The sequence below is a fragment of the Desulfocicer vacuolatum DSM 3385 genome (genome assembly GCF_900176365.1).
GTDB classification, from domain to species: domain Bacteria; phylum Desulfobacterota; class Desulfobacteria; order Desulfobacterales; family Desulfobacteraceae; genus Desulfocicer; species Desulfocicer vacuolatum.
This window is the reverse complement of record NZ_FWXY01000025.1, coordinates 1-57,198: the sequence shown is the minus strand read 5'-3', so window position 1 is coordinate 57,198 and position 57,198 is coordinate 1. Positions and strand designations below refer to the sequence as shown.

The 57,198-nt window shown below is 48.4% G+C and carries 48 protein-coding genes and 2 riboswitches; of the genes, 21 read left to right on the top strand and 27 right to left on the bottom strand.

The genetic code is table 11. From position 1 onward, the window contains the following. The 8 genes from B9A32_RS17885 to hdrA2 form a co-directional block, all read left to right on the top strand. Positions 1-560 (top strand): transposase (locus tag B9A32_RS17885; protein WP_232367223.1); only part of this gene is annotated, 560 nt, incomplete at its 5' end. 1,074 nt (positions 561-1,634) lie between these two features. Beyond that, positions 1,635-1,907 (top strand): 4Fe-4S dicluster domain-containing protein, encoded by a 273-nt coding sequence (locus B9A32_RS17880; protein WP_084071332.1) that lies wholly within the window; start codon positions 1,635-1,637, stop codon positions 1,905-1,907. Between the two features lie 138 nt (positions 1,908-2,045). Beyond that, positions 2,046-3,191 carry a 2-oxoacid:acceptor oxidoreductase subunit alpha gene (locus B9A32_RS17875; RefSeq protein WP_084071331.1) on the top strand — a complete coding sequence of 382 codons (1,146 nt, stop codon included), beginning with the start codon at positions 2,046-2,048 and terminating at the stop codon, positions 3,189-3,191. A gap of 2 nt (positions 3,192-3,193) precedes the next feature. Continuing rightward, on the top strand, positions 3,194-4,045 hold the full coding sequence (locus B9A32_RS17870; protein ID WP_084071330.1) for a 2-oxoacid:ferredoxin oxidoreductase subunit beta: 852 nt from the start codon (positions 3,194-3,196) through the stop codon (positions 4,043-4,045). A gap of 70 nt (positions 4,046-4,115) precedes the next feature. Then, positions 4,116-4,712, top strand: a complete 597-nt coding sequence (locus B9A32_RS17865) for a 2-oxoacid:acceptor oxidoreductase family protein (protein ID WP_084071329.1) — start codon at positions 4,116-4,118, stop codon at positions 4,710-4,712. Beyond that, positions 4,702-8,055, top strand: a complete 3,354-nt coding sequence (locus B9A32_RS17860) for an FAD-dependent oxidoreductase (protein ID WP_084071328.1) — start codon at positions 4,702-4,704, stop codon at positions 8,053-8,055. The genes B9A32_RS17865 and B9A32_RS17860 overlap by 11 nt, the downstream gene beginning before the upstream one ends. Before the next feature lie 138 nt (positions 8,056-8,193). Further along, on the top strand, positions 8,194-9,825 hold the full coding sequence (locus B9A32_RS17855) for a hydrogenase iron-sulfur subunit (protein WP_084071327.1): 1,632 nt from the start codon (positions 8,194-8,196) through the stop codon (positions 9,823-9,825). Positions 9,826-9,846: 21 nt separating this feature from the next. Then, on the top strand, positions 9,847-12,267 hold the full coding sequence (gene hdrA2, locus B9A32_RS17850; RefSeq protein WP_084071326.1) for a CoB-CoM heterodisulfide reductase HdrA2: 2,421 nt from the start codon (positions 9,847-9,849) through the stop codon (positions 12,265-12,267). Between the two features lie 231 nt (positions 12,268-12,498). On the opposite strand, the gene B9A32_RS21940 is transcribed toward hdrA2, so the two are convergent. Next, the gene (locus B9A32_RS21940; RefSeq protein WP_212638001.1) at positions 12,499-12,639 is read right to left on the bottom strand and encodes a hypothetical protein; all 141 of its coding nucleotides are present in this window, start codon (positions 12,637-12,639) and stop codon (positions 12,499-12,501) included. A gap of 60 nt (positions 12,640-12,699) precedes the next feature. Beyond that, complete coding sequence (locus B9A32_RS17845; protein WP_084071325.1) at positions 12,700-13,044, bottom strand: CGGC domain-containing protein; 345 nt, start codon at positions 13,042-13,044, stop codon at positions 12,700-12,702. Positions 13,045-13,617: 573 nt separating this feature from the next. Here B9A32_RS17845 and B9A32_RS17840 point away from each other — a divergent pair. The 4 genes from B9A32_RS17840 to B9A32_RS17825 are packed head-to-tail and all read left to right on the top strand — an operon-like array spanning position 13,618 to position 16,881. Then, positions 13,618-14,457: a phosphate ABC transporter substrate-binding protein gene (locus B9A32_RS17840; protein ID WP_084071324.1), complete on the top strand. Its 840-nt coding sequence runs from the start codon at positions 13,618-13,620 to the stop codon at positions 14,455-14,457. Continuing rightward, entirely contained in the window at positions 14,457-15,302 is an 846-nt protein-coding gene (locus B9A32_RS17835) for a PstC family ABC transporter permease (protein ID WP_084071323.1), read from the top strand. The genes B9A32_RS17840 and B9A32_RS17835 overlap by 1 nt, the downstream gene beginning before the upstream one ends. 5 nt (positions 15,303-15,307) lie before the next feature. After that, a complete protein-coding gene (locus B9A32_RS17830; RefSeq protein WP_084071322.1) occupies positions 15,308-16,174 on the top strand; it encodes a PstA family ABC transporter permease in 867 nt (288 codons plus the stop codon). Next, on the top strand, positions 16,171-16,881 hold the full coding sequence (locus B9A32_RS17825) for a phosphate ABC transporter ATP-binding protein (RefSeq protein ID WP_084071321.1): 711 nt from the start codon (positions 16,171-16,173) through the stop codon (positions 16,879-16,881). The genes B9A32_RS17830 and B9A32_RS17825 overlap by 4 nt, the downstream gene beginning before the upstream one ends. An 8-nt stretch (positions 16,882-16,889) precedes the next feature. Here the strand turns inward: B9A32_RS17825 and B9A32_RS17820 are convergent, their stop codons facing one another. From B9A32_RS17820 to B9A32_RS17790, 7 genes are all read right to left on the bottom strand, one after another. Next, on the bottom strand, positions 16,890-17,405 hold the full coding sequence (locus B9A32_RS17820; RefSeq protein WP_212638000.1) for a hypothetical protein: 516 nt from the start codon (positions 17,403-17,405) through the stop codon (positions 16,890-16,892). A gap of 456 nt (positions 17,406-17,861) precedes the next feature. Then, complete coding sequence (locus tag B9A32_RS17815; protein WP_084071319.1) at positions 17,862-18,758, bottom strand: nitrilase-related carbon-nitrogen hydrolase; 897 nt, start codon at positions 18,756-18,758, stop codon at positions 17,862-17,864. A 25-nt stretch (positions 18,759-18,783) separates the two neighbouring features. Further along, entirely contained in the window at positions 18,784-19,494 is a 711-nt protein-coding gene (locus B9A32_RS17810; RefSeq protein ID WP_084071318.1) for a transglutaminase-like domain-containing protein, read from the bottom strand. Between the two features lie 135 nt (positions 19,495-19,629). Further along, complete coding sequence (locus tag B9A32_RS17805; RefSeq protein WP_084071317.1) at positions 19,630-20,382, bottom strand: acyl-CoA dehydratase activase; 753 nt, start codon at positions 20,380-20,382, stop codon at positions 19,630-19,632. 10 nt (positions 20,383-20,392) lie between these two features. Continuing rightward, positions 20,393-21,670 (bottom strand): double-cubane-cluster-containing anaerobic reductase, encoded by a 1,278-nt coding sequence (locus B9A32_RS17800; protein WP_084071316.1) that lies wholly within the window; start codon positions 21,668-21,670, stop codon positions 20,393-20,395. A gap of 24 nt (positions 21,671-21,694) precedes the next feature. Further along, positions 21,695-22,204 (bottom strand): hypothetical protein, encoded by a 510-nt coding sequence (locus B9A32_RS17795; RefSeq protein WP_139795881.1) that lies wholly within the window; start codon positions 22,202-22,204, stop codon positions 21,695-21,697. A gap of 33 nt (positions 22,205-22,237) precedes the next feature. Continuing rightward, entirely contained in the window at positions 22,238-23,524 is a 1,287-nt protein-coding gene (locus tag B9A32_RS17790) for a (Fe-S)-binding protein (protein WP_084071314.1), read from the bottom strand. Positions 23,525-24,163: 639 nt separating this feature from the next. Between B9A32_RS17790 and B9A32_RS21935 the strand changes: the two genes are divergently transcribed. Further along, positions 24,164-24,379, top strand: a complete 216-nt coding sequence (locus B9A32_RS21935; RefSeq protein WP_212637999.1) for a hypothetical protein — start codon at positions 24,164-24,166, stop codon at positions 24,377-24,379. A gap of 393 nt (positions 24,380-24,772) precedes the next feature. Here the strand turns inward: B9A32_RS21935 and B9A32_RS17780 are convergent, their stop codons facing one another. Continuing rightward, on the bottom strand, positions 24,773-26,107 hold the full coding sequence (locus B9A32_RS17780; protein ID WP_084071312.1) for a serine/threonine protein kinase: 1,335 nt from the start codon (positions 26,105-26,107) through the stop codon (positions 24,773-24,775). 27 nt (positions 26,108-26,134) lie between these two features. Next, positions 26,135-27,517, bottom strand: a complete 1,383-nt coding sequence (locus tag B9A32_RS17775; RefSeq protein WP_084071311.1) for a sigma-54 interaction domain-containing protein — start codon at positions 27,515-27,517, stop codon at positions 26,135-26,137. Positions 27,518-28,064: 547 nt separating this feature from the next. Between B9A32_RS17775 and B9A32_RS17770 the strand changes: the two genes are divergently transcribed. Further along, complete coding sequence (locus tag B9A32_RS17770; protein ID WP_084071310.1) at positions 28,065-29,384, top strand: (Fe-S)-binding protein; 1,320 nt, start codon at positions 28,065-28,067, stop codon at positions 29,382-29,384. 501 nt (positions 29,385-29,885) lie between these two features. Beyond that, positions 29,886-31,799: a biosynthetic arginine decarboxylase gene (gene speA / locus B9A32_RS17765; protein WP_084071309.1), complete on the top strand. Its 1,914-nt coding sequence runs from the start codon at positions 29,886-29,888 to the stop codon at positions 31,797-31,799. Here speA and B9A32_RS21425 read toward each other — a convergent pair. Continuing rightward, positions 31,784-31,939: a hypothetical protein gene (locus B9A32_RS21425; RefSeq protein ID WP_170923892.1), complete on the bottom strand. Its 156-nt coding sequence runs from the start codon at positions 31,937-31,939 to the stop codon at positions 31,784-31,786. The two genes, speA and B9A32_RS21425, sit on opposite strands and share 16 nt — an antisense overlap. 346 nt (positions 31,940-32,285) lie before the next feature. Here B9A32_RS21425 and B9A32_RS17760 point away from each other — a divergent pair, with 346 nt between their 5' ends. Together B9A32_RS17760 and nspC are read left to right on the top strand one after the other, a co-directional pair. Next, positions 32,286-33,476 (top strand): saccharopine dehydrogenase family protein, encoded by a 1,191-nt coding sequence (locus tag B9A32_RS17760; RefSeq protein ID WP_084071308.1) that lies wholly within the window; start codon positions 32,286-32,288, stop codon positions 33,474-33,476. Further along, a complete protein-coding gene (gene nspC, locus B9A32_RS17755) occupies positions 33,476-34,645 on the top strand; it encodes a carboxynorspermidine decarboxylase (RefSeq protein WP_084071307.1) in 1,170 nt (389 codons plus the stop codon). Before B9A32_RS17760 ends, nspC begins: the two co-directional genes overlap by 1 nt. Before the next feature lie 35 nt (positions 34,646-34,680). Here nspC and B9A32_RS21930 read toward each other — a convergent pair whose 3' ends face one another. Then, entirely contained in the window at positions 34,681-34,842 is a 162-nt protein-coding gene (locus B9A32_RS21930) for a hypothetical protein (protein ID WP_212637998.1), read from the bottom strand. Positions 34,843-35,217: 375 nt separating this feature from the next. Here B9A32_RS21930 and speB point away from each other — a divergent pair, with 375 nt between their 5' ends. Both speB and B9A32_RS17745 read left to right on the top strand, forming a co-directional pair. Next, positions 35,218-36,087, top strand: a complete 870-nt coding sequence (gene speB / locus B9A32_RS17750) for an agmatinase (RefSeq protein WP_084071306.1) — start codon at positions 35,218-35,220, stop codon at positions 36,085-36,087. 58 nt (positions 36,088-36,145) lie between these two features. Then, positions 36,146-38,056, top strand: coding sequence for a metallophosphoesterase family protein (locus B9A32_RS17745; RefSeq protein WP_139795880.1), 1,911 nt, complete (start codon positions 36,146-36,148; stop codon positions 38,054-38,056). A gap of 10 nt (positions 38,057-38,066) precedes the next feature. Here the strand turns inward: B9A32_RS17745 and B9A32_RS17740 are convergent, their stop codons facing one another. From B9A32_RS17740 to cobO, 4 genes are all read right to left on the bottom strand, one after another. Further along, positions 38,067-38,453 carry a YccF domain-containing protein gene (locus B9A32_RS17740; RefSeq protein WP_084071304.1) on the bottom strand — a complete coding sequence of 129 codons (387 nt, stop codon included), beginning with the start codon at positions 38,451-38,453 and terminating at the stop codon, positions 38,067-38,069. Between the two features lie 9 nt (positions 38,454-38,462). After that, positions 38,463-38,663 carry a 2-hydroxymuconate tautomerase family protein gene (locus tag B9A32_RS17735; protein WP_084071303.1) on the bottom strand — a complete coding sequence of 67 codons (201 nt, stop codon included), beginning with the start codon at positions 38,661-38,663 and terminating at the stop codon, positions 38,463-38,465. 125 nt (positions 38,664-38,788) lie between these two features. Further along, a complete protein-coding gene (locus tag B9A32_RS17730) occupies positions 38,789-39,586 on the bottom strand; it encodes a sirohydrochlorin cobaltochelatase (protein ID WP_084071302.1) in 798 nt (265 codons plus the stop codon). A gap of 141 nt (positions 39,587-39,727) precedes the next feature. Then, a complete protein-coding gene (gene cobO, locus B9A32_RS17725) occupies positions 39,728-40,249 on the bottom strand; it encodes a cob(I)yrinic acid a,c-diamide adenosyltransferase (protein WP_084071301.1) in 522 nt (173 codons plus the stop codon). A gap of 17 nt (positions 40,250-40,266) precedes the next feature. Between cobO and B9A32_RS21925 the strand changes: the two genes are divergently transcribed. After that, positions 40,267-40,416, top strand: a complete 150-nt coding sequence (locus B9A32_RS21925; RefSeq protein WP_212637997.1) for a hypothetical protein — start codon at positions 40,267-40,269, stop codon at positions 40,414-40,416. A 65-nt stretch (positions 40,417-40,481) separates the two neighbouring features. Continuing rightward, a riboswitch (cobalamin riboswitch) is annotated at positions 40,482-40,694 on the bottom strand. Between the two features lie 62 nt (positions 40,695-40,756). Here the strand turns inward: B9A32_RS21925 and B9A32_RS17720 are convergent. The 10 genes from B9A32_RS17720 to B9A32_RS17680 form a co-directional block, all read right to left on the bottom strand. Next, entirely contained in the window at positions 40,757-41,167 is a 411-nt protein-coding gene (locus tag B9A32_RS17720) for a cereblon family protein (RefSeq protein ID WP_084071300.1), read from the bottom strand. Between the two features lie 248 nt (positions 41,168-41,415). Next, entirely contained in the window at positions 41,416-42,156 is a 741-nt protein-coding gene (locus B9A32_RS17715) for an amino acid ABC transporter ATP-binding protein (protein ID WP_084071299.1), read from the bottom strand. Continuing rightward, positions 42,143-42,940 (bottom strand): amino acid ABC transporter permease, encoded by a 798-nt coding sequence (locus B9A32_RS17710; RefSeq protein ID WP_084071298.1) that lies wholly within the window; start codon positions 42,938-42,940, stop codon positions 42,143-42,145. Before B9A32_RS17710 ends, B9A32_RS17715 begins: the two co-directional genes overlap by 14 nt. A 231-nt stretch (positions 42,941-43,171) precedes the next feature. Next, complete coding sequence (locus tag B9A32_RS17705) at positions 43,172-43,891, bottom strand: basic amino acid ABC transporter substrate-binding protein (RefSeq protein ID WP_232367222.1); 720 nt, start codon at positions 43,889-43,891, stop codon at positions 43,172-43,174. Positions 43,892-44,150: 259 nt separating this feature from the next. Continuing rightward, complete coding sequence (locus tag B9A32_RS17700; RefSeq protein ID WP_084071296.1) at positions 44,151-46,520, bottom strand: PAS domain-containing hybrid sensor histidine kinase/response regulator; 2,370 nt, start codon at positions 46,518-46,520, stop codon at positions 44,151-44,153. Positions 46,521-46,762: 242 nt separating this feature from the next. After that, a complete protein-coding gene (locus B9A32_RS17695; protein ID WP_084071295.1) occupies positions 46,763-49,570 on the bottom strand; it encodes a PAS domain-containing hybrid sensor histidine kinase/response regulator in 2,808 nt (935 codons plus the stop codon). A gap of 225 nt (positions 49,571-49,795) precedes the next feature. Further along, entirely contained in the window at positions 49,796-49,933 is a 138-nt protein-coding gene (locus B9A32_RS21420; RefSeq protein WP_170923890.1) for a hypothetical protein, read from the bottom strand. Positions 49,934-49,956: 23 nt separating this feature from the next. Beyond that, complete coding sequence (cobN, locus tag B9A32_RS17690) at positions 49,957-53,841, bottom strand: cobaltochelatase subunit CobN (RefSeq protein WP_084071294.1); 3,885 nt, start codon at positions 53,839-53,841, stop codon at positions 49,957-49,959. Positions 53,842-53,859: 18 nt separating this feature from the next. Next, positions 53,860-54,597, bottom strand: coding sequence for an ABC transporter permease (locus tag B9A32_RS17685; RefSeq protein ID WP_084071293.1), 738 nt, complete (start codon positions 54,595-54,597; stop codon positions 53,860-53,862). Further along, positions 54,594-55,430, bottom strand: coding sequence for an ABC transporter ATP-binding protein (locus B9A32_RS17680; RefSeq protein WP_084071292.1), 837 nt, complete (start codon positions 55,428-55,430; stop codon positions 54,594-54,596). The genes B9A32_RS17685 and B9A32_RS17680 overlap by 4 nt, the downstream gene beginning before the upstream one ends. A 120-nt stretch (positions 55,431-55,550) precedes the next feature. Next, positions 55,551-55,769, bottom strand: a riboswitch (cobalamin riboswitch). A 282-nt stretch (positions 55,770-56,051) separates the two neighbouring features. Here B9A32_RS17680 and B9A32_RS17675 point away from each other — a divergent pair. Beyond that, a complete protein-coding gene (locus B9A32_RS17675) occupies positions 56,052-57,038 on the top strand; it encodes a zinc-dependent alcohol dehydrogenase family protein (RefSeq protein ID WP_084071291.1) in 987 nt (328 codons plus the stop codon). Positions 57,039-57,198 lie beyond the last annotated feature (160 nt).

The following is a 57,198-nucleotide window of genomic DNA, read 5'->3' as shown; positions in this document are numbered from 1 at the left end:
AATCCCATAAAGATTTTGATTTGCTACAGGCTGAGGGAAAACATTTTGTATGCCGAATCAAAATCAAAACTACGCGAACTATCATCAAACAGAACCTTGTGCCGGAGGACACTCATATTTTTTATGATGCAGAAGTCCTTCTTGGAACTCCGGGGGTAAATCAATCAGAGACACCAGTCCGAGTCGTTGGATATAAGATTGCAGGCTCAACATTTTACGTGGCAACTGATCGACATGATCTGACTGCCGAGCAAGTGGCAAAAATCTACAAGCTCAGGTGGGACATTGAATCTTTTTTCAAATGGTGGAAAAAACATCTCAAAGTGTATCACTTAATTGCTCGCAGTGAGTATGGAGTCATGGTACAAATCCTTGGTGGGCTTATTTCATATCTACTCATGGCCATATATTGTCATGATAAATTCAATGAAAAAGTTTCCATCAAAAGAATCCGCCAACTGAGAAATGATATACAAAATGAGCTCAGATACCCTTTATCAGGCGATAGGGCTGTCAAAAAAAGGACCAAAAAAAAGAAAAAGAAGTCTGCAAAAACCTAACCGGACATCACTGAGTGATTTGATGATTTAAAATAATTTCAATAATCGTAAGCACTCAGTTACGCATGAAGGGTTTCCAACAAGCAATTGTGTAGATCTGGCTATCTCAACTTTTTAAAAATTAAAAATTCATAAAAAAAAATTTTAGATCAATTCCTAACCGTATATCCAACATAGCCTCATGTTATCCTGAAACCAGATAAGTACCACCCATTAAGCTTGAGTATTGCCCCCCTGACAAAACAAATTCCAAATACAGTCAAATCCTGATGCCATAAAGTACCTTCTGATTTTAAGAACCCAAAATAAGCAAAATCACAAGCCCTTTATTTTTATACCCATGATTATTTTATGTCAATAATGTTTCTTGATATGCGATTTTACAATAAAAAATTCCAAAAGGTCCTTTTATATGAAATACCCCATAAATCTGTGAAGAATTTCAAGCTTTGTTCTGGGCAAAGCCGGATCACAATACGGTCTACGGCAGTTTATATGAAAAGGAAAACGCCAACCACCCTCAGCAGAGCCGCCCCCCCGATGGGCAATAGAAACCGGACAATTGAGCTGTCTACAGTTCCGGTCCGGGCCCATTGCCCATCGGGGGGGGCGGCGGCATAATACCATTTTCAACATTCGTTGTGTCCCACAGAACATACCCGTTACTCAACTTTCGGTGTTCGCATTTCGTGGTGGGGTCAGGCTTTCGTTATTGACATTATCAAGGCTTTTTTCGTTGGCAAAGGCCTTGGTCGATAACATCAATAACAAAAGCCTGACCCCGTCGGCACACTGACCCCATCGGTACATTTAAAAATGCCGGCTTTGAAATGAAGCCCGAAAGTTGAGCCCGTTATATAAAAGCCCCATGCTTTAACAAGAATCCGGCCCTTAAAGAAAAACAGCTTTCACCCCCACTCAAAACAAAGACACCCCCTGCTTTTTCAGAACCCCATCCAGACAAACACATTCTCCTCCACTTAAAAAAACCTTTTCATTCCCAACAAGATGAGATATGCATTGACCGACAAATTATCAATCATGATATCCATAAGCCAACACAGGGAAGGGGTTATGAAATACTGGAGAGTCCCTCTTGATTCAGAAGAGGTCGAAGTAACACAGGGCGTTGTCCACATAATAAAGGACCGCTGCAAAGGGTGCGGATACTGCATTGAGTACTGCCCAAGGGCTGTTCTTGAATTTTCAAAGGAGTTTAACAAAAACGGCTACCACCCTCCCCGGGTCAGGGCAGAGGGGTGCCTTAACTGCCACTATTGTGAGCTTCTGTGTCCAGAGTTTGCCATTTTTTCCACAGAAGCAACGGCAGAGCAAGCCGCCGTTTAATCACAATTCCCAAGGAAAAAGCCAAGGCAACAGATGAAACCCGTCAAGAACATCCAAAGGGTTATTTTGTACGGTCAACCACAAAAACCAGGCAAATCCTGCCTGTCCAATGTCGAATAAAGGGGTATTGAGGAGAGGATGAAACCAGCAGTCGATACAGGTAAACATTTTATCAACGGAGACATCGCATGTGCCGAAGGGGCCATTGCGGCGGGGTGCCTTTTTTTCGGGGGGTATCCCATTACCCCGGCCACAGAGGTGGCAGAGCACATGTCCGAGAGACTTCCCCATGTGGGGGGCACCTATATACAGATGGAAGATGAGATAGCAGCCATGACCTCCATTCTTGGCGGCGCATGGACAGGCAAGAAAACCATGACGGCAACATCAGGCCCCGGTTTCAGCCTCATGATGGAGACAGTGGGGCTTGCCATTGTGACAGAGACCCCCTGTGTGGTGGTCAATGTCCAGCGGGGAGGCCCCTCCACAGGCTTGCCCACCCAGGGTGCCCAGGCAGATATGATGCAGGCCAAATGGGGCTCCCACGGCGATTATGAAATCATTGCCCTGGCCCCCTCATCCCCCCAGGAGATGTTTGACCTCACCATCACAGCCTTTAATTTAAGTGAAAAATATCGCACCCCGGTTTTCATCATGTCCGACGAAATTGTGGGACACATGAGTGAAAAAGTGGTGATCCCCAAAAAAGAAGCCATCAAAACCATTTCCAGAATTCAACCCCGGGGAAAAAAGAATAATTTTCACCCCTTTAAACCCGGGCCCAACGGGGTGGCCCCCATGCCGTCCATCGGCCAGGGGTACAAGGTCCATGTGACAGGGCTCACCCACGATGAAAAAGGCTACCCTGTGATGAGTGTGGATACCCAGGCAGAAATGATGGAACGTCTGCTGGGCAAAATCAGAAACAACCTGGACGACATTATCATGACGGATCAATACCTTCTGGACGATGCAGACATTGTCATTGTCTCCTATGGTGTTTCATCCAGAACAAGCTACACCGCCGTTGACATGGCAAGGGAACAAGGTATCAAGGCAGGACTTTTAAGACTCATCACCGTATGGCCCTTTCCCGACCGTTTAATAAAGGAACTTGCCTTAAGGGTTAAGGGCTTTATCACCGTTGAAATCAACATGGGCCAGATCAGCCGGGAGGTGGAGCGTTGTGCAGGCTACAAAGCCCCCTCTTACCTTGCGGGCCATCCCGGCGGTGCCGTGGTGCCCCCCGAACAGGTGATATCCATCATGAAGGAGGCATTTTAACCATGGGCAGTCCAGCAGTTAAAAAAGAAGTTCCCGTCCCCCATCCCCTGGAAGACCTGGTTCGCATGGAAAGGATTCCCCACATATGGTGTTCCGGTTGCGGTACCGGTTCTGTTTTTACGGCCTGTCTCACGGCCATGAAAAACACAGGGATCAATTACGATGATTTTGCCATGGTTTCAGGCATTGGCTGCTCCGGAAGGGGGGCCGGTTATATAAATATCGACAGTTTTCACACCACCCACGGCAGGGCCATCCCCTTTGCCACGGGCATCAAAATGGCAAGACCGGAAACCAATGTCATTGTCTTTTCCGGAGATGGCGATCTCTTTGCCATTGGCGGCAACCATTTTATCCATGCGGCCCGGCGAAACATGGACATCACCGTGATCTGCGTCAATAATTTTATTTACGGCATGACCGGGGGGCAAGCTGCGGCCACAACCCCCCACGAGGCAAAGTCCTCCACCTCCATGGGAGGAAACCCGGAATCTCCCTTTAATCTTCCATTGCTTGCCTATGCCGCAGGTGCCACCTATGTGGCAAGATGGACCATGCTCCACTCAAGGGATCTTGCAGACAGCATTGAAGAGGCCATCAACCACAAGGGCTTCTCCTTTGTGGAGGCCCTGTCCCCCTGCCCCATCAACTATGGTCGGCGCAATAAACAAAAACCCCTGGACACATTAAGGGAGTATCACGCCAACACCATCATAAAAAACAATGCCGACCCCGGCGAGCTGGGCATTGATTTTAAACAAAAGGTGATTTTGGGTAAATTTGTGGATATTGAAAAACCATCCCATGATGAGCAATACCATCGACTTTACCATGAAACATCCACAAAATCGTGATCAAGCCGAACCTGTCAGCAAAAACAATGGCAATCAACATTGAAAACAAACTTTTTACGGGTTAAACCATATGTCTGATAAAAAAGAGAAACAGGAGATCATTGTAACGGGGTTTGGCGGCCAGGGCATCATCCTTGCCGGGCGCATCATCGGCATGGCTGCTGCCCTAAGGGACGACAAAGAGAGCACCCTTGTCCAGTCCTATGGCCCGGAATCCAGGGGGGGGGCCTGCTGTGCCCAGGTGGTAATCTCCAATACCATCATTCAATATCCCTATATTACAACCCCTGATATCCTGGCATGCATGTCCCAATCCGCCTATGAAAAATATTACCGATCTCTGAAGCCCGGGGGCTTTCTCCTCACGGACAAAGATCTTGTGATTCCCCAGGATGACAGGCTGTGCTTTGCCATACCTGCCACCCGCATGGCAGAGGAACTGGGCAGAAAAATGATGGCAAATATCATCATGGTGGGGTTTACAACGGCAGTTACCAACCTTGTAACCAAGGAGGCAGCCCTTTTTGCCGTTACATCCTCGGTTCCCAAGGGCACAGAAAAAATGAACACCAAGGCCTTTAACCTGGGATTTGATTATGGCCTGTCCAAACTCAAGGGACTTGAAAAAAGGGCCGGTGGCCAGACAGGAGCAAAAAATGAAGCGTAAGAAAGATCGTCTCCGCAGGGTAATGGTCATTGGGGCCACGCCGTCGGGCATTTTGGCGGCAAACAAACTGGGGGAACTTGATATTCCCGTTACCCTGGTGGATTGTGACCCGGACATGGATAAAAAACTTGCAGACCCGGGCTTTACCCTCAAGTCCGGGGTCCCTTTTAACCACGCCCACAGGCCGGGACTCATCCGCCTCATGAGAAATCCGGACATATCCTGCATTCTTCCGGCAAGGGTGAACAGCATCAAGCACAACATGCAGGGATTTAAGATTTCCGTGGTAAAAGAGCAGACCTTTGTGGATACGGACACCTGCACCCTGTGCGGACGCTGTGTGGAAACCTGTCCCGTAACCCTGGAGGACGGCACCAAACCTGTAACCGTTATAAGCCGCAGAAGTCTTCCCGGCCGGGCCATCATTGACAAAAGAAAAACACCCCTGTGCAGCACCGGATGTCCCCTGGGCGTCAATGTCCAGGGCTATGTGGCCCTGGCAGGCCGGGGCCGGTTTCAAAAGGCCCTTGACCTCATCCGAAGAGAAAATATCCTGCCGGGTATCTGTGGACGTATCTGCACCCATCCCTGTGAAGATGAGTGCCGGCGCACCCAGGTGGATGAGCCCCTGTCCATCCGGGCCATCAAACGATTTGTGGCCGATGTTGAGGATGACCGTGAAACATCACACAAACCCGCCCCTGTTTTTGTGGAGGGCAGAAAAATCGCAGTGATCGGGTCTGGCCCGGCGGGACTTGCTGCGGCCCATGAACTTGTATCCCATGGATGCCGGGCTGTTATTTTTGAGGAGCAACCGGAAGCAGGCGGTCTGCTCCGCTACGGCATCGGCCCCCACCGCCTTCCCGGAAAAATCCTTAAAAGGGAACTTGCCCATATAAAAGCGTCCGGTGTGGAGATAAGAACCTCCCGCCCCATGGACCTTGAATCAGATCTCACCGGGCTTAAAAAAGAGTATGATGCCATTATCCTGGCCACGGGCTCCTGGTGTGACAGAAAACTTGGGGTACCGGGAGAGAACCTCAAAGGGGTCCGGGGTTGTATCTCCTTTCTCACGGACTTCCATGCCAAAAAAGAGCATGATCTGCCCCAAAATGTGATTGTCATCGGGGACGGCAATGCGGCCTTTGACCTTGCCCGGGTGGTGTCAAGGACCGGCTCCCGGGTGACCATGGTGTCCTGGTTTGAAAAAGACAATATTCCCGCAGATCATGATGAAATAAGAGAAGCCCTGGAAGAGGGAATCGCCATCCGGGACCAAAGCCAGGTGGTACAATTTCTTGGAGACAACGGCAGGGTAACCGGTGTGATGTGTAAAGCCACACGCCCGGGCAAACCCGTTGACAACGGCATTGCCTGGCCGGAAATCATTGAAGATTCAGAACCGTTTACCATGGCAGCAGACCTTGTGCTGGTGGCCATCGGGCAAACAGGTGCCTACAAAAAATTAAGTAAGGCCGGGGAGTTTAACGTAAATGCCAGCGCCTATCTGGAACCCCGGAACAACGGAGCGGAAAAGAGCCATATTTATGTGGCCGGTGATGCCACCGGGGGCACAGCCACAGTGGTCCATGCCATGGCCCAGGGAAAATCCACAGCCAGGCAGGCCCTGAACGACCTTTATCAGCTGGGGCTTGATGGGAACACCCAACGGGTCTCCCAACGGGATTTTCCTGACCTTTGCGATACCCTTTCTGTGATGCCAAGGGCTGTGATGCCGGAACAAGACCCGGCCCAACGGATAAAGGGATACGACGAGGTGGCCCTGGGGCTTTCCAGGGATCAGGTGGTGACCGAGGCGGCCCGCTGCCTGCAGTGCGGGGTCTGCTCCGAATGCATGGAGTGTGTTGATGTGTGCAATGCCATCAAAGCCATTGACCACAGGGAAGCGGAGGAAGAATTTGCCGTCCATGCCGGCGTGGTGATTCTGGCTGATCCTTCCATGGCACCTGCCGTAAAGGGAGACGACATCATCCGGGCCTATGGTCCCAAGTCCTCCCACCCCGATGTCCATGCCATGATGATGCGGGGATTTGCCGCCGCAGCCCAGGCCATGATTCTTCTTAAAAACGGCTCCTGGTCCAGAAAGGGCAGTGGGGTTGCCCATGCTGCCCCCACCGCCGCTTTTTCCCCGGGGATTGCAAGAACCGGGGTGTTTGTGTGTCGATGTAACGACTCCCTTGGCTGGGACGGCGCCATGGATCAATTTGTGGATTCATTGCTCAACCACGAATCTGTGGTTCACTCCACCACCATGATGTCCGCCTGTACCCCGGAGGGAATCTCTCAAATTTTAAAAACAGTGCGTACAAAATCCCTTAGCCGCATTGTCCTTGCCTCCTGTGTCTGCTGTCCCTTAAACTTTGTGTGCAGCGCATGTACAGACCAGAGAAGCCGCCTTAAACACGGACTTTTCACCGGCACCGGCATTGGCAGATCCATGGTGGAGACCTGCAATATCCGGGGGGAGGCCCTTTCTTTGTTAGAAAAGGACAGAGACCTTGCTGTTGAGCGATTAAAAGGTCTTATTACCCGCTCCATCGGCAGGGCAGAACAGCTCAGGCCCTTTGCCTCTCCCATGCGAAATTACAACTTTACCACAGCGGTTATCGGAGATTCCGAAGCATCTGTGACAAGTGCCATGATGCTTGCCGAAACCGGTACAGATGTGGTGATGTTCGGTGGCACGGACAAGCCCCTGGAAACGGTGGTATCCCATGAAAACATTTTCTGTTTTAAGGGATCGTCTGTGCGGGATATGACCGGCACCCTGGGCAATTTTCAGATCAATGTGGACATAGACGGAGAACGCCAGGAGTTCAATGCCGGCACCGTAATAATGGGAGAACGGTCACGGCGGCAGATAAAATATCTCCACCAGCAGAAACTTGCTTACAGAACCGTGTCTTCCGCCATGCAGGAAAAGGATAAAGTGGGCCGCCCCTATATTTTACCGGGCATGACCTCCATTCCGGGAATATTTCTTGCCGACCCTTCCAATATAAGTGTGTCCAACAGACAAAAGGGCGCTTCGGCCGCTGTACTGGCAGCAGCCATCATGCCAAGGGGACCCCGCAAGAGCAAGGGGTTCACAGTGGTGGTGGATGCGGACAAGTGCCGGGGGTGTGGTCGATGTGTGGCAGAGTGCGCCTACCAGGCAGTGACCCTGAGTCCCAATGGTGTGGGTGGATGGGCCGCGTCTGTGGACGAGGCGTTTTGCAAGGGGTGCGGCAATTGTATTTCTGTGTGTCCCACCAATGCAGCAGACAGCCCTTACCGGGACCAGGTGTTTCTGGAACGCTCATTGGAGGAGATGCTCTTATAATAGCCACGGGCAGACCGTATTCGCTACCTGGCCTGCCCACAACGAATATAGAAAACGGCATTATGCCGTCCCCCCGCCACATCAACGATGTGCAAGGGGACTTCTCGGTTAAAAATTAAAGGTTGCGGTACAAGACCCATGGAAAATTATAAAATAGTATTATTTTTATGCAACTGGGGCCCCCACGGGGCGTTCCAGGCCCTCCAGGAAGATGGGTATAAAATTCCCGGAGAGATCAAGATGATTCGTATTCCCTGCACAGGCAGGATCAGCAAGGCACTGTTGTTCAAGGCCTTTGAGATGGGAGCCGACGGGGTGGCCCTGGCAGGGTGTGCCCCGGGGGCCTGTCGCTATGGCAGTGGCACATACAATGCCATTAAAAACACCGAAGATACAAGGGAAATCATAGAGGTGCTGGGCCTTGGCAGGGAGAGATTGCGACTGGCCACTTTTCTGCCCGATGATGTTGATCCCTTAAAGGAGTTTCTGTCAGATTTTGTTGCAGATATAAAAGCCCTGGGAAAAAGCCCCATTGTCAGTGCCACGTCCAAAGGTGACTTTCCTGAAGAATCCTTTACCGAATCCGGGCAGGAGCTCCTTGCCATGGCCCCGGCCACCACCGCTGAGACCATCCGGAAAATCATTGAAAAACACGATGCCTATGCCTGCCAGGATTGCGGCAAGTGCACATCTTCATGCCCACTTGCCCTGTGCGGCAAGGATTTTTCCCCCCGGACCCTGGTGGGCAGTCTCATCGCAGGTGAGGTGGATTCTGAAAATGTTAAAAACAATATATGGTCCTGTCTCACCTGCGGCACCTGTTATGAACGATGCCCCTCCGAGGTGAATTTTCCCCTTTTGATTCAGGATCTGAGAAGTGTACTTTTTAAACGCAAAGAGAGCCACCAGACCCATGGCGGTTTTTTCCACTCCCTTATGCGCTCCATGGCAAGCCCCGGTCTCCGGCAGAAACGATGGAAAGATCTTCCCTCTGCCATTAAAACAGACCCAGAGAGCAAAACGCTTTTTTATGGAGGATGTGCTCCCTATTTTGACCTGTTTTTCAGAAATCACCAGCAGGTTAAAAATGCCAACGTTCTCAATGATGCCTTGCGCCTGTTAAACTTTTTTGATGTCACCCCCCGTATCCTTGAAAATGAGCGATGCTGCGGCCACGATCTTCTCTGGTCCGGAGATCGACAAAATTTCATTAATATTGCCAAGCTAAATTGTGATTATTTAAATTCCCTTGGCATTGAAGAGATGATAACGGCCTGTCCTGAATGCTACAAAACATTTGCCCAGACCTACAAAGAGAACGGCATTGAGCTCAACTTCAAGGTGACCCATCTTTACGAATTTCTGGATACAGAACTGGAGCGGGGGGCCGTCACCATTGAAAACCCGGATATCACATTTACCTACCAGGATTCATGCCGGTTAAACTCCCTGGAAGATGTACGGGATCTGCCGCGAAAATTGATCCGGCGTTTTTCCAACGGCAACTTTGTGGAGATGCAGAACAATGGGAGTACAGCATTATGCTGTGGCAACAGCGCCTGGATCGGGTGTGACGCATTCAGTAAGGCGCTTCAGGTAAAACGGCTGACCCAGGGCAGAAACACCCAAAGTGATGTGATGCTCACCTCCTGCGGCAAATGCAGAATTCATCTGGGATGTGCCATGGAAGATCCCTTTTCCGGGGATAAACTGAAAATGGAATTAGTGGACTTAACCAGCGTCATTGCCGACCACGTCCGCTGGGAATAATATAAAAAGGAAGCAGGATCAATGAAAACCAGCGTAGTAAACCGATCTTTTACAACAGCGGAAATTGTTCCGGCCATTGGGGTATATGTCTGCCAATGCGGTCTGAACATTGGAAAAACCGTGGATTGCAAAAAAGTGGCAGAAAAAGCTGCCACCCTGCCGGGGGTGGCCCTGGCAAGGGATATCACCTATGCGTGCTCAGAACCGGGCCAGATGGAAATCGTGGAAGATATCCATGCCCATGGCCTGGACCGTGTGGTGGTTGCCTCCTGTTCCCCGCGCCTCCACGAAGCAACCTTTCGCAACATGATGAAGCAGGCAGGCCTGAACCCCTATCTCATGGAAATGGCCAATATCCGGGAACAATGCTCCTGGGTGCACATGGAAACACCCGGGGCTGCCACAGAAAAGGCCCTGGATCTTGTCACCATGGCCATCAACAGGGCACGCCTTTTAATGCCCCTGACAGAAGAAATCGTTCCTGTGGAAAAGAAAACCCTGGTCATCGGCGGCGGCATTGCCGGCATCCAGGCGGCCCTTGATCTGGCTGACAACGATTACCAGGTAACCCTGGTGGAAAAGACAGGTTCCATCGGCGGCATGATGGCAAGGCTGGACAAAACCTTTCCCACCATGGACTGTTCCATCTGAATCCTCGGTCCTAAGATGACGGATGCCGGTCGGCATCCCAATATTACGCTTCACACCCTGGCAGAGATTTCAGGGGTCACAGGATACGTGGGTAACTTTGAGGTTGAGATTATAAAACGGGCCAAGTATGTGGATGAAACCGCCTGTACCTCCTGCGGGGAGTGTGCTGTGGCCTGTCCGGTTGTGTTCCCCGATGAATTCAACGAGGGACTTGCCTCAAGAAAGGCCATCCACATTCCCTTTCCCCAGGCAGTGCCATCATCCTATCTCATTAACATGGATGAATGCATGGGCCGGGGCTGTTCCAAATGCATGGACGTGTGCGATAAGAACTGCATAGATTTTAATATGTCCGATGGGGTGATAACAGAAAAGGTGGGCACCATTGTGGTGGCAACGGGTCTGGAACCCTATGATCCCAAAGCCATGGACGAGTATGGATACACCCGGTTTGAAAACGTTGTGACCAGTGTGGAGTTTGAGCGCCTTGTCAATGCCGGAGGTCCCACAAAGGGTGAACTTGTGCGCCCCCTGGACAGAAAAGTGCCAAAGAGTGTGGGCTTTGTCCAGTGCGTGGGATCCCGATCCCGCAGGCGGGGGGGGGAGCACTGCTCCAACATCTGCTGCATGAACACCATCAAAAGCACCCTGATCCTTAAAGAGCATTACCCTGACATGGAGATAACCGTCTTTTACATGGATATCAGGGCCTTTGGCAAAGGGTTTGAAGATCTTTACAATCGCAGCCGCAGGCTTGGGGTGAAGTACCTTCGGGGGCTTCCCGGTTCTGTGGAGGAGTTGCCCAATGGCTCTTTGCAGGTGGCCGTGGAAAACATGGCCACGGCCCGGGTGGATTTCCACGAGCTTGAGATGCTGGTGCTGGCCCTTGGTATCAATGCACCCAGGGGAACCCGGGAACTCCAGGAGATGTTAGGACTTCAGCTCACCCCGGACGGATTTTATCTTGAAGCCCATCCCAAGCTTTTACCTGTGGATGCGGCAACAAGGGGGGTCTTTTATGCAGGATGTGCCGAAGGTCCCAAGGATATCAAAGAGAGTGTTACCCAGGGAACAGCTGCGGCATCCCGGGCCGTGCGTCTCATGCACAAGGGTGAAATCGCCTCGGAACCCATCACAGCCTCGGTGGTCACCGATCTTTGCAATGCCTGCGGCATCTGCGCCAGGGTCTGCCCCTACAATGCCATTACCGTGGATGTAAAGAAAAAGATCCCGGCGGTTGTTAACACAGCTGCCTGTGCCGGGTGCGGCACCTGTGGAGCCGAGTGTCGCAATAACGCCATTGTCTTAAACCATTTCACCGACCGGCAGATAAACACCCAGACCGATGCCATGCTGGCAAATAGACCCGCAGAAAAAATCGTGGTGTTTGCCTGCAACTGGTGCTCCTATGCCGGGGCTGACTTTGCCGGGGTGTCAAGGCTCAGCTATCCTTCCAATGTAAGGCTCATCCGCACCATGTGCTCGGGCCGGGTGGATGAAAGCTTTATCTGGCGGGCCTTTGAAAGCGGCGCCCCTGTGGTGCTGGTGAGCGGTTGCCACATTGGAGACTGCCACTACATTGATGCCAATAAATGGACAGTGAAACGGGTGGAGCGCATCCATAAAAAAATGGCAAAAAAAGGTATTCGCCCTGAGCGTCTCCAGCTCTCCTGGATCAGTGCTGCCGAGGGGGTGAGGTTTGCCAGGGTCATGGCGGACATGGAAGATATTCGAAAAACCGTCACTGGTGAAGAAATCCGGGATACCATTGCAATACTGGCAGAACCCTGAAATTAATTCGCCAATAACCGCCACGGGCGGACCGTATTTTGATCCGGCCCTGCCCACAATAAAGAAGTCTTTAATATAACGGGCATCTCCTGGCGGACACAACGAATATAGGATCGTAGACGCGGAGCCAAATGGTATTATGCCGCCCCCCCGAGGGGCAATGGGCCAGACAGCTCGATTGGCCGGTTCCTATTGCCCCTCGGGGGGCTCTGCTGAGGTTGCTCAGAAGTTTTATTTTCTAATAAACTGCCATGGGCAGACCATATTGGGATTTGACCTGCCCACAACGAACAATGAAAAAGTAGTTGCAGTGAACACCCAGTACCCAGTACCCAGTACCCAGTACCCACCACCCAGTACCTGCTTTTTCATATAAAAAAACCCCTGGGCTAAGGACAAATACTCAGGGGTTTTTCTTATCAGTGCTTACTATCAGTGGTAGTCGTGGGTACCAATGACCACATCAATACCGAATTTGCCCTTGAGCATTTCGGCCTTCTCTTCCGGGGTGGAATAGGGGCAGTCGGGCTTGGCATTGGCCATGCAGGAAGACAGATAAATTTTATCCGGTTTAAGCTCAGAAAGTTTCATGGTCATGCCCGTGTTGGGCACCATGGTACGACCGGGGCATTCGCACTTGACAAAGCCCACCACCTGGGACTCTGATTCAAATTTGCCCTCACCAAGGGCAGCAGCCTTAAGACATCTCCACTCACCGGGACAGCCGTATCCGGCATCCATATAACTTCCGCATCCAACTACGACAACTTTTTCCATTTTTCCTCCTGATGTTTGATGGTTAATTATGAGTTTCTGCTCACAGGTCTTAGCTATCAATGTCCACCGGATTATTCAACAGGAAAATTTTTTATTTTTATAAGACTGTCACGGGTAGACCTTATTCTGATTTCGTTCTGCCCACAACGAAACATAAAAGAGTGTTAGATTTGCATACTCTTTCATAATTTTCATGCACGGCTCACCTTTTCGTTAATTTTAAATCAATACAAAGCGATGTGAGGCGCGCATCCGAACAAATGAACAACTATCTTCCCAGCATTTTAATCAAATCAGAAATTTTTCACCGGACAGCCCACCTGGCAGTATCAAAAAAACAAATAGGAAAAATCCAGTGGATTTAGATTAACAATTTGCTTGTCCGGTGTCCATGGCATAAAAATAACAGTTACCCTTTACAGGCAAAATCAGGCTGTAAAAAACTAATTAAAAGTTCATCAGCATGCGAAGCGTGTTTGTTGCAACTTTTGGTTGGAAGACAAGCGCAGCGAGTCATTCCAACAATTTTATCAAAATCCAAGAATTAAATTTTCACACAACAAGGAAGGGCATATGAAATTTTTTATGAACACACTTAAACATCTGTCATGGCTTCTGGCATGCTGTTTTATTCTGGTTTCTTCCAGCCCGGCAGAGAGTATTGACAGCTTTACAGGAGAAAAAGGAACCCTTAGAATATCAGGCGGAACAGCACATATCCCTGTAATGAAAATTGCGGCACAAAAAATCATGGACACCCATCCTGATATCCAGATCACCATTGCCGGAGGAGGCTCCGGGGCCGGCATTAAACAGGTGGGAGAAGGACTGGTTCAAATCGGAAATTCAGGGCGAAAGGCCAGCGATGCTGAAATCCAGAAATATGAACTATCCCTATATAAATGGGCCATCGACGGAGTTGGCACCGTGGTTCATCCCGACAACCCTGTGCAGGCACTCACATCACAACAACTACAGGATATCTTCGCAGGCAAAATCAACAACTGGAAACAACTTGGCGGATCGGACCGTGCCATTAATGTATATACCCGGGACGAATCCAGTGGCACCCGTTCGGTGTTCTGGAAAAAAGCCCTGGCAAAGGGCGACATTTCTCCCAAGGCACAATTTGCTTCTTCCAACGGTGCCATGAAAACCGCTGTGGCAAAAAACCCCTATGCCATCGGCTATATGTCTGTGGGATATATTGACCAAAGCGTTGCACCTGTTTCCCTTGATGGCGTGCGCCCGGACCTGGAAACAGTAAAATCCGGCAAGTATAAAGTTTCCCGAGGGCTTTACAGCAACACCAAAGGCCCTGCCACAGGATTGGCTGAAAAATTCATCAACTATCTTTTGAGCCCTGAAGGTCAAAACATCGTTGTCCAAAAAGGATTTGTGCCGGTTCGCTGATGCTGGGAAATGACCGTATTCCAAAAATCTGCCTTCAGACAGCTGCATGGGGGTGTGCATCACTGACCTTTGGTGTGCTGGTTTTTATGGCATGGCTGAGCATCCCCGTGCTCAGAGCCTCGGATACAGTTCACATACTGACCCTCCCCTGGCTCCCGGGCCAGGGGCAGTTTGGCATTGGTCCCATGATCCTTGGCAGCCTGTATATTTCCGTTTTAAGCCTTATCATGGCAGCACCTGTGAGTTTCGGGGCTGCCATCTTTATCCGGATCACCCGTCCGGGAACCCTGGGCAAGTTTTTTCAGCACCTGGTAGAAGCCATGACCGCCATCCCCACCGTGGTCTATGGGTTTATCGGTATTTTTCTCATAGTGCCTCTTATCCGGGAAACCTTTGTCCAGGGATCGGGCATGTGCATTTTATCTGCCGCCATCATGCTGTCGCTGGTGATCTCCCCCACCATGATACTGATTTTTTCACAAAGCATATCCAGCGTTCCCCGTCAATATACCATTGCTGTGGAAGCCATGGGTGCCACCCCTGCCCAAAAATTTTTAATGATCATTTTGCCCTGTGCCTGGAAGGGAATACTCACAGGCTTGATTCTCGGATTTGGCAGGGCTGTGGGGGATACCCTCATTGCACTTATGATCAGCGGGAACACCATTGATTTTCCCCGCCATATCCTGGATTCGGCAAGGACCCTCACCGCTCACATTGCACTGGTGACAGCAGCTGATTTTGACAGCATGGAATTTAAGACACTTTTTGTCTGCGCACTGACACTCTACCTGCTCACCTGTGTTGGCGTTTTTTTCGCCCGCGCTGCCGGAAAAAGGCAGTGATAATCATGAAAAACCATTCTGCAGTAGATATATTTTTAAGCTTCTATGCCTGGTGCTGCGCATTTATCCTCACATCCGCCGTTTTAACCATCCTGGGTTATCTTTTGTTCCATGGCTTGTCCAGCCTGAACCTGGATCTGATCTTTGCCCATACACCGGTAATGGACGCGCTTTTTTTAAAAAAGCAGGTATTCGGAGGGCTGCTCCCGGCCATTACCGGAACCCTGGCACTGATTTTTTTGTCCATGCTTTTTGCCCTTCCCGTGGGCATTGCCACCGGTATTTTTCTCTCGGAATTTGCCCGGTCCGGAACCCGGAAAATCCTGGGGCTGATGTTTGATATCATGGCATCTTTGCCATCCATTGTGGTGGGGCTTTTCGGATTTGCCGTCACCATTTTTTTGCACCAGCATTTTTTCAAACAACTCTATCCCTGTCTGCTCATTTCCGCGTTATGTCTGGCATTTCTGGTTATTCCATATATCATCCGTTCAACACAAATCGCCCTGGAAAGTCTTCCGCCCCAGGTTCGGCTGACAGGCCCGGCGCTTGGAGCCACCCGGACCCAGAACCTATGGTATGTTCTGATTCCCATGGCGGCAAAGGAAATTATCGGCGGTATCATCCTTGCCATTGGAAGAAGTGCCGAGGATACTGCGGTGATTATGCTCACCGGAGCCGTTGCCACAGCTGGAGTTCCAAATTCAATTTTTTCAGGCTATGAAGCGCTGCCGTTCTTCATTTATTATACGGCAGCAGAGTACGCAAATACCTCAGAATTAATGAAAGCCTATGGTGCGGCCCTGATCTTATTGTTTATCTGCGGCGGCTTGTACCTTTTTGCATACTGGATTAAAAGAAAAGTACGATGAAAAAAACGAAAATAAAAGTACAGGACCTTAATTTTTTTTATGGGCCGCATCACATTCTGAATAAAATCAATCTGGACATTCCAGCAGGTACCATCACCGCCGTCAGCGGTCCATCAGGACAGGGAAAATCCAGCTTGCTCACCGCTTTAAATCGTTTATGGGAAAACATTGACGGTGCCAGAGCCACAGGTCGTATATGGATCGATTTTGGTAAAGGCTTAGAAGAGATCTCAAAAAAAGAATACAATGTCCACCATTTGCGCCAAAAGGTGGGAATGGTTTTTCAGATGCCTAATCCCCTTCCCATGAGTATATTGAAAAACATGCAATTCCCGTTAAAACTGGCTGGCATTTCAAAAAATATGGTGCCGGAAAAGATCGAAACTGCATTACAACAGGCTCACCTTTGGGAGGAAGTAAAAGACAGGCTCTCCAGTGATGCACAAATGCTTTCCGGGGGGCAGCTCCAACGCCTGTGCATTGCCAGATCCCTGGTGATACAACCGGAAGTTCTCTTATTGGACGAACCTACAGCCTCATTGGACCCGGCTTCTGTTGAAAAAATTGAACAATTGCTCTTGGAGTTAAAAAGCCGGTGCACCATTGTCATGGTCTCCCATTACATGGACCAAATCCGGAGAATAGCGGACAGGAATCTGCTATTATCAAATGGCAATCTCTCTCTGGTGACCACAAAAGAACAATAAAAAGTCCATTATTTCCCATGGGATTGATCCTTGAAAAAATCAAATATTTTTATCACAATATGAAGAACATCCCTTATTATATTGCCGATTTCCGGAATTTGTTCATGGGAAAATTTAAAACAGCCTGAGAATAAAATCAAAGTGGGAAATAAAGCCGCAGCAAAAGCGATGTTCCAGTATTCCAGGCCGTAATATTCTTGTATCTGCCCTGCAAGCATTGCAGCCAGAGGCACCCCGAATAAAATTAATCTCCCCAATAGCTGTCTTGGCAAATAAAAGTAACGAAGCACATAGCACAATTTCAAGAGAATGCTTATGAACAGACAAAAAACAAAGGTAGAGACAACAATTTCCATGGAAAACATCATCACATCAAGGTCAAGAAAATCGGAAATTGCAAAGGAGGCAGCAGGATACATGCCAAAAAACTGTTGGCCCATGGGCGTAAATGCGTAAAGTTCCCAGAACATCTTAGTACAATAGAAAAATACCATGTTCAATGCCGCTGAAATGGATAACAGCATGGCAAGTTGCACCAGTCCATTCCAAATTTTCCATTTATGTATATTGATGAGGGGTGAATTTCTTAGGCAATTCATCCCAAAGTCGTTACATATTTTTAAAAATTTGATATTTTTCATAAATCATCCATCATCTGTCCATTAATCAACAATCTTAAATGACATATATAAACAGATGGAGATGAAACTTCAACCCCAAAGAAATAATTTTTACATTTAAATAAAATACTCCGTAAATCCGAAAAATATTTCAAGCTTGATTGTGGACAGAGCCGAATCAGAAGAAGGGCTGACCGCGGAGATTATATGCAGGGTTGCCTCCAAGTTTACCCAAGGCAAAGTCCCCGAGGAACAATAGGAACCGGCCCAATTGAGCCATCTGCGGTTTCCATCCCCCTCGGAGGGCGGTATCATAACATTGTCAATATTCGTTGTGTCCGGCAGGACATGGCAGTTATATCAATAAAGCTCCTCTCTTCTGTCTTTAAGGAAAAAACGTTTACTCTTTTTTCCACGTTTTTTTGCCAGGGCCGCAAGATTGAGATCATAAAAAAGAATCCCATCTTCACCATCAACAAAGGACGTAAGCAGCTGGGCTGTACCAGGGTCCCATATGCCCATGCCTGATCCATATGTCTTGGTACCGTTCCGGCCCAGATGATTGCATGCCGCAACATAAAGAGTGTTGTCATAGGCCCTTGCTCCCAGATAACGGTTCCACACGGCAATGCGCCGTTCTCCTCCCAAAGGAGAGGCATGGGGTGCAAAGAGAATCTGGGCACCTTTCAGGGAATACACCGCAGCAATTTCAGGAAAATGCATATCATAACAAATACCAATGGCAAAGGTCACCCCATTGCCCCGGGTATCTTCTGCATGAAAAACCGGAAGGGCGTTACCCTGGGAAAAAACGACCCTTTCGTTGCTGCCCGGATGGGTCTTTCTGTAGATTTCCACCCTGCCGTCGGTAAAAGCCACCATGTGTGTGATATAAAGTTCATCCCGGACTTTTTCTATGAGCCCGGCAAGAATGATGATGCCAAGCCTCTGGGACAATTTTGACACCGTGCCGGATGATTTACCGGGAACGGCTTCGGCCAGGGCAAGGGAATGGGTTCTTTCATACCCGGTGATGGACAACTCTGGAAAGCAGATGATTTGTGCCTTATTACGGGAAGCTCTTGTTGCAAAGTGTTCTATCTTTTTTAAGTTGTTTTCCTTTCCCCGGGTGGCATCCATCTGGACAAGGGCGATCCTGAATCGCTCCATCTCAAAGGCATGGACCTTGGGGGAATAGCACCCGAACAAGCTAAGAGTAAAAACAAAAACCAGACTGACAAAAATCCATGGTTTCATATTATTTTCCACAAAAAACTAACATTTAAATTTCCGGGGAAACGTCTTTCCCGGGAGCATTTTCTGTCAACGCTTCCCGGGTAAACGCCTTTGGGTCTTGATGCCGGTTGATCTCAAAAATTCTGGGATAATACTTTTTAAAGGCAGCATGAATTTTATCAAAGGGCAGATCTGCATGGATGCCTCGATCATTCACATATTCCATGTGACGCTGTCCTAAAGTGTCAAACTCATGAAATATGGAATCATGAATACCATCAAATTCAAGGGGTTTTACATTAAAATGACTGCATAAAGAACCATTAAACGCAGGGGTTGCCTTGACCCATTGCCCTGCCAGGTAAAGCTCGACATAGCCATGGTAAATAAACAAATCCGTGTCCATCATATCCCTGAGGCGTTTTGTGACCAGATGATTGCGAACATCTGCAAAGCCAAGGCGGGCAGGAATGGATTGGGCCCTGGCAACGGCAGCAAGAAGTACAGCTTTGGCCACACAATACCCGGCCTTTCTTTTTAAAACCGCACTTGCCCGAATAAAATTTTGATTGTCTTCAAAATGATAAGGGTCATACCGGATATCATCCCGGACCCTGTAATAAAGGGCAATGGCCTTGTCCTGCCGAGACTTCACACCACGGCAGATATCCCGAGAATATTCTTGAATTGTGGGCGAATCGCTGTCAATAAAAAAGGTGGGCTTCAAATAAACATCAAAGTTCGATTGCTGATTCATTGTATTGTTTTCCTTGCCGGCTAAAAGTTAGGTTAAAAATATCAAAGCACAGGCACATGAAAAACAAAAGGCTTTTTGATTTGGTTCAATCAAAAAGCCTTTTTCAATTTACCGGAAAAGATAGCGTTGGCTGTTTTAGCGATTTTCTGCCATCAGCAGTGCTGCCCCATAGGCCCCGTTCATCTGGGGATCCCGGGAAACCCTGATCTTCCGATCAAGTTTTTTTGACAACAATTCCACCATACACAAATTTTTGGCCACCCCGCCGGTGAAAACAATGTCCCCCTTGGCAGAAACCCGGTTGAGCATGCCCGCAGCCCGGCGGATGACACTGGTGTGAAGCCCCCGGGCAATCTCCCGGCGATCCTCTCCCCTGGCAATGAGGGAAGTGACTTCAGATTCTGCAAACACCGTACACATGCTGGAGATGTGGAGATCTTTTGCGGCAGAAAGGGCGGCTTTGCCAAAATCGTCAATGGTAAAGCCCAGTGCTTTGGCCATGATTTCAAGGAATTTACCGGTACCGGCGGCACAACGATCGTTCATTTCAAATTTTTTCACCCGTCCATTGTTGGCCAGGGCAATGGCTTTACTGTCCTGGCCACCAATGTCCAGAATGGTTTGGACATCAGGGAACAAAGCCTGTGCACCCCTGGCATGGGCTTTTATCTCCGTCACCGTGGGGGCGTCAAAGGCAATCTCAAAAAGATTTCGCCCATATCCAGTGGCCATGATGCCGTCATAACGGATACCGTCCATGAGTTTTTCTGCTTCAGCCATGGGGTCAAACCCGGTGTCCGCCTGGGCCAAGTGACAAATTTTTCCGGTTTCATCGACAACCACAAGTTCAATGCTCCGGGATCCGATATCTATTCCGGCAAAACGCATGATATTCTCCCTATCCCAATTGCTCCACAAAGGCTTCCACCCGGGTTTTAAGCTGCCCCATATCTTCCATGCCGTAGTCGGTTTCAATGCGCAAACAGGGGATTCCTTTTTCCTCCAGCGCCTTTTCCACGGGAATGGATTCCATGAGATAGGGCTGGCAGAACTGTAAGCCGTAATGAATCACTCCGTCGGCTTTATAAGCTGCTGCCATCTCCCGGATATGCAAAAGACGCTGCTCATTGGGGGTAAAAATGGCACAGTCCACCTGGAAATAGCGATCCACCAGGGCATCCATCATCTCATCCAGAGTGCTGCCTGTGTCATCGGTGAGGTGACGGGTACCCCGTTCACCCACGCAGGATTCCTCCCCCACAATGACGGCCCCCGATGTTTCCACAATCATGGGCAATTTCCAGTTGGGCACGGCCTGGGGACATCCAGCCACCAGAATACGCGGGGTTTTTTCCGGAAAGGCCCCTTTTCTATCCTGGATGCGGGCTTCCAGTTCATCACATATTTTATGAACCGATGCCGTAAACCGGGCCGGATTATCATAAAAAAACACCTGATTGGCCAAAAGGCCGTCCAGACCCGAAATAGGAGCAGGATCTGCCTTGCGCAATGAGGAAAGACGATGAATGGCAGCCCGTTTTGCATTGACCACGCCAATGGCGGACTTAAGGGATTCTTTGGTAATGCTGACACCTGTAAGGGCTTCAACTGCCTCCTTGAATCGCAGATACTCTTTTTTAAGAAGGGCTTTTCCATTATCGGTTTTCATCTGGGGCAAATCCATGACATAAAGATTGTTAACCAGATGTCCCAGGGATTCATAGGCTTTTTTCTTACCGTCACAGGTGTTTTCTCCCACAATCATATCTGCACTTTCAAGGTAAGGGCACACCTTGCCAAGCTTGAACCCAAAAGCGGACTTAATCAGGGCGCAGGTGTTTCTGGGCAATAGTTGCTCCACCTCTTCCATGGCAAAATCCGCTCCGGAGCACAGCCCCACCAGGGTGGCATTGGCAGCAAGAGCGATCTCCTCGGGGACAAACACACAATAGGAACCTATGATTTTTCCACCGGCGGCCTTTTCATCCATGAGTTCCTTGATCCGCAAGCCATGGACCTCACTCATCACAAAATCAAAATAACCCATTCCTTCCGGGCGGTTTTTCTGGGCCAGGTAGATATCTTTGTAAGCACTTCCCAGTACGCCCAGCAACGCGTCATGGGCATCAAGATCCAATCCGAGATCCGTCCACATGGATCTATAATCTTCAGTCATTTAAACTCCTTTTAATTGCTTTGATCATGACAATGCATTGACAATTCCCCGGAAAACGATTCTAAGATCCTTTTGTGAAATTGTCGGCAGAGCATCGGCTTCTGTTTCCGCCCATAAATCATCCATCCCTCCGGTTTCAGATATCCTGCGGGGGGAACTGACGGTACGGGCTGGAAAGGAATTCCCTCCAAAAGGGATCATTTGTTCCATAATGCTTTCAATATTGAGACTCCGATGCTTATCCAGCCAGGTATGACAATTGTCGTGATTACCGCTGAACAACACATAAATATCATTTTTATTTATTACACAGACCAGTCGATATCCTTTGCCAAGATTATATTTCAGGCAGTTCCGAATGCGGGCTTCTCCCTTTCTGGAAAGTCTTCCCGCATTGACCGGAGTGTCTCCCCCGGCAAGGGAACAAATAATCTGCCAGGCTTTTTCCGCAGCAAACCCCGGTGTATTTTCCCGGCCTTTCAAACGTTTCAACTCCTTATCAACCCGGGGGTGTATATATATATTGCGTTTCATTATATTTACATTCCCAATATCCGCCCGTGATCGTTATTCCAATCCGTATTCAGCCAGATCCGGCCCGAGATAAACTCTTTCATTTTCACCCAATATTCCAAGAGATAAACAGATTAACGTCCATAGGTGAACGGTCTGATATCCGCCGTTGAAATGGTGGGAGAGATCTTCAATCTGAGCGTGGCAATTATGGCAGGGGGTCACAACATAACCGGCACCGGTGGCCATTATTTGATCAAATTTGACCTTTCCGTAAATATGACGCTCGTCATTGAGCCCGGATTGGAGAGATCCGCCGCCTCCCCCGCAGCAAAAGTTGTTGGATAAATTGGGGGTCATGTCCACAAAGTTGTCTTCTCCTACAACCTGCTTCACCACAAATCTTAAGTCCCGGGCCATGTCATCTCCCCGGGATTTTCGAATAAGATTACATGGATCCTGAACAGTGAACTTAATGTTGGTTTTGTTCCAGTCGGAATTAACTTTAAGTTTTCCTTCCCTGATCCACTGGGCATAAAGTTCCACAATACTTTTCAACTCAAAATTGTGGGGAATGTTGAAGCGCTGCAAACCTTCCCACAGGGCAAAAAAGGAGTGACCGCACTCGGTGTTGATAAGCACTTTGCATCCCAGTCGATCAATGTGTTCTGCCTGTTCACGAATGATTTTTTCCCAGGCAGGATCATCGGCCAGAAACATGCAGTAATTTTCTCCGGCCCACATGGTGGAATAGTAAGTCCAGTCAGCTCCCACAGTGTGGAGAATTTTCCAAAGGGGCAGAAGTTCATCTGGCTCCGTCACCGGTTCTCTGGAGTTCTGGTTCAAGGCAAAAAAAGCCCCCTGGCGATCAATATCGGCTTTAAGGGTTTCAAAACCGGCTTGTTCTTCTCTACACTCCTGGGCCAGGTCCTCCACGGTGAAGGTAAAGTCATCCAGGGGAACTCCCATGGCACCGCCCCGGGATTTCAAATGGTGGTCACAGGAGCCGAGAATCCCCTTGGGCCGCTCTTCTCTGGGCCATTGAGAACGAAGGTAATAAACGAGCTGGGGGATGTTAAGATGCATGGGGCACAGATCATAACATCGTTTACACATGGTGCAGGCCCAGATCCAGGGATTTCTTTCCAACTCCGCATCCATACCCAATGTGGCCATACGCACAAATTTGCGAGGATCCATGTCCAGGATACCCGTGGCAGGGCAGGCGCTGGCGCAGGCACCGCAGGTCAGGCAAGTGTTAAAATTTCCATCGGGCAGCAGTTCCCGGACTTTGTCCTTGATCTCTGTTTTCTGGTGGGTGATATTCAACCGATCCAGCATAGTTAAGTTTCCTTTTGCAAAAACTGGGGATATGTTTTTCCCAGATAAATTAATGACGGTATGGCAGACACATCTGCCAACAAATTTGGAATCCCTGTGGTACTTTCTGTAAAAGGGATATTAATGACTCAACTTTTGGTGTTCGCATTTCGTGGTGGGGTCAGGCTTTCGTTATTGACATTATCAAGGCTTTTTTCGTTGGCAAAGGCCTTGGTCGATAACATCAATAACAAAAGCCTGACCCCGTCGGCACACTGACCCCATCGGTACATTTAAAAATGCCGGCTTTGAAATGAAGCCCGAAAGTTGAGTTAATGAATTATAAACTGCAAAAGGAATGAAAGGATGAAGAGTACTCAGTGTGGAGGATGGTTAAAGGAGACCCCTGCCTGCATTCCCCATGCAGCTGTGCAGCAGCCACCGGCACGGGCAGCAAAGCAGCACCTACGTCAACGGGTTATGGGGAAAATGTTCATGAGTGATCCTTGTAATTCGCTGATATGCTTTGGGTTAATGCACAATCAAACGGATATTTTTTTTATATGAAAAAGCAGGTGCTGGGTATTAGGTGCTGGGTGCTCACAGCAACTACTTTTTCATTGTTCGTTGTGGCTGGTGGTTACAGCCATGTGGGTTTATATGAAATACTTCGCAAATCAGGGGCGTATTTCAAGCTTTGTTGTGGGCAGAGCCGGATCAGAATACGGTCCGCCCGTGGCGGTTTATATACAATGCAGCCTCCAAGGCAAGCTAAGGCAGAGCCGCCCCCCCCGATGGGCAATAGGAACCGGACAATTGAGCTGCCTACAGTTCCGCTCCGGGACCATTGCCCATCAGGGGGGGGCGGCGGTATAATACCATTTGGCTCCGCGTCTACGACCCTATATTCGTTATGTCCGTCAAGCCATGCCCGTTTACAAAAAAATCCAGGTAAACCGGATAGATTCTCATAGTTTGTTATGGCAGACTGACTTAAAAACAAGGTCGGCCCGTGACAATCATATGAAGAATGCCAAAATAAAATACATTGGAAAATTCATTATTACAAATCGATATTTTAGATAATGCCGGGCAAGGATATTGAATGGGGCGATATTCATGGACCTGCGGCATTATCACCCCGGGAGCCGCTCACCGGCAACAATTTACCGTTTAGCCGGGATCTAATCCATAAAATACAATAATCTGGATTTAATAAATGGAAAATCAAAAAAATTATGACGTCCTTAATTATTCACTGGAAAAAAATCATTCAGAAAAAACACCTTCCCGGCCAAAACGGGGAAAGGTGCGGGAAAGATCCTCAAGCAGTGCCAGGGCACTGGCATACCGTTTTTCCAGAGAAACCTCAAGACAAGTCATAATGATGCGATTTAAATCAGGAGAGAGAGCTGGATTAATGTCCAGCGGTGGGGTGACATTCATCTCCATGGAGATATCCATGGGAAAATAACGGTTATCGTGGCAAAAAGGCAGGCGGTTGACAGACAGAAGATAAAGAATAATACCCAGCGCCCACACATCTGTTGCCAGGCTGCTTTTGCCCGCAAACTGTTCCGGGGGCATAAAATCAAGGGTTCCCTCGGTGGTACTTATTCCATCCTGCCACACCAGATCCTCGGCAATACCGAAATCAAGCAGTTTCAGGTTGCCTGTGGGGGTGATAATAATATTATCCGGCTTGATATCCCGATGCATCACACTGTGGTGGTGGGCATAGGCAGTGACAGAGAGCAGTTGAAGAAATATATCCTCTTTTTGAAGGGCATCCACACCTGCTCCAAGGAGGTGACTCAATGTCTCACCGGCCACATATTCCTGGATCAAAACAAATCGATCTTCATCTTTGACCACCTCAATGAGATGCACCACATTGGGATGGTGTATCAACCGTTTTAAAATGGCAGCAGCCCTTAAAGAGCTGATATTCATTTCCCGGTTGTGGGGAATTTTGGCCACAGCCACATTACCGGTTTCAATTTCACGCACCTTCCACACCACGCCATCCCCGCCGACACCCAGATTTTCCACCCGCTCCCATCGATTAAATATGGGCTGGGTATTTTTCCCGGACACCTGATACCCCGGAGTAAAAAAGGAAAGCCCTTCCCGGAGAAATCCCACAACACGATGCCACACCTCAGCATCCCCCGGGGGGCCAGAATCAATGTCTCCGTGCCCGGGAACAGCGGCATGCACCATGGCCTGGCCACACTCCAGAAGCACAAGAAATCGAACGGCAAATCGTCCTTGGTGGAGGGGCAGCAGACAATAATCATCTGCACCGGCCTTGACATAGGATGCGGTGTGCATGGATGCCTCTCCAGGCAACATCACCAGCACCGGTACCGGTTTTAATAAATGTCGTCGTATCCAGCGCAATTTTCGAAATTGCCGTCCATGGCTGTGGTCCACCTGAAGTATCACCAGACAGACAGGTTTATCCCGGAAAATATCACCACATTCCAAAATACGTTCCCATTCAAGGGAACGCACCTTTATTTCAAAGGAAGAGATCAAGCCTTTTATCAAACCGGCCTCCTCTTTTTTCACGTCAATGAGTAAAATGATTTCAGATGCCATGCGTCACCCCTGTCCGGGACATGAGAGTTATGGCCGGTGTCTGGATCGTCCATCCACATTGGGCAGGGTGATCCCCAGCCGGTTTATTTTTCTGAAAAGAGTACTCTTGTGCATTCCCAAGGATTGGGCTGCCGCTTTACGATTGTAATTGTTTTGCTCCAACGCTGTCATGATCACACTGAATTCAGCGGATTTTACAGGATCCCAGGAATGGTTCTGACCCTTCTGTCCAAGAGCGGGGAAAGCCAGATTTCCAGGAAGGTGTTCCACCTGTATGTCCCCGTCACTGCAAAGAACAAAAGCGTGTTCAATGATATTTTCAAGTTCCCTGACATTGCCGGGGAATGTGTGTGCCATGAGAAGGGCAAGGGCCTTTTGATCCACCCCCCGCACGGATTTTCCCCGCAGGGCGTTGAGGCGGAAAATAAAATGGTCCACCAGCAGCGGGATATCTTCCATGCGCTCCCGTAAAGGAGGAAGGTTCAGCTGCACCACATTAAGGCGATAGTAAAGGTCCTGGCGAAAGCGATTATCTGCCACCATCTCTTCCAGATTTTTGTTGGATGCCGAAATGATGCGGACATCAGCCGTTTCTTTTTTAATCCCCCCCAGCGGCTGGAACTCCCGGGCCTCCAGCACCCGGAGCAACCTCACCTGGAAAGCCGGACTGGTATCCCCTATTTCATCCAGAAAAACAGTGCCCCCCCGGGCCTGGGAAAATAGTCCCGGTTTATCTTTTATGGCATGGGTAAAGGCCCCGGCCTTATATCCAAAGAGTTCCGATTCCAGCAGAGAGTCGGGCAATGCACCGCAGTTAATGGCCACAAAGGGCTCATCCTTTCGATGGCTCAGGGCGTGGATGGCCTTTGCCATGAGTTCTTTCCCTGTACCGGTTTCTCCCCCAATCACCACAGTACTGTCACTTTCAGATATCTGGGGAAGGATATTAAAAATTTCCTTTATGGCTGGACACCGACTGATGATATCCCCCACCTGCCAGGAATCAGACAGCTTTTTTCTCAATTCCTCCACATGGGTGTGGTCCCGGAAGGTTTCCACCCCCCCCAGCACCATTCCGTCATGATCCTTTAACAGAGAGGTGGAGACAGTTATGGGAACCTGCCCTCCATCCTTACGGGTAATGTGGGTGGCAGAGCTCACAAAGTCTTTTCCTTCCTTCATTGTTTTTTTCAAGGCGCACTCTCCTTCACACATATTGGAGCGAAACACCTGCCAGCATTTTTTGCCAATGGCTTCCCGGGCGTTCACACCGGTGATCTCCTCTGCGGCCCTGTTAAAGGACATGATCTTCCACTCCTGATCCACGGTGAAAACACCGTCAGAAATACTTTCCAGAATCGTCTCAGTGGTACTCCGATCAAAAAGAGTCTCTGCATACTGCTTTGTCATTATTAACTGTCCATAAAATTTTAAATCAAAATATTAATGTGCCCACCGTCATCCATCTGAAACATTTCAACTCTTGGCCAAGGAGTCCCCTTCTGAATATCTGATTCAGGAAGGGACGTTGACAAGATGATTATCCCTTGTCCGGCAATTCACACCCGTGCCATGCTTTTCTTGCACATGAATGGTTATAAGCGTGATCATCCGGGTCTGTCCTTTTTTTATGGATAATGGATATACGAACCGACCCCGCCATTCAGTGGTAAAGGATTTCATGGAAAATGTCACCTGTTTTTTGCAAAAACAAGTGCATTTGCGAGACGGTATGACACAATGAGTCGCAAAAAAGCAACCTTTTAAAAGATAGCCCTCGTTTCTTATTTTACTTTAACCTCTTGATAAAAAAGTATTATTCAAAAAAGGATTCTCACATCAATCATGGCACATTTTATGCTTTTAGTATTCCGGATATTTAAAGGTACTGGAGATGGATTTTATCTGAGAAGAGATCCTGAGAAGTCTTTTCCATCACAAATCAGGAGGGAAAATATTGAGCGAACCTGCAATTAAATTGAGTAACAAAAAACGCACCACCTTTATGGACAAGGTAAAAGAGATATTGCCCGACGGCGGCAATTTAAATCTGTGCCTCACCTGCGGTGCCTGTTCTTCAGGCTGCCCGGCAACGGGTCTCACCGGCATGGACCCCAGAAAATTCCTGCGCATGGCAGCTTTGGGCATGGATGATGAAATTGCGGCATCAGACTGGCCCTGGATGTGCACCATGTGCATGCGCTGTGTCCATGTCTGTCCCATGGAAATTGATATTCCCCAGCTGGTCTTCAATGCCCGGGCCCTGCGGCCCAGGGAAGAACGCCCCAAAGGAATACTGGGTTCCTGCGACATGGCCCTTAGAAATGCCAGCACCAGCGCCATGGGAACAGCCCCGGATGATTTTGTCTTTGTTGTGGAGGATGTACTGGAGGAGTACCAGGAGGCACAGCCCGAATTTGCCGAAATGCAGGCCCCCATTGACAAAGAAGGCGCAGAATTTTTTCTGAACCAGAACTCCAGAGAACCGGTGACCGAGCCCGATGAGCTGATCCCCCTTTGGAAGATTCTCCACCTGGCAGGCGTTGACTGGACCTACGGCAGCGAAGGATGGGCCGGAGAGAACTACTGTATGTTCCTGGCAGATGATGATGCCTGGAAACACATCACCACAACAACAGCCAATCAGGCCACAAAGCTGGGGTGCAAAACGTTCCTCAACACCGAGTGAGGGCACGTAACATACTCAGTCCGGGCCGGACTGAAAAAATTCGACATCAAACACGACTTTGAAGTAAAAAACATCTATGAATATTATGCAAAATGGATCAGAGAGGGCCGTTTAAAGGTCAACTCAGACTGGAACAAAGACTTGAAAATCAAGTTCACGGTCCAGGATCCCTGCCAGATTGTCCGAAAAAGCTATGGTGATGCCATTGCCGATGATCTGCGTTTTGTGGTTAAATCCGTTGTCGGGGAAGAAAATTTTGTGGACATGACCCCCAACAAATCCAATAACTTCTGCTGCGGCGGCGGTGGCGGTTTTCTCCAGTCAGGATTCAAGGACGAACGTCTGATCTATGGAAAAACCAAAGACGATCAGATCAAGGCCACCGGTGCAGACTATTGCATCGCTGCCTGCCACAACTGCCATGCACAAATCCATGAACTCAGTGAACATTACGGCGGCAACTACCCCGTGGTTCATCTGTGGTCCTTAATTGCCCTTTCTCTCGGGATTTTGGGTCCCAATGAAAGGGAATATCTGGGTGATGATCTCAAAGAGGTCAATGTATTCCACCCGGAAACTGCCATGTAACACTGCTTCACCCATGCAGTAACTGGCGATCGGGAAGCCGTTGGGCGCGGCTTCCCGTTTTCCCTCCCCACAACAATAAGTCGCCGTATGCCCTTTCCCTTCCTTGTTCCAGCAATTCCAATAATATTGCAACGATGAAAATCCATCATATAACTGCCACGGGCAGACCTTATTCTGACCCGCTTCTGCCCACAACAAAACTTGAAATACACCCCCGGTTTGCGGAGTGTTTCAGATAAAAGTGCCACGGGTGGACCTTATTCTGGCTGCCCTGCCCACAACAACGATGCAGGCATGACAGCACACTCCCGCTCAATTGACAAAAAATTCTTTACCTGAAGTGCCCTCCATTGTATATAGCCACTTAATCCAAACAAATGAACCATGTTTTTTTTATATACAAGGCAAGCTAAGGCAGAGCCGCCCCGGAATACACTCTGCCCGTGGCAGTTATAGCAAGATGATGAACGCGCTTTGCCTATTTTTAACGGGAGTTTTTTTGTGAATCATACCCTGGAACGCTGGAATACAACCAAATCCACCGACACTTACGGTGTAGATGAGTGGAGTGGCGGTTATTTCCACATTGCCGACAACGGTGATCTCATGGTCATGCCCGCACCGGGCAAAAAAAAACGGGCCGTGAGCATAAAAGAGATTGTGGAGGGCATCCGGGAGCGCGGCCTGGACATGCCTGTTCTGTTACGCATTGAAAATATTTTGGATTCCCAGATTGCAGCATTGAACAATTGCTTCACCCATGCCATGGAAGTGCTGCACTACCAGGGAAAATTCATGGGAGCCTACCCCATCAAGGTGAACCAGCAGCAGCAGGTCATAGAAGCCATCACCCACTTTGGCTCCCGGTACCACCATGGACTGGAGGCGGGCAGTAAAGCAGAGCTGGTGGCGGCCATGGGCATGCTCACGGATAAAAACGCCCTGTTGATCTGTAACGGATATAAAGATCAGGAGTTCATTGATCTTGGGCTCTATGCCTCCAAAATCGGGTATAAATGTATTCTGGTGGTGGAAATGCCCAGTGAGCTGCCTTTGATCATCCAACGCTCCAGAGCCCTGGGGGCCACCCCCCTTTTGGGTATTCGCATCAAACTTGCGGCCCAGGCCGGGGGACATTGGGGGGAGTCCGGTGGAGAGAGAAGCATTTTTGGCCTTAACACCACCCAGATGATTGAAGCCGTGGATCTGCTTTCCCGGGAGGGCATGCTGGATTGTCTACAGATGGTGCACTACCACCTGGGGTCCCAGATATCCAATATTCGTGAAATCAGAACCGCCGTAAATGAGGCGTGCAGGGTCTATGCCGGTCTTGCCATGGAAGGCGCCAATGTCCAGTACCTGGATCTGGGGGGCGGTCTTGCCGTTGACTATGACGGTTCCCAATCCAATTTTTTAAGCAGCCGCAATTACACCTTGAACGAGTACTGCACAGATATTATTGAAGCGGTGATGACCTCCCTTGACGAGGTGAATATCCCCCATCCCACCATCATAACCGAATCGGGAAGGGCACTTGTGGCCTATTATTCCATGCTGATTTTCAATGTTCTGGACGTCACCCGGTTCCAGCCGGAGCCCCTGCCGGAAATACTGCCGGACACCTGCCCGGCCCAGATCCGGAATATGTATGACTCCCTGCAGGAGTTATCCATCCGCAATATGCAGGAGTGTTTCAATGATATCATCTACTACCGGGACGAAGTTCGCCAAATGTTCAACCACGGTAAAATATCCCTCAGGGAGCGCTCCCTGGCAGAAAAAATCTTCTGGACCACCATCAATGAAGTGGCACGACTGGCCGGGGAATTAAAGCATGTGGCACCGGAAATTGCCGATATTGAAAGGGTGCTGTCAGATATTTACTACTGCAATTTCAGCGTGTTTCAGTCCCTGCCCGATGCCTGGGCCATTGATCAGCTCTTTCCGGTGATGCCCATTCACAGACTCAATGAAAAACCCACCCGCAAGGGAATCATTGCCGACATAACCTGTGACTGCGACGGTAAAATAGACCGCTTCATTGATCGTAAAGAGGTGAAACGCTTCCTGCCCCTGCATGAACTCAAAAACGGCGAAGAGTATTATCTGGGAACCTTTCTGGTGGGGGCCTATCAGGAAACCCTGGGGGATCTTCACAACCTTCTGGGGGACACCAATGTGGTAACGGTAAGGGTCCTTGAAAACGGTGAGTATGAATTTGTGGGAGAGCTGGAGGGAGACAGTGTGGCAGACATTCTCTCCTATGTGGAGTATGACCCTAAGAACCTCATTGTCCGTTTCAGAAAAACCGCAGAAAAGGCCGTGCGAAACGGCAATATAACCCCCCAGGAGCGCCGGGAGATCATGCAGGCCTATGAAATGGGCCTCCGGGGTTACACCTATTTTGAAAGATAAAAAGGAGCAGACTCTGAACCTGTCATCATAATGATCAAACTTTTAAAATTCAGTATAACTGCCATGGGCAGACCGTATTCTGATCTCGTTCCGCCCACAATAAAGCTTGAAATACACCCCTGATTTGCGGAGTATTTCATATAAACAGGCATCTCCTGGCGAACACAACGAATATAGGATCGTAGACGCGGAGCCAAATGGTACTATACCGCCACCCCCCCGATGGGCAATGGTCCCGGACCGGAACTGTAGACAGCTCAATTGTCCGGTTCCTATTGCCCATCGGGGGGGCGGCTCTGCCTTAGCTTGCCTTGGAGGCTGCATTGTATATAACCGCTACGGGCGGACCGTCTTCTGATTCGGTTCCGCCCACAACAAAGTTAGAAATACTCCCCGGTTTGCGGAGTATTTCATATAAAAAAAAACACAAAAAAGGGTGGGGTAATATTTCCGCTTTGGGATCAAAACCACCCTGGGAGAATAAAAATGTCAAAGGTATTAATCATCGGGGCCGGTGGCGTGGGCAGTGTCACCACCCATAAATGCGCCGGGCTATCTGATATATTTACGGATATTGTACTGGCCAGCCGCACCCTGTCCAAATGTGATGCCATTGCCCATGAAGTGCTTAAACGCACTGGAAAAAAAATCACCACCGCCCGTCTGGATGTGGATAATGTACAAGACACCATCGCCTTTATTGAAAAGATGCGACCCGATGTGGTGGTGAATCTGGCCCTGCCCTACCAGGATCTTCCCCTAATGGATGCCTGCCTTGCCACCGGCGTGGACTATCTGGATACGGCCAACTACGAACCCCCCAATGAAGCAAAATTTGAATATAAGTGGCAGTGGGCCTACCGGCAGAAATTTGAAGACAAGGGAATCATGGCCCTGCTGGGTTCGGGATTTGATCCCGGGGTGACCAATGTTTTCTGTGCCTGGGCCCAGAAACACCATTTTGATGAGATTCACACCCTTGATATCATTGACTGCAATGCCGGGGACCACGGCCAGCATTTTGCCACCAACTTCAACCCGGAAATCAATATCCGGGAAATTACCCAGCGGGGCAGATACTGGGAACACGGCGAATGGGTGGAAACCGACCCCCTGGCATGGTCCATGGATTATGAGTTCCCCGAAGGTATTGGGAGTAAAAAGTGTTATCTCATGTACCATGAAGAACTGGAATCCCTGGTGATGCATCTTAAAGGCCTTAAACGGGCCCGGTTCTGGATGACCTTTTCCCAACAGTATTTAACCCACCTCAAGGTTCTTGAAAATGTGGGCATGACCGGCATTGAGCCTGTCAATTACAAGGGGCAAGAAATTGTTCCCCTGCAGTTTTTAAAGGAAGTGCTGCCGGAACCGGCCTCCCTTGGTCCCCTCACCCAGGGCCGTACCTGCATTGGGTGTCTTTTAAAGGGAATCAAAGACGGAAAATCCAAAACCCTGTATGTATACAATATCTGCAGCCATGAAGCAGCCTTTAAAGAAGTGGGCTCCCAGGCCATCTCCTACACCACCGGGGTACCTGCCATGATCGGTGCCATGCTCATGATCCAGAAAAAATGGCACAAAAAAGGGGTGTGGCACATGGAACAATTTGATCCTGATCCCTTTATGGATGCATTGAACATTCATGGACTTCCCTGGAAAGCGGTGGAACTTTAATGACTGAATGTCTCCACACCGGAATGGATGCAACGGCCCTTCCCAGCCCCTGCTTTGTGGTGGATGAATCGGCATTAAAGCACAACCTTGAAATACTGGCATCTGTCAGGGAGCAGAGCGGATGCCGTATTCTCCTGGCCCTTAAATGCTTTGCCATGTTCCGGGTTTTTCCCCTGCTTTCAAAAACCCTGGACGGCATCTGTGCAAGTTCTCCCCACGAGGCAAGGCTTGGAAGGGAAGAGTTCGGCAAAGAGGTGCACACCTTTGCAGCTGCCTATTCACACAATGACATCCAGGAGCTGTGCACCACCACAGATCATCTGGTGTTTAACTCCTTTGCCCAGGTAAATCGTTTCACCCCCCTGGTGGCGGATCTCACCCGTAAAAACGGCCGTTGCATAAAACTTGGCATCCGCATCAACCCGGAGCATTCCGAAGGGGCCGTGCCCATATATGATCCCTGTGCCCCGGGCTCCCGCCTGGGCATCCGTAAGAAGGGGTTTCCACCACACTTTCCCGGAGAGATCACAGGGCTTCACTGGCACAACCTGTGCGAACAGGATGCAGATTGCCTGGAGCGTACCATCAAAGCGGTTGAAGAGGGTTTTTCAGATATTATCCCCAGGGTGAACTACGTTAATTTTGGTGGAGGACACCACATCACCCGACCGGGGTATGACATTGATCTGCTGGTAAAATTAATTCAGGAATTCAAGAAAAAATGGGGCAAGGAGGTGTTGCTTGAGCCTGGAGAAGCCGTTGCGCTGAATGCCGGTTTTCTGGTGGCAACGGTGCTGGACATTGTATCTGCGGACATGGACATTGCCATCATGGATGCATCGGTGCCTGCCCACATGCCCGACGTACTGGAGATGCCATACCGTCCCCACATTGTGGGATCGGCCCCTCCCGGAAAAAAACCTTACACCTGCCGCATCGGAGGTCCTTCCTGTCTGGCCGGAGATGTGGCAGGGGAGTACGCCTTTGATGAGCCGCTTAAGGTGGGGGATAAACTTATTTTCACAGATATGGCCATCTACACCATGGTAAAAACCAACACCTTTAACGGAGTTCAGCTACCGGCCATCGCACTTTTGTCCGAGCATGGGACGTGCCCGGAAATTATAAAACAATTTGGCTATGAAGATTTCAAGTCCCGACTCTCTTGATGGCCGTTTAATAAAACCACAAAGACACTTTGGATTTAAAACACAATTTCAATGACTCTCATGGGCCCGAAATTCTCATTTTTTATATCACATGGAATATTTTCAATTTCAAATAACTGCCGCGGGCAGACCTTATTCTGGCCTCGGCCTGCCCACAACACAACTTGAAATACACCCCGGTGTGCGGAGTATTTCATATAACGGCCATGATGCGCTGCATCACAACAAATAATGAAAGTCTATTATAAAAATATCCGAATGGTTCTACCATTGTGTATATGTCTGAAATTATGATATTTAAAATTATTTTCTTATAAAGGGAGTCAGCAGTTTTTAATCTACCGTTTATTCGGGATCTCATTCACGGAAAATAACAACCATAGATTATTAAATGGTAAATCAATAAGTTCTGAGTCCCTAAAAACACATTATGTGGTGTCAAACCGGAGAACCTATGACTGGTGAAAATTGGTTTATCATGGATTCAACCGGGATGAATCAAAGACGAAACTCACCGTGTTTTTATACAAGCCGTGAAATGCCCCTGTTGTGGTAAAAACAGATGGACAAAAATGAATAATACCCCTGATTTTATTGATTCAGAATTAACCATCCGGGATGAAAAAAGATCCCGGTTCCATGTCATCCCCATACCCATGGAAACGTCTGTTTCCTACGGCGGTGGGACCGCCCGGGGACCCCGGGCCATTCTTGACGCCTCCCAACAGTTGGAAGCATGGGACGGCCGTTCTCTACCCGTTGAATGGGGCATTTACACCACCCCCCCGGTGGTGTGCAAAGGCAGTGTTGAACAGATCCTGGATCGCATAAAACAGTCCGTGACAAGGACCCTGTCCTTTAATGCCCTGCCCGTGATATTGGGCGGAGAACACACCGTGACATTGGGGGCCCTGCAAGCTTTAAAAAAATCCGGTTCCCCCTCCTTTGGCATTGTCCAGATAGATGCCCATGCAGATCTCCGGGAAAGCTATGAGGGAAGCCCTTTAAGCCATGCCTGTGTCATGCGACGGGCCACCCAAGACCTTGGCATTCCCCTGGTACAGATAGGGGTTCGTGCCCTTTGCCGGGAAGAGGAACAATTTCGCCAGGAGCAAAACATCTCCTTTTTTGATGCCCGGGATCTTCATCTTCTGGGCATGCCCGAGCAGTTATTTCCCCCTGATTTTCCAGATCACATTTATATCACCCTGGATGTGGACGGCCTTGACCCTTCGGTGATCCGGGCCACAGGAACTCCGGTACCCGGGGGAATCAGCTGGCATGACACCCTCACTCTGCTGGAAAAAAGCATCTCCGGAAAAAAGGTGCTGGGGTTTGATGTGGTGGAGCTGGCCCCCGTACCCGGGGACCACGCATCGGATTTTGCTGCAGCCCAGCTGGTGTACAGCACCATGGGCATTATTCAACGCAAGGGAATTTAACAATACCTTGGCCAAACTCAGAACCGATTTAAAATTTGGCAATCAGGACGAAACCGTTATGACACCCATAAAAGAACTGCCTCTTTTCATCTGCGGCCCTTTACTGCGAAGAGTGACCCCTGACCGTGTGGTGCTGTGGTGGATCTCTCCACACCCTGTTAAAGCTGAAATAATTTTTTTCCATGCAGGGAAACCCACCCCTTTTTTATCTGTAAAGCTTATTAAAGAGAATTACACATCCTTTCAGTTCGGCTCCCATGCCTGGGTGAATCTGGCAGATATCCATCTTGACACCCCTTTTCCCACGGACTGCAAGATTGAATATGAAATGGTTATCTTTAAAGAAAATAGAAAAGAGCATCTGACATCTCTGGTTTCCCACATCACCTACCCGGGGCAGTCCCGTCCCTCCTTTGTGGTTCGACAGAACATCAGGCAATTTTTCCACGGCTCCTGTCGTAAACCCCACCACGACAGTGACGATGCCTTTGTGGGGTTGGATGGACACATTGAAAAAACCATCGATGATATGGATGAAAGACCGGCGCTGCTGATGCTCACCGGGGATCAGATCTATGCCGATGATGTGGCAGGCCCCATGCTCCGGGCCATTCATCAGGTCATCGCACATCTGGGCATTTATGATGAAATTTTTGACGATGCCGTGGTGGAGGATGGCAAGGCCCTCTATGGCAGTTCCCACTGCTATTATTTAAGAAAAAAAATTTTACCCAGAACAAAGGTGGGAAAGCGCTGGTATCGCCGGGGCGGAGCCAAACATATATTTTCGTCGGGGTTTGCCCACAATCACATGATCACCTTTGGGGAATGGATGGCCATGTATATACTGGTCTGGTCCCCGGCAATGTGGAAATTTATTACGCTTGATTACCCGCAGATCCAGGAAAAATTCAAAGCAATCTACGAAAAAGAGCGCCAATGCATTGCGTCTTTTAAACAATGGCTGCCCCGGGTCCAGCGGCTGCTGGCCCACATTCCCAGCTATATGATATTTGATGATCATGATATCACCGATGACTGGAATCTCACGGCCAGGTGGGAGGCCCGGGCCTATGGCAACCCTTTTACCAAACGAATCATCGGCAATGGGCTCATGGGTTACTTTTTGTGCCAGGGCTGGGGAAACGCCCCGGACAGCTTCCCCCGGAAATTCATGGACACGGCGGCCCGATACTTCACACAGCCGGATAAAACAAGTCATGATCAATTCATAGAGACCCTTTTACAATTCAAACACTGGCACTATGAAGTACCTTTGTTTCCCCACCTGGTAGTGATGGACAGCCGCACCCGGCGATGGAAAAGGGATAGAAGCCCTTCCAGTCCTTCGGGGCTTCTGGACTGGGAAGCCCTGATGAAGCTCCAGCATAAGCTCATGAAAGAAAATGCCGTAATGCTGGTGGCACCGGGTCCCATATTCGGGGTGAAACTCATTGAACTGATCCAGAGGCTATTTACCACATTTGGCTACTCCCTCACCGTGGACGCCGAGAACTGGATGTCCCACAGAAAATCTGCCTACACCCTTCTGGAAATATTTAAAAATGCCAAAACAGCATCATACAATGTTATCATTTCAGGGGATGTCCACTACTCCTTTGCATACGATGTTGAGCTTCGGTATACAAAAAATTGCCCCGGCATATGGCAGATAACCTCCAGCGGCATTAAAAATCAATTCCCCGAATTTCTGCTGAAATGGCTGGATCGCATTAATCAGGTGATGTATTCTCCAAATTCCCTCCTGAACCGGTTCACCAAAAGAAGGGACATGGTCATCCATGAACGCATTCCCAGGGGGAAAGAAAAACGAAGACTCATCAGTGCCTGCGGCGTCGGACGGGTGACCTTGGATGAAAAAGGGGCACCCATTGAAATCGCAGAACTGTATGCCAATGGCACGTTACTGTTTTTTGATCCCCATGGATCCTCCAGGGAATCAAAATAAGGTCTGCTGGCTATATCTCCACCGGTTTTTTCCCAAGTGGGGCAAAACACACCGCCGCCAGTCTGAAATGGGCAAATCCAAAGGGAATACCGATGATGGTCAAGCAAAGACTTGCCCCCGCAACAATATGTGAAATGGCAAGCCAGATACCGGCAAAAATGATCCATAAAAAATTGGCAAGTCCGGTGCCCGCAATTCTTTCATCCCCCAGTTCCCTGGCGTCCACAAGCTCTTTTCCAAAGGGAAAGGCGGCAAAACCTGCGATTCTGAACGCAGCATAAGCAAAGGGAATGCCCACAATGGTGATAAACAGCAGGCAGCCTAATAATACCCATAAAAACCAGGAAATCACGCCGCCACCAAAAACAAACCAGAGAATGTTTAATAATAATCTCATTGCTGCTCCTTATTTCTGTTTTCTCAACTGAGTGACACATTCACCGCCTATGCCCCAGTTGTCCGTTTCCACCTCGTCAATGACCACCACCGTGGTGGCGGGATTTTTACCGAGCACATCCACCAGAAGCTGGGTGGCACCTTTTATCAATGCCAGTTTTTGCTCTTTGGTGACATCCTCATTGGTGATTTTAATGTTCACGTAGGGCATAAAAAACGCTCCTTTGTCTTAATTGTGGAAAAAACCAATTTACATTATGGGTGTAACTGCCGGGGCGAACCCTTTTTCTGACACCGGTCCGCCCACAACAAAGAAAAAACATCCCCATTTTGACATTAAAGGGGAATAACGTCCAGTGCTTCACTGATATGTCTGCAAAAAACCCGGGTGACCCCATCCAGGTGACCCACCCCGTGGGGAACCACAGACACCTCAAGGCCTTTTGCTTCAAATGTCTTTTGCCAGGAATCTTCCTCTTGGGTCAAGTCTTCGATGAAATGGACCCCAGCCACCAGCATCAAAGGAATAATGCGAACTTTTTTAAATCCCCTTTTCAAAATCCTGTCCAGGGTCTCTTCCATCTCGGGGAATCCCTCCACCACACCGCTGAACACCCGGGGACCATACTCTTTTCTCATGATGGCTTCCAGGGCAAAATAAGAGGTCCAGGAGGGATGATCCGTTCCGTGTCCCACCACCACAACAGCTTCATCTTCATTTTTCTGAACCACCGGTGCCAGGGCCTTTGCCACTTCTTGGTAATCTCTGGGAGAAGAGAGCAGGGGAAGTCCAAGGGAAAGACGCATGTCCACCTGGTTACGCTCGGCAGCCAGACGATGAAGCTCATGCCCTCCGATGAGGTGTAACGACTGAAGAACAGCCCATTGACAGCCCCGGTTCTGAAGTTCGGACAGGACCTCTCCGGGATCTTTTAAGTCAAGATTTTTATCCTTTTTTAACGCATATTTTACCATGCGGGAAGAGTATGTCCATATGATATTCAGGTTGGGAAATTCTTCTTTAAAAACAGCGTCCATTTTTTCATAGGTTGAAAAAGCTTTGGCAGTGGTGCCAAAGGCGGTGAGAATAATGGGAACTTCTTGTCGGTCTTTGTGGCGATCAACTTGGCTCATATATACTCCTGATAAATAATTTTAAATCTAAAATCGGCATCTTTCATACAACGTTAAAAGCAGTTTAAATTTTTTAATCAAATTTTCCCGGGAAATGGGTATATCTTTTTCAAAAATGTAAACTGAAAAATAAAGCATACCTTAAAATTCAATTCCTTTTTGGGCAAGGATTCCATTCTGATAAGGATGTTTCACCTCATGCATGTCTGTGACAAGGTCTGCGGAGTCAATGAGCTTCTGGGGGGCATATCGTCCGGTAACCACCACATGAAGATCCTCTCTTCGATGGGTAATGGTGTCTAAAATGGTTTCCGTTTCCAGAAACCCAAGGGTCATCAGGTAGGTGAGCTCATCCAAAAGGACCATGAAATACTCATTGGACACAAGTTTTTCCCTGGCCAGGTCCCATCCTTTAAGGGCAATGGTTCTGTCCTTTTCAAGATCATTGGATTTAAAAGTAAATCCATTACCCATGACATAAAAATCCACCAGATCAATGAATCTTTCCATGGAATAAAGTTCCCCGTACTTCCAGTCTCCTTTAATAAACTGAATGATGCAGATTTTTTTGCCATGACCCAGTGCCCGGAATGTCTGACCCAGGGCCGCGGTTGTTTTTCCTTTACCGTTTCCGGTATTTACCATGAGTAACCCTTTTTCCATTGCTCACTCTCCTTTATATGAAATACTCCGCCAATCAGAGGCGTATTTCATGCTTTGTTGTGGGCAGAGCCGGTTTGGAGTACGGTCCGCCCATGGCGGTTATATCATTTTTCTTTCCTTTTTTTGAATTTTCAGCCCGCCAAAAACAAAAATCCACGGACCGATAACCATCAATCCGTGGATTTCCCTTTTTTATCCATTAGACCATTGGACCATGCGCATTCCCATGCATCATCTTCCTTTTTTTCAGGCAGGTCTTCTGACTTTCGGATCATCCGCTTCACCGCGTCTTCCCGGAACATGGAGATAAGGAGTTATTCCTCACCGTTCCATGCCTTCCAGTGACATAATTGCAGTGTTAGTCCCCGATTACAGCGATGGGCTCGTTCCCGATTTTCACGGGATTCCCTGTTGGGCCAATGGCACCTGAAACAGAACAAAAGTACCCAACCCATCCATATCTGTCAATATTTTTTCCACAGGCTAAATCTGACCCGGGGACGAGAATCATATTAACTGATGAGATATCAGGCAGAAAAAAACGTTTGAAGCGGATGAAAATCGCCATCCGAGATGGTTGAAACATCCCCTGCAATGGGCAATCTGCCACCGATAACCGGGGAACCAGGTAAATTCATCCGATGGCTGTCCTGTGACCACGCATCCCATGGCTTTTTTATAACATGCAGTTTCAAAAACCAGACCATATGGATTGGCAAACACGTGCCGGTGGGCCCCATTTATGGAAATTTCTTCATTTCCATGGGTGATGAGATGCCCACATGCCGCACAAAGGATACCCCGGTCAAAAACCTCATCTTCTTGGGACTCTTCCCGGCTTTGTTGGGATGGCGGCGCTACGGGATCTGTTTTATCCGGAAGATGTTTAAAACAGATTGGAGTATTTTGATCACACATAAAATATCCCCCCCATGAAAAAAAGTAGTGCATAGTAAAGGCCGGGATTTAGAATGATAGATCTCCCAGAGCAGTGTATCCCTGACCTGTTCAGAATCAGCTATCCTAAAATTAAGACTTGACGTTGCAGTAGTGTACAGTCAAGGCAAGATTTAGAATTAAACATGCGACAGAGTATTACGCCGCAGCATATTTGAAAACGGGCAACCCTAAAATCAAGTGATGACAATGCAGCAGCATAGCTTAATTTACAAAATCTGGGATAGAAATAATTTGGTTCTATCGTGCTCAGGGGCACTGAAAAAATGCTCTGGCGTACCGGTCTCAATGATTTTTCCTTTATCCATAAAAATCACTTTATCGGCAACTTCCCTGGCAAATCCCATTTCATGGGTGACACAAACCATTGTCATCCCCTCCTTGGCAAGATTCACCATAACATCCAGTACCTCACCGATCATTTCAGGATCAAGGGCAGACGTGGGTTCATCAAAAAGCATTATTTTGGGATTCATTGCCAAAGCCCTGGCAATGGCCACCCGTTGCTGCTGACCACCGGATAACATTTTGGGATATACGTGGGCTTTATCACTGATTCCCACTTTATGCAGAAGTTCCATGGCAATTTTTTCAGCTTCATTTTTTGACAGCTTTTTCAATTTCATGGGGGCCATCATAAGATTTCCCAGCACGGTTTTATGGGGAAAAAGGTTAAAGCTTTGAAAAACCATGCCAAGTTCCTGGCGAATGGCATTGATATCGTTATCTCTATCATTTATATCTTTGCCGTCAATGATGATATGGCCCTTGTCTATCTCCTCCAGGCGGTTAATGGAGCGCAGCATGGTTGACTTTCCAGAACCGGAAGGGCCGATGACCACCACTTTTTCCCCGGGTGAAATATCAAGATTAATGTCATCCAAGGCGCATAAGTTACCAAAATATTTATAAACGTCTTTTATTTGAATAATGGCATCAGTAGCCTTCATAATAATTTAACCTTTCTTCCATTTTGCTTACGGCTTTGGATAAAATAAGGGTAATCACAAGATATACCAGGGCAACCATGGTGTATGCCTCAAAATAACTGAAAGTCACGCTGGCAAACTCACGTCCCCGCCTCAATATATCGGCAACGGCCAGAATGGAAACAAGGGAACTGTCCTTTAAAAGGGCAATAAATTCATTTCCCACAGGAGGAAGAATGGTTTTCCATGACTGGGGTAAAATAACCATGAACATGGTTTGCGTCTTGTTAAATCCAAGGGATCGGGCCGCTTCGCCCTGCCCTTTGTCAATGGATGCAATTCCGGCCCTGAACACCTCTCCCATATAAGCGCCATAACAGATTCCCATGGCAATGATGGCTGACGGTAATTCTGAGATCTGCAAAAATTCAAAACGCCCCAGGGCGTAATAAATATAAAAAAGCTGAACCAACAAAGGAATACCCCGCACAATCTCCACATAGGTTGATGCAACGGTATTGATTATTTTGTTGTCTGAAATACGTCCCAAACCGGTGAAAAGCCCTATAATTAAAGACAGAAAAATGGAGGCAATGGTGACCTGAAAGGTGACCAGGATTCCGTCCGGTAAGAATTTTAACACTTCCCAATACATATCCGGGTCTACGAGGCAGAGATAAATAATACAACCAATGGCGCCAAAAAAGGATATGGACCAGGCATTTACCAGTCCTTTGTCTTTTTTTACAGGGATGGCTGCACCGTCGCCGACTTCTATGTTAATGGGATGACTTTTGTCTGCCATTTTGGCACTCCAGATTATTATTTTTTTTATGTGAAAAAGCAGCTACCTTTTCATTCTCTCCGGTAACAAAAATATGTAAATATTCGGGCAGTACACTATCTTCACTCATTTGGACCTGCTCACATAGCAATAGTATGCTACGCAGTCCCAACTAAGCGAAGATGGGCACTGGCCAAACATTTACAAAACCAACCCGAATATTTACAAAATATATACCGGAAATTTAATTGATTAGAACCATTTATTAAAAATTCTATCGTATTCACCGGACTCTTTTACTTTTTTCAAAGCATCATTAACCAGTTTGAGTTTATCCTGGGATGCGCCTTTTTTAAAAGCAAAACCCAGATATTCCGGGGTATCAGATTTCAACAAAAAAGCAAGGGACAAATCCTTGGAATACTGTTCATTTGTAAGCGCATAATCGGCAGCAACAGCATCATCACACACCACAACATCAATGCGACCGTTATATAAATCTTCCACAGCAAGGCCGATTTCATCATAGGATTTCATGGTAACCCCTTTGATTTTTCGTGTCACCAGGAAGCCTGTGGTGCCGATCTGGGCACCGGCTTTTTTACCGGCCAAATCTGCCTTGGATTTAATATTTGCACCTTTTTTTGCGATGACACCCTGCTTTACTTCAAAATAAGGATCACTGAAAGTCATGACCTTCTTACGGACGTCTGTGATGGAAACAGAGGATGCAATCATGTCATACTTACCTGCGGCAAGGCCTGCAAAAATACCGTCCCAGGCTGTGTTTCGAATATCAAACTTAATATCACTGACCTTTTCCATGGCAGCCAGCAGTTCCGGGGCAAAACCTGTGATGGTTTTGTCTTTGTTCACATACTCCATGGGGGGCCATGTGGCATCAGAGGCAACGGTGATGTTTGTTTGTGAAAATGCACTGGGAACACACATGAAAAGAATTAACGCAATCATTATACTTTTTTTCAACATGGTAAAATACTCTCCTGATAATTAAAAAAATCAATTTTGCTTAATACTCAAGCTCTTGATATCTTATACACAAAAAGAAGGTATTATCACATCTTTAATAGAAATGACAAGAAGAGTATACCAAACACGAAAACGACATTCTTGTAAATTTTAAGCAACATTCCAAATGGTTTTATTGTATGGTTTGCTTTTCATCCTCTGATTTTTCATTTTTATAACCGCGGAATACCCCATTTCCCGTTCATTTGGAATGTTCCAGCACATCTCTGACTTTAACGGCCAGCTCCCTTTTGGAAGCCGGTTTTTGAAGAAAATGCACCCCTTTCTCCAAAACACCGTGGCGGGCTATAACGTTGGCTGTGTAGCCGGACATAAACAAACATTTGAGAGCCGGGAAAAGAACCTGTAGCTGTTCAGCAAGCTCCCTGCCGTTCATCCCGGGCATCACCACGTCTGTTATGAGTAAAAGAATTTTTTCAGAGTGTTCTCTGGCCATGCTCAGGGCGTCGCCAGGAGTAGCTGCGGTCAACACCCTATAGTTCAATCCTTCCAGTATTTTTCGCATAAGGGCCAAAATCGACACCTCGTCCTCTACCACCAGAACAGTCTCACCATTTCCATGGGGAATTTCTGCTATGCTCTGGGATTGACTTCTGTCTGCCTTTCCCAGGTACCGGGGAAAGTAGAGCTCAAAAGTGGTTCCTTCACCCAGTTCACTGCAGACGTTGATAAACCCATTATTTTGTTTAACAATACCATATACTATGGATAGTCCCAAGCCGGTTCCCCGGCCGAGCTGCTTTGTGGTAAAAAAAGGATCAAAAATCTGATCACGGGTCTCTTTGTTCATACCATCGCCGTCATCTCTGAGTGCCAGCATCACATATTCTCCCGGAAGAAAGCCTTTATGAACAGCACAATAGGCTTCGTCAAATACGACGTTCTGGGTTTTAATGGTAATTTTACCCACATCGGCAATGGCATCCCGGGCATTAACGCAAAGATTGGCCAAAATCTGGTCAAGCTGAGCCGGATCAATTTTTATCGTCCATAGAGCTGACCCGGCTTTCCACACCAAATCAATATCCTCTCCGATGAGCCGCCGGAGCATCTTAAGCATATTTTCCACGGTGGTGTTCAAATCGACGACTTCCGGAGCAATGGTTTGTTTGCGTGCAAAGGCCAGCAATTGCCGGGTAATGTCCGCAGAGCGATTGGCAGCAGATAAAATTTCCTGGAGATTTTCATGAATCAGATCATTCGGTTCCACCTCATCCATGGCAAGTTCAGTATAGCCTGTAATTACGCTGAGCATGTTGTTGTAATCGTGGGCCACTCCGCCAGCTAAGCGCCCCACCGATTCCATCTTCTGGGCCTGGAACAACTGTTCCTGAAGCTTTGTTTTTTCCATTTCCTGGGTCTTTGTTGCTGTAATGTCGCTGCCGATGCCCCCGATAAGCACCGGCTGTCCCTCTTTATCGTGCATCAGGGTCTTTCGGTCACGAATCCAGCGAATCTCACCATCCGGCCGGACAATGCGATACTCGGCCTGTGCCTGACCATTTTTGAACAACTTTTCAGTGCTGGCTTCTGCAATGGCTTTATCATCTGGATGAACCATTTCAAACCACAGGCCGGGGTTGGATCTAAAATCAGCCTCGGATATTCCGTATATCATCTCAAAGGCATGGTTGACATCCAGTATATGTGCCCCATCTGCAGTGGCCGTCCAGGTTACATCCATCAACTGGCCGGTGAGCAAATGAAAGCGATCCCTACTTTCTTTCAACTCAATTTCAGCCTGCTTACGTCGGGTGATATCCTGAATCTGGGCGATAAAAAATAACGGATCTCCCTCTCTGTCACAAACCAATGAGACATTAACCTGTATCCAGATAAGATGTCCTTGCTTATGCAGGTAACGCTTCTCCCTTTCGTAGGACCCAACCTCACCCGCCAATAACTGAGTCAAGTTTGCAAAATCAGGCTCAAGATCCTCTGAATGGGTAATTTCCTGAAAGGTTTTGGTCAACAATTCCGCTTCAGAATATCCAACGGCCCGGCAAAGTGCCGTATTTATTTTTAAAAATTGTCCCTCAATCGTTACCAGGGCCTTTCCAATGGGGGAACATTCAAATGCAATTCGCAACATCTCCTCTGCTTCGGCCAACTTTGCCGTGCGTTGCCGCATTTGCGCGTCCAGACCGGTATAGAATTCTTCCAGGGCCTTTTCCTCCTGTATGCGATCGGTAATTTCAGATAGCGTTGCCACTGCCCCGATAATACAGCCCTTTTCATCTTTCACAGGAGAACCTTTTGATAACCATGAACCTTGAGATGGCAGCCATTCCTGGTTCTGTGGGGTTAACTCGGCTTTGTGCGGTGCTCCGGTTTTAATTGCCTTGATCACCGGACAATCACGGCAGGGCCTTTCAAGACCCCAAATAGAGTAACACTTTTTCCCTTCACCCTCCTGAAGAGATACACCTGTCGCTTCCTGATAGGCTTTATTTACCCAGATAATATTGTAATCCGTGTCATAAACCGCAATAATAGCCGGTGTCACATCAAGGATATCCGTTTTAAGGGCATTGCGAATCGCTAATTTCAATATATACTCACCTCTATTCAGAGCATTTACTTAACGCAATTAAATGCCTGATTATAAAATTCATTGTACGTCTTAAGCCTTCCAAAACTAAGGACTTTTTACCAGCCAGATAAGATCAATACCCTCTATATCCACTGGACAAGCATTTTAAACAGGATCTTAATTCATACCCCATGGAATGATTTCAATTTCAAGGAAACACATTATGTGGCTGCAAATCGAAAAATTTATGACTGACGAGTTTACCTCAATGCTTCCCGGACACCGGTACCAAGCTGTTTTCTTGAAAACGGTTTCTGGATAAAATTAACATCATCCTCCAGAACGCCGTGGTGGGCAATGACATTGGCGGTATAGCCGGACATGAACAGACACCTCAGATCCGGACAAATGGACAAAATATTCTCAGCCAGATCCCGACCATTCATTTCAGGCATAATCACGTCGGTTAAAAGCAGATGGATTTCGCTCTTATGGGTCTGTGCCAGATGAAGGGCCTCTTCCGGTGCCTGTGCTTTCAAGGTTTTATACCCAAGGCTTTCAAGCATTTGAGCTGTCATTGCAAGAATGGAAAATTCGTCTTCCACAATCAGAATTGTCTCGTTACCGCGCTCAATGGGAAAAGATGTTTTTTTATTCATCAGATCCTCAGATACGATCTTATGGCGTGGAAAGTAGAGTTTAAATGAGGTTCCATGGTCAGGTTCGCTGTACACATCAACAAAACCGTTATTTTGTTTAACCACACCGTAAATCATGGATAGACCCAGCCCTGTCCCCTGATCAGATACTTTGGTGGTAAAAAAAGGTTCAAAAATATTGGGCAAAATCTCAGGGTCCATACCGCACCCATTATCACTGACGGCAAGCATGGCATATTCACCCGGAATTAAGCCGGGATGATCAGGGCAGCAGGTTTCATCAAAGACAACGGCGGCGGTTTCAATGGTGATTTTGCCAACATCTGCGATGGCATCCCTGGCATTGATACAGAGATTGGCGAGAATCTGATCCACTTGACCGGGATCCATCTTCACCGGCCACACCTTTTTACCCGGTTTCCATTCCAAATCAATATCTTCGCCAATGAGTCTCTGCAGCATCCGGGTCATCCCCTCCACGGTTTTATTCAGGTCAAGCACCCTGGGCGAAATGGTCTGTTTGCGGGCAAATGCCAGAAGCTGACGCGTCAGGTCAGCTGAGCGTTCCGCTGCTTTCCTGATTTCCTCAAACCGATCATAAAGAGGAGAACTTTGATCCACATCAAGCAAGGCCAGGCCTGCATGGCCGATGATGACGCTGAGCATGTTATTGAAATCGTGTGCCACCCCCCCTGCCAGTCGGCCCACTGCCTCCATCTTCTGGGCCTGGCGAAGACTTTGCTGGAGTTCCTCCCGTTCCTTTTCCGATCGTTTTTCCTCACTGATATCCCTGAACTCTACGACCCTGACACGTTTACCCCTGTAGGGGATATTCCGGGCATCCAGACGTATTGGATAGCGTTCACCATTTTTACGTACACCTGTTGCCTCATATGGCATTTCATGGCCGGTATCGATATTTCTTTTTACCCTGTGACGGGTATCATCAGAAATAAGTAGCAGTCCATCCATCCCGATCAATTCATGGTAATCATACCCGGTAATTGTTGACAAACCTTTGTTGCATTCCAGAATTCGTCCCTTGTCATGGATGGCAATCCCCCCAAAAGAAGCGTTATGCAATGCCCGAAAACGTTCCTCACTCTCTTTTAAGGCCACCTCGGACTTAATTTTCTCTGTGATGTCATAATTAATTCCTGTCATGTGAAGCGCATTGCCACGGTTATCCCGGGAAACGGCAGCATGGGCCTTCATGACCCGAACCTGTCCATCGGGGCGAACAATGCGAAATTGGGTATCAAATTCCTTTTCCCCCCTTAATGTCTGTTCCACCTCTTGGCTGCTGCGCTCAAGATCATCAGGATGCACCCCTGCCTGCCAGGCTTCATATACACCGGAGAAACTGTCCCGGTTCAAACCATAAAGGCGAAACATTCCGTCATCCCATTCAAGCCGATTGTTCTGAACATCCAGATCCCAAATGCCGAAATGAGCCGATTTTGCTGCTAACCTCATCTTTTCATTGGTTAGAACCACCGATTGCTGGGCTTGTTTCATCTCGGTAATATCTACAAAACTAATCACAACCTGCTCAACGACTGCATCCTCTTTCAGTACCGGGAATCCATTTACCAGCACCCAGACAACATCATTGGTTCCAGAACGTAAAGCGCCGACGATTTGATTATGCAATTCTTTTTTACTGGACAATACCCGATTGACCGGGTATTCCGCCGTGGGCATTTCACTGCCGTCATTGCGTAAAAACTGCCAGTGATCATTGACTGCCCCTATTCCCATGAGTTGTTCTTCTGATAACCCCAGAAGTCTGCATGCGGTTTGATTGGCCACCATGATGGACGTGTCCGGCCCATGAACGATCACTCCAGCATTCAAGTTGTTCAAAAGGCTTTTATGGGTTTTCTCGATTTTATTTTTTTTATTCTCCAGGCGCCGGTAGTCGCTGATATCCCGTAGAAAACAAACAAATCGTCCTCCCAGTTCAGTTTGCAACTGAATACTGACTTCAACATCAAAAACTGTTCCGTTTTTACGCCGATGCCGGGATTCAAATCGATCAGAGCCTTTTTTGAGCATTTCCTGGATGCGCTGCCCCACATGCTCTGCCGTTTCAAGGACCTCCAGATCAGAAACGTGCATTCCCACGAGTTCTTCTTCTCGGTAACCGCTCATGCGGCAATAGGCGTCATTGACATCAAGGATTCGTCCGTTAAGGTCAGTCAGCCAATACCCGTCCATGGCCGCTTTGAGGATAATTCTGTAATGCCCTTCTCTGTTATAAATGAATTTTGTTTTTTTGGGCCATCTGAGCCTGGTTAGTCCATTTTCAAAAATGGATATTATCAGGACTTGAATAAAGGACAAAAACTTTCCCGGAAGTTTTTTGAAATGTTCGATATTAACAAACTTTTTAAGCCCATATGTCATTTTTAACCCCCGGCATAATGTTTACCCTGCTGAGCATAAGAACAAGAGCAGCTCAGGGGACCAGACAATTCCCCTATTACCGATATTACGCATTGGATAGCCAAAACATGTTTTAATTGAGCAAGGTTGCCACCCAATGCGCCATAAGATACTTTTATATTTAAAGGAACCTGATAAACATTCCTAACAATGCCGTATGACAGTGTCAAGGGTTTTCAAAATACACTATCTTTTAAAAGAGGCCTGCTTCCGTCGTCGCAAAAGTTTTACCATGATTTCAATAATCACAATTCCAAGGGGAACAGCCACCCCTCCGCATATAAACCCTTGCCAGAATTCAGATAAACCACTCCACCATCCCATTTTTAATATATCCCTCCTGTTATCTATTCAACCAGTTCTTCAATATCGCCCTCGGCATCCAGAAAAGCCTCCTGCATTTTTGCCATCATCCCATCATCGGGCTGCCACATCCCCCGGGCCGCCGCCTCCAGTAATTTATCCAGAATGTTTTGAAGGGCATAGGGATTTACCTGCTTCATCCATTCCTGAATCTCCCTGTCCAGGGGAACTTTATCTGCAAAACGCCGGTACATGAAATCATCAATGACATTGGCGGTGGCATCCCAGCCAAATATGATATCCATGGTTTTGGAAAGATCTCCGGCCCCTTTGTATCCATGGGCCTTTAACCCTTCTATCCATTTGGGATTAAGCAGGCGGGATCTGAAAATATGCCGGGCCTCTTCAGCGGTGGTACGCACCTTTACATGCCCGGGATCGGCACTGTCCCCGGCCATGGAAAAGGGCCGCTCATTTTTCACCGACTGCACTGCGGAGATCAGCCCACCGTGATAGCTATAATAATCCGTGCACAGCATCATGTCCTTTTCCCGGGTGTCCTCATTTTTCACCGTGGCGGACATGCGGCCCAGGGCCCGTTTAAATCCCGTGGTATGGGGTTGTCCATAGGTACTCTGACCATAGGCATGGGAAGACCATTTAATGTACATATCACCAAGATCTTCCCGGGTCTGCCACTGTTTGGATTCCACCAGTGTGGAAACACCGGACCCATAACTGCCGGGCGCTGCACCAAATATGCGAAAGGTGGCATCCCTGAAGGCAGCTTCTGTATCCATACCCTTTTTTACCAGGGTTTCCATGTCCATGGTGACATGGCCACGGATGAAATTGGACTCATGGGGCTCTTTTAGCCGGGCCACCATCTGAACCCCCTTGTCAATGAGATCGATGAGCAGTGGAAAGGCATCCCTGAAAATTCCGGAAATGCGGGGCGTCACATCAATGCGGGGCCGCCCCAGCTCAGACAGGGGAATCACCTCCACCCCGCGCACATTTCCGGAGCCTGCCTGCCACACCGGTTTTACCCCCATGAGATAAAGGATTTCAGCAATATCATCCCCTTTGGAACGCATGGTGGGGCTGGCCCAGAGGATCACGCCCACATTGTCGGGCCAGGAACCGTGTTCTTCCATGTACTTTAAAATCAGCGCATCCCCCAACCGTTTACCCACCTCCCATGCGGCCGGAGTGGGAATCTTCTGGGGATCCACGGAAAAAAAGTTTCGGCCCGTGGGCAAAATATCTGCCTGCCCCCGGCTGGGAGCACCGGAGGGTCCGGGGGGCACAAATTTGCCGTCAAAACTGTCAAGACAACTGGTAATTTCCCGGCGGGTTTCCATGAGGCGGGGCAAAAGGGTGGTGTGAACATATTGCAGCACCGCTTCAATATCCCCATCCATCTGTCCCATATGCCGGGTAATGATTTCATTAATCCCACTGCCCGGCACCATTGCTTCTCCGGGCTCATCCTTTGTATCACCCATGTTGAGTTTTCCGGCCTGAATGCCGGCGTCACCATCATTGTCACGGCCATGGAATTTTTCAGCAATCAAATGGGAAGATAGTTCAACCACATCCCCAAGCAGATCCAATGCCAGGGCATGGGCATTTCCAATGATCTGCCCTCCGGTGAGATTTTGTTTTCTGTCCACCACACTGCCCCGGCGCCGGGTCACGGTTTCCATGTCATACCCCAGTGCAGAAACAATGGCGCTGCGCAATGAAGGAATATTGCCATTGGCAAGGCGGGTCATCTGGGCCAGGGTTTCCACCAGGTTCCGGCCCATGGGAGACTGTCCCAGAATATGGAGTCCCCGGGTGATGGCTGTATCACCGATTTCAGTTAAATATTCATGGAGCTTTTCCATGAATCCGGGGAAATCTTCCATGGCCCGGGTGTGGTCAATTCCAAGATCCTTATCCAGATCCGCCGCCGCCACCGCTTCCCAGACCATGGAACAAAGGATTTCAAGTTTGCCCTGATCCTGCACCCGGGCCTCCCGGTACTCTTTAACCAGGTTCTCCACATCAATAAGATCATCATAAATGTCTGCATGGGTTAAAGCCGGGGGCAGATGATCCACAATGCAGGCAGCGGAGCGTCGTTTGGCCTGGGTTCCCTCCCCGGGATCATTGATAATATAGACATAGGCATTGGGCAAATCCATGATGGCCCGGTCTGGATAACAATTTTCACTTAACCCCACGGCTTTGCCCGGCAGCCATTCCAATGAGCCGTGTTTCCCCACGTGGAGCACGGCATCGGCCTTGAATACTTCTTTAATCCAGCGGTAATGGGCCAGATAGTGATGGGGACACGACAGGTGGGGATCATGGTATAATTTATCAATGTCCTCAAAATATCCCCGGGGGGGCTGGATGGTGAGAAACACATTGCCATTAATAATACCGGGGAACATCAGTTTGTTTTCATGGACAAAAAGTTTTCCCGGCATGGCTCCCCAGTCCCGGACCATTTTCTCTTTCATCTCCCCGGGCAGGCTTTCATGCCAGGGGAGATATTGCACAGAAGAAGCCGTGGCAACGGCCCGTTGTGCCATCTGCTCGGGCAAGAGCCATCGTTGGTCACAGGTCATGCCATTGATGAGCTCCCGGGCAAGGTCATCCCCGGAGACATGTTTTTTTTCCAGTTTGTATCCCTGTTTTTCCATCTCCATCAACAATTGGCTGATACTTTCAAAGCTGTCCAGACCCGATGCACAACCGATGCGATCGTTGCGGGGAGGATGGTGATGAAAAATAATGGCGATTTTTTTTTCTGCATTGATTTTATGGCCAAGGCGTGCCCAGTTCAGGGTCAGGTTAACCAGTTTTTCAACCCGTTCCGGTATGGGAACATATCGATTAATGGCCGAGCCGGTGATGGGGTCCACACCGCTGAACTGTTTGGATGCCACGGGCACCCCAATGATCACCCCGTCCAACTCTGGCTGGGCCACGGAGATGGTGATGTCCACATTATTCAAGCCCTGGTCACTTTCTTCCCACTGGGCAATGGTGCGACCGGTGCACAATGCCTGGATCACCGGCACATTGAGATCTTCCAACAGATGTTTATACTCCGGTGCCACCATGCCAAGGCTGAACATCACAGGATTAATAAGGGCATCAATGACAGGTCTGCCATTGTCCATGAAATAGTGCTCCACCACATAATCTGCGCCATGACTTTTTATGAGCTTATCCCGGAACCGGGTATGAAACACACAAAGGACATTGGCACCCTGTTTTTCCACCTCCCGGATCAGGGCATCAATGTGGGCCTTGTTGTCAGTGACCCAGAAATTTTGGTAAAACCAGATACCAATGGTGGGTTTGCCTGAATCAAAACCATTGCTGTAATCGGTTAATTCGGGGATATGATCCAGGTCCGGGTGATAAATACCCTCATGGGGGGGACGCACCGGGGGTTTTACAACAAGTTGTTTCTGGAAGCTGACATTATAGAGGGAAATGAGCATCTGCAGAAGATTGTCCACACCGCCATAGCGATAATATCGACTCAAATTATGCCAATTTTGGGTATCAACCCCATTGGAGAAGGCTTCCACCATCTCCATGGACCGGGCATTGCTGCCCGTGGGTTGAACGTGAAAATAGGGTGTTTTTTCACCATTTTTTCGTTTCAACTCCAGCTTTTTAATAAAAGCATCCCAAGCCGGAAAGGAGCGTCGGCCCGACATGAGGGTGATGATGACAATATCAGCATCCAGGGCCTTTGTAATGAACTGCTGCTGCAAGGATTCATTGTCTTCAAGCTGGGTTCTGCTCCTGGCAAACACAGACATGGGCCCCACCTGTTCCCGGAATTTATGGATGGCAAGGCTTAAATTGGGAATTTCATTGGTGGTGACGCTGAAATAAACAAGTTGTATTGTATGCATCGTTTCCCCTCCAACAGGTTAATCCTTGGCCCGCTCCACACACCAGACAGCAAGGCCAAAAAATAAAGAACCAATGATAAAAAGCAGAACATAGGAAAACAGATTCACCGGTTCCCCCAGACATGCGGCCCTAATGGCTTTGGATGCATGGGTCAGGGGCAGCAGATTTAAAATGGCCCCGGCCCATTGGGGCAACCGATCCACAGGAAAGAAAGTCCCCCCCAGAAATGCCATGGGGGTGATGATAAAATTGGTGAGCATGGCCTGGTCTGCATGGGATTTCACCACCATGGCAAGCCCCACAGCCAAAGAGGCAAACACAAAACTGTTGAGCAAAAGCGCCATGAAAAAAGCAAAACCGTAATGGAGACGCACACCAAACAAAAACCCCAGCACCATGATAACACCAATGGCAAGCAACGCCCTTGTCATCCCGGCCAGTACCTCCCCTGCCACATAGGCAAACTTACTGATGGGGGCGGCCTGGAACTCCTCAAAAATATGCCAGTAAAACCTGGCAATGTTGATTTCGCTGGCAATGGCAAAGGCCTGGGTCATGGATCCCATGGCAATGAGTCCGGGAATGAGAAACTCCAGGTAAGAGTGTCCATCAATGGAGACCCCACGGCCCACGGCATAGCTGAAAGCGGTGAGATAAAGAAAAGGGGAGATGGACCAGGAGGGGATCTGTCGGCTCAGTCGCCGTTTCAGAATCAGCATCTCTCGAACATATATGGCAATAATTCCCTGTATCATTTTACTTTTTTCCCTGTCAAATCCAGAAAAGCGTCTTCCAGATTGACCCGTCTTAGGGTGAATTGTTCCGACCGGTTGGTGTTAAAGGTGTCGGCCTCTTCCCTGGTTTTAAAATAAAGGGTTTCCATGACATCTGCCACCAGGCGGTCAATGGCCCAGGCCCCCCGGGCCGCCATGAGGTTGGCCGGGGTATCCAGGGCCACCATGGAACCCTGGTCAATGAATGCCACCCGGTCTGCCAGGAATTCTGCTTCCTCAATGTAGTGGGTGGTCAAAAATATGGTGGTTCCCTGCTGCTGTATTTTTTTAATCAATGTCCAGATTTTACGACGGATGGCGGCATCCAGTCCCACCGTGGGTTCATCCAGGAACAATACCCCGGGACTGTGCAGCAATGCCCTTGCAATCATCAATCGTCGTTTCATCCCCCCGGACAAGGTTTTCACCAGACTCTTTTTCTTGGGAGACAATTCCACATAGTCAAGTAGCTCATTAACCCGCCCGGCAATATCCGATGATGCCATATGGTAAAGCCAGCCATGGATCAAGAGATTTTCCTGCACGGTCAGCTCCTGGTCCAGGTTGATGGCCTGGGGCACCAGACCATACTGTTTTTTTGCATCCCCTGTCTGGGTGGCAATATCAAAGCCGTTGATAAGACAGGTACCTGCCGTGGCCCGGGTCAGTCCGGTGAGAATGCGAATGGTGGTGGTTTTACCGGCCCCGTTGGGTCCGAGATAGGCAAATATTTCACCTTTTTTAACATGGACATTCACCCCTTTCAGGGCTTTGACATCCTTGTAGGTTTTAACCAGATTTCTAACCTGTATCATATGACATAGCTCGCTTTTTAGGTTCGCTAAAAATAAAAAACCACAGACCGATCAATGTCAATCTGTGGATTTCCCTTTTTATCCATTAAGACCATTGGCCTGCGTGCACTCCCATGCATCACAGCCATTATTGTCCAGGCAGGTCTTCTGACTTTCGGATCGTCCGCTTCACCGCGTCTTCCCGGATCATTGAAACCAAAGAAAATATTGATCCCTTGGGCTTTCAATCCCTCCAGTGACTTCATGGCGGTGTTTGTCCCCGATTACAGCGATGGGCTCGTTCCCGACTTTCACGGGATTCCCTCTTAGGCCAATGGCACCTGACACAGATGCAAAATTATCCAACTTACTCTTAGCTGTCAATCTCTTTCTATAACCGCCACGTGCGGACCGTATTCTGACCTCGTTCCGCCCACAACAAAGCTTGAAATACAACTCTGATTTGAGGAGTATTTCATACAACGGGCATGTCCTGGTGGACACAACGAAGATGCGTTAAATCTGGAGAAATGTGAAGAGATCATCGGTGTTATGAAAGGGATGTTCGATGTTGCAAACCCAAATAGAGAATAATTCAACTCAGACATAAATTTTAAACACATAAGCAGGGAGAAAAGACCAATGAAAGCAATGATAATTAAAGAATTTGGTAATTCCGATGTATTTGAGACAGCAAAGATCAATAAACCAGAGGTAAAACCGGGCCATGTATTGGTTAAAATTGCAGCAACCAGTATCAATACTGTCGATACAATGATTCGGCAGATGGGCAAGGGACTGCCGATTTCACCGGTGCTTCCCGCTGTTCTGGGGATGGATTTCGCCGGAATCGTTGAAGAAGTTGGCCAAGATGTCTTGGAATATACCGTGGGGGACGAAGTATACGGCTGTGCCGACGGGCTGGGTGATCTGTCCGGCACCCTGGCCGAATACATGGTTGCTGATGCCAACCTTATCGCCCATAAGCCCCAAAAGCTAACCATGCGGGAAGCGGCTGCGTTGCCGCTGGTTGGTATTACGGCTTATGAAGGACTGATGCGATCCGGCATTACCCAGGGCCAGAAGGGACTGGTCCACGGCGGTTCCGGCGGCGTTGGCCATGTGGCCCTGCAGCTGGCATGCCATTTCGGTGCCCAGGTTTATGCAACGGGTGGCGGTGACAAGCAGCTGGACTTGATTAAAAAATTGGGAGCAACCGCCATCAATTATAAGACGGAAACCGTTGCCGATTATGTTGAAAAACATACGGATGGAAATGGTTTTGATGTGGTTTTTGATTCAGTGGGCGGGCCCAATATGGCCAACTCCTTTGAAGCCGCAGCCCTCAACGGCCAGGTTGCTTCCACGGTTGCCATGGTTGAGATGGATCTGTCTCTGGCCCATTTCAAGGGACTCTCTTTGCACGTTGTTTTCATGCTGATTCCCATGATCCACAACTTCAAACGGGAAGCCCATGCTGAAATTTTGAAAAAACTGGCAGAGATTGTCGATGCCGGCAACTTGCAGCCGGTCCTGGATGATCAGAGGTTTTCCCTTGAAGACGCCGGTAAAGCCGATGATCGTCTTTCAAGCGGCCAGCCAATGGGTAAAGTCGTCGTTGAGATATAGCTACATATGAAATTCACAGGAACCACATACCGGCCACCCTATGAAGGCAACAGCCTGCTGCTAACCCTAAAACAAGCGTGTTCATTAAAGTTCGATCGCGGACAGCTTCGATATTCTTAAAAGGATACCTTTGTAGCATAATTGAAAAAAACAAGAAAAA

Coding starts and splice junctions, on each gene's coding strand:
- B9A32_RS17730 (WP_084071302.1), bottom strand. CDS start 39,586: ATGAGCCAAGTTGATCGCCACAAAGACCGACAAGAAGTTCCCATTATT.
- B9A32_RS17680 (WP_084071292.1), bottom strand. CDS start 55,430: ATGATACAGGTTAGAAATCTGGTTAAAACCTACAAGGATGTCAAAGCC.
- B9A32_RS21425 (WP_170923892.1), bottom strand. CDS start 31,939: ATGAAATACTCCGCAAATCAGGGGTGTATTTCAAGCTTTATTGTGGGC.
- B9A32_RS17830 (WP_084071322.1), top strand. CDS start 15,308: ATGAAAAACCATTCTGCAGTAGATATATTTTTAAGCTTCTATGCCTGG.
- nspC (WP_084071307.1), top strand. CDS start 33,476: ATGACTGAATGTCTCCACACCGGAATGGATGCAACGGCCCTTCCCAGC.
- B9A32_RS17870 (WP_084071330.1), top strand. CDS start 3,194: ATGGGCAGTCCAGCAGTTAAAAAAGAAGTTCCCGTCCCCCATCCCCTG.
- B9A32_RS17835 (WP_084071323.1), top strand. CDS start 14,457: ATGCTGGGAAATGACCGTATTCCAAAAATCTGCCTTCAGACAGCTGCA.
- B9A32_RS17795 (WP_139795881.1), bottom strand. CDS start 22,204: ATGAAACGCAATATATATATACACCCCCGGGTTGATAAGGAGTTGAAA.
- B9A32_RS17780 (WP_084071312.1), bottom strand. CDS start 26,107: ATGGCATCTGAAATCATTTTACTCATTGACGTGAAAAAAGAGGAGGCC.
- B9A32_RS17840 (WP_084071324.1), top strand. CDS start 13,618: ATGAAATTTTTTATGAACACACTTAAACATCTGTCATGGCTTCTGGCA.
- B9A32_RS17790 (WP_084071314.1), bottom strand. CDS start 23,524: ATGCTGGATCGGTTGAATATCACCCACCAGAAAACAGAGATCAAGGAC.
- B9A32_RS17775 (WP_084071311.1), bottom strand. CDS start 27,517: ATGACAAAGCAGTATGCAGAGACTCTTTTTGATCGGAGTACCACTGAG.
- B9A32_RS21935 (WP_212637999.1), top strand. CDS start 24,164: ATGAAATACTTCGCAAATCAGGGGCGTATTTCAAGCTTTGTTGTGGGC.
- B9A32_RS17855 (WP_084071327.1), top strand. CDS start 8,194: ATGGAAAATTATAAAATAGTATTATTTTTATGCAACTGGGGCCCCCAC.
- B9A32_RS17715 (WP_084071299.1), bottom strand. CDS start 42,156: ATGAAGGCTACTGATGCCATTATTCAAATAAAAGACGTTTATAAATAT.
- B9A32_RS17740 (WP_084071304.1), bottom strand. CDS start 38,453: ATGAGATTATTATTAAACATTCTCTGGTTTGTTTTTGGTGGCGGCGTG.
- B9A32_RS17805 (WP_084071317.1), bottom strand. CDS start 20,382: ATGCGTTTTGCCGGAATAGATATCGGATCCCGGAGCATTGAACTTGTG.
- cobN (WP_084071294.1), bottom strand. CDS start 53,841: ATGCATACAATACAACTTGTTTATTTCAGCGTCACCACCAATGAAATT.
- B9A32_RS17675 (WP_084071291.1), top strand. CDS start 56,052: ATGAAAGCAATGATAATTAAAGAATTTGGTAATTCCGATGTATTTGAG.
- B9A32_RS17845 (WP_084071325.1), bottom strand. CDS start 13,044: ATGGAAAAAGTTGTCGTAGTTGGATGCGGAAGTTATATGGATGCCGGA.
- B9A32_RS17820 (WP_212638000.1), bottom strand. CDS start 17,405: ATGCTGTTATCCATTTCAGCGGCATTGAACATGGTATTTTTCTATTGT.
- B9A32_RS17815 (WP_084071319.1), bottom strand. CDS start 18,758: ATGAAACCATGGATTTTTGTCAGTCTGGTTTTTGTTTTTACTCTTAGC.
- B9A32_RS17800 (WP_084071316.1), bottom strand. CDS start 21,670: ATGACTGAAGATTATAGATCCATGTGGACGGATCTCGGATTGGATCTT.
- B9A32_RS17860 (WP_084071328.1), top strand. CDS start 4,702: ATGAAGCGTAAGAAAGATCGTCTCCGCAGGGTAATGGTCATTGGGGCC.
- B9A32_RS21940 (WP_212638001.1), bottom strand. CDS start 12,639: ATGAAAAAGCAGGTACTGGGTGGTGGGTACTGGGTACTGGGTACTGGG.
- B9A32_RS17810 (WP_084071318.1), bottom strand. CDS start 19,494: ATGAATCAGCAATCGAACTTTGATGTTTATTTGAAGCCCACCTTTTTT.
- B9A32_RS17720 (WP_084071300.1), bottom strand. CDS start 41,167: ATGTGTGATCAAAATACTCCAATCTGTTTTAAACATCTTCCGGATAAA.
- B9A32_RS17685 (WP_084071293.1), bottom strand. CDS start 54,597: ATGATACAGGGAATTATTGCCATATATGTTCGAGAGATGCTGATTCTG.
- B9A32_RS17865 (WP_084071329.1), top strand. CDS start 4,116: ATGTCTGATAAAAAAGAGAAACAGGAGATCATTGTAACGGGGTTTGGC.
- B9A32_RS17875 (WP_084071331.1), top strand. CDS start 2,046: ATGAAACCAGCAGTCGATACAGGTAAACATTTTATCAACGGAGACATC.
- B9A32_RS17880 (WP_084071332.1), top strand. CDS start 1,635: ATGAAATACTGGAGAGTCCCTCTTGATTCAGAAGAGGTCGAAGTAACA.
- B9A32_RS17735 (WP_084071303.1), bottom strand. CDS start 38,663: ATGCCCTACGTGAACATTAAAATCACCAATGAGGATGTCACCAAAGAG.
- B9A32_RS17825 (WP_084071321.1), top strand. CDS start 16,171: ATGAAAAAAACGAAAATAAAAGTACAGGACCTTAATTTTTTTTATGGG.
- B9A32_RS17695 (WP_084071295.1), bottom strand. CDS start 49,570: ATGACATATGGGCTTAAAAAGTTTGTTAATATCGAACATTTCAAAAAA.
- B9A32_RS17705 (WP_232367222.1), bottom strand. CDS start 43,891: ATGATTGCGTTAATTCTTTTCATGTGTGTTCCCAGTGCATTTTCACAA.
- speB (WP_084071306.1), top strand. CDS start 35,218: ATGAATAATACCCCTGATTTTATTGATTCAGAATTAACCATCCGGGAT.
- B9A32_RS17760 (WP_084071308.1), top strand. CDS start 32,286: ATGTCAAAGGTATTAATCATCGGGGCCGGTGGCGTGGGCAGTGTCACC.
- B9A32_RS21420 (WP_170923890.1), bottom strand. CDS start 49,933: ATGGGATGGTGGAGTGGTTTATCTGAATTCTGGCAAGGGTTTATATGC.
- B9A32_RS21925 (WP_212637997.1), top strand. CDS start 40,267: ATGAAATACTCCGCCAATCAGAGGCGTATTTCATGCTTTGTTGTGGGC.
- B9A32_RS17710 (WP_084071298.1), bottom strand. CDS start 42,940: ATGGCAGACAAAAGTCATCCCATTAACATAGAAGTCGGCGACGGTGCA.
- B9A32_RS21930 (WP_212637998.1), bottom strand. CDS start 34,842: ATGAAATACTCCGCACACCGGGGTGTATTTCAAGTTGTGTTGTGGGCA.
- cobO (WP_084071301.1), bottom strand. CDS start 40,249: ATGGAAAAAGGGTTACTCATGGTAAATACCGGAAACGGTAAAGGAAAA.
- B9A32_RS17745 (WP_139795880.1), top strand. CDS start 36,146: ATGACACCCATAAAAGAACTGCCTCTTTTCATCTGCGGCCCTTTACTG.